The sequence below is a fragment of the Streptomyces cupreus genome (assembly GCF_014257025.1).
In the GTDB taxonomy this organism is placed as follows: Bacteria; Actinomycetota; Actinomycetes; order Streptomycetales; family Streptomycetaceae; genus Streptomyces; species Streptomyces cupreus.
In genome coordinates this window covers 1-57,671 of sequence record NZ_JACMSF010000054.1, presented here as the reverse complement: position 1 = coordinate 57,671, position 57,671 = coordinate 1, and the positions used below count along the sequence as shown (strand labels likewise).

Annotated in this window: 43 protein-coding genes, 9 tRNA genes and 1 riboswitch; of the genes, 27 read left to right on the top strand and 25 right to left on the bottom strand. The window is 70.4% G+C overall.

Annotated elements, in window-relative coordinates; genetic code table 11:
- Positions 1–33: 33 nt before the first annotated feature.
- The 4 genes from purD (at position 34) to H4N64_RS34755 (ending at position 6,402) form a co-directional block, all read left to right on the top strand.
- Positions 34–1,284, top strand: a complete 1,251-nt coding sequence (purD, locus tag H4N64_RS34770; protein ID WP_186286518.1) for a phosphoribosylamine--glycine ligase — start codon at positions 34–36, stop codon at positions 1,282–1,284.
- A 314-nt stretch (positions 1,285–1,598) separates the two neighbouring features.
- Positions 1,599–3,563 (top strand): hypothetical protein, encoded by a 1,965-nt coding sequence (locus H4N64_RS34765; RefSeq protein WP_186286521.1) that lies wholly within the window; start codon positions 1,599–1,601, stop codon positions 3,561–3,563.
- A 242-nt stretch (positions 3,564–3,805) separates the two neighbouring features.
- Positions 3,806–5,329, top strand: a complete 1,524-nt coding sequence (locus H4N64_RS34760; protein ID WP_186286517.1) for a N,N-dimethylformamidase beta subunit family domain-containing protein — start codon at positions 3,806–3,808, stop codon at positions 5,327–5,329.
- Between the two features lie 119 nt (positions 5,330–5,448).
- Positions 5,449–6,402: a phosphoribosylaminoimidazolesuccinocarboxamide synthase gene (locus H4N64_RS34755; RefSeq protein ID WP_186286516.1), complete on the top strand. Its 954-nt coding sequence runs from the start codon at positions 5,449–5,451 to the stop codon at positions 6,400–6,402.
- Between the two features lie 42 nt (positions 6,403–6,444).
- Here the strand turns inward: H4N64_RS34755 and H4N64_RS34750 are convergent.
- The 4 genes from H4N64_RS34750 to H4N64_RS34735 all read right to left on the bottom strand — a co-directional run bounded on the left by H4N64_RS34750 (position 6,445) and on the right by H4N64_RS34735 (position 7,437).
- Positions 6,445–6,517: transfer RNA gene (locus H4N64_RS34750), tRNA-Gly, on the bottom strand.
- A gap of 241 nt (positions 6,518–6,758) precedes the next feature.
- Positions 6,759–6,831 (bottom strand) — tRNA-Gly (locus H4N64_RS34745).
- 80 nt (positions 6,832–6,911) lie between these two features.
- A tRNA-Gly gene (locus H4N64_RS34740) sits at positions 6,912–6,983 on the bottom strand.
- A 136-nt stretch (positions 6,984–7,119) separates the two neighbouring features.
- The gene (locus tag H4N64_RS34735) at positions 7,120–7,437 is read right to left on the bottom strand and encodes an Lsr2 dimerization domain-containing protein (RefSeq protein WP_186286515.1); all 318 of its coding nucleotides are present in this window, start codon (positions 7,435–7,437) and stop codon (positions 7,120–7,122) included.
- Positions 7,438–7,714: 277 nt separating this feature from the next.
- On the opposite strand from H4N64_RS34735, the gene purS reads away from it, so the two are divergent.
- From purS to purL, 3 genes are read left to right on the top strand one after another with little or no spacing between them, the layout of a single operon-like run.
- Complete coding sequence (purS, locus tag H4N64_RS34730) at positions 7,715–7,978, top strand: phosphoribosylformylglycinamidine synthase subunit PurS (RefSeq protein ID WP_015659417.1); 264 nt, start codon at positions 7,715–7,717, stop codon at positions 7,976–7,978.
- Complete coding sequence (purQ, locus tag H4N64_RS34725; protein ID WP_186286514.1) at positions 7,975–8,679, top strand: phosphoribosylformylglycinamidine synthase subunit PurQ; 705 nt, start codon at positions 7,975–7,977, stop codon at positions 8,677–8,679. Before purS ends, purQ begins: the two co-directional genes overlap by 4 nt.
- Positions 8,676–10,934 carry a phosphoribosylformylglycinamidine synthase subunit PurL gene (gene purL, locus H4N64_RS34720; RefSeq protein ID WP_186286513.1) on the top strand — a complete coding sequence of 753 codons (2,259 nt, stop codon included), beginning with the start codon at positions 8,676–8,678 and terminating at the stop codon, positions 10,932–10,934. Before purQ ends, purL begins: the two co-directional genes overlap by 4 nt.
- A 54-nt stretch (positions 10,935–10,988) precedes the next feature.
- Here purL and H4N64_RS34715 read toward each other — a convergent pair whose 3' ends face one another.
- Positions 10,989–11,573 carry a Uma2 family endonuclease gene (locus tag H4N64_RS34715; protein ID WP_186286512.1) on the bottom strand — a complete coding sequence of 195 codons (585 nt, stop codon included), beginning with the start codon at positions 11,571–11,573 and terminating at the stop codon, positions 10,989–10,991.
- Positions 11,574–11,681: 108 nt separating this feature from the next.
- Here H4N64_RS34715 and H4N64_RS34710 point away from each other — a divergent pair, with 108 nt between their 5' ends.
- The 4 genes from H4N64_RS34710 to purM are packed head-to-tail and all read left to right on the top strand — an operon-like array spanning position 11,682 to position 16,116.
- Positions 11,682–12,479, top strand: coding sequence for a maleylpyruvate isomerase family mycothiol-dependent enzyme (locus tag H4N64_RS34710; RefSeq protein ID WP_186286511.1), 798 nt, complete (start codon positions 11,682–11,684; stop codon positions 12,477–12,479).
- Between the two features lie 59 nt (positions 12,480–12,538).
- Positions 12,539–13,432 (top strand): META domain-containing protein, encoded by an 894-nt coding sequence (locus H4N64_RS34705; RefSeq protein WP_186286510.1) that lies wholly within the window; start codon positions 12,539–12,541, stop codon positions 13,430–13,432.
- 57 nt (positions 13,433–13,489) lie between these two features.
- Entirely contained in the window at positions 13,490–15,019 is a 1,530-nt protein-coding gene (gene purF / locus H4N64_RS34700) for an amidophosphoribosyltransferase (protein WP_186286509.1), read from the top strand.
- Positions 15,020–15,051: 32 nt separating this feature from the next.
- Complete coding sequence (gene purM / locus H4N64_RS34695; protein WP_186286508.1) at positions 15,052–16,116, top strand: phosphoribosylformylglycinamidine cyclo-ligase; 1,065 nt, start codon at positions 15,052–15,054, stop codon at positions 16,114–16,116.
- 83 nt (positions 16,117–16,199) lie between these two features.
- Here the strand turns inward: purM and H4N64_RS34690 are convergent, their stop codons facing one another.
- Positions 16,200–16,454 carry a DUF3073 domain-containing protein gene (locus H4N64_RS34690; protein ID WP_186286507.1) on the bottom strand — a complete coding sequence of 85 codons (255 nt, stop codon included), beginning with the start codon at positions 16,452–16,454 and terminating at the stop codon, positions 16,200–16,202.
- A gap of 298 nt (positions 16,455–16,752) precedes the next feature.
- Complete coding sequence (locus H4N64_RS34685) at positions 16,753–17,856, bottom strand: Glu/Leu/Phe/Val dehydrogenase dimerization domain-containing protein (protein WP_186286506.1); 1,104 nt, start codon at positions 17,854–17,856, stop codon at positions 16,753–16,755.
- Between the two features lie 221 nt (positions 17,857–18,077).
- Here H4N64_RS34685 and H4N64_RS34680 point away from each other — a divergent pair, with 221 nt between their 5' ends.
- Positions 18,078–18,920, top strand: coding sequence for a DUF8083 family protein (locus tag H4N64_RS34680; RefSeq protein ID WP_186286505.1), 843 nt, complete (start codon positions 18,078–18,080; stop codon positions 18,918–18,920).
- 545 nt (positions 18,921–19,465) lie between these two features.
- Complete coding sequence (bldC, locus tag H4N64_RS34675; protein WP_003949541.1) at positions 19,466–19,672, top strand: developmental transcriptional regulator BldC; 207 nt, start codon at positions 19,466–19,468, stop codon at positions 19,670–19,672.
- Between the two features lie 450 nt (positions 19,673–20,122).
- Here the strand turns inward: bldC and H4N64_RS34670 are convergent, their stop codons facing one another.
- The 3 genes from H4N64_RS34670 to hrpA all read right to left on the bottom strand — a co-directional run bounded on the left by H4N64_RS34670 (position 20,123) and on the right by hrpA (position 24,723).
- Positions 20,123–20,317 (bottom strand): DUF6274 family protein, encoded by a 195-nt coding sequence (locus tag H4N64_RS34670; RefSeq protein WP_186286504.1) that lies wholly within the window; start codon positions 20,315–20,317, stop codon positions 20,123–20,125.
- Positions 20,318–20,608: 291 nt separating this feature from the next.
- A tRNA-Asp gene (locus tag H4N64_RS34665) sits at positions 20,609–20,683 on the bottom strand.
- A 95-nt stretch (positions 20,684–20,778) separates the two neighbouring features.
- Positions 20,779–24,723 (bottom strand): ATP-dependent RNA helicase HrpA, encoded by a 3,945-nt coding sequence (gene hrpA / locus H4N64_RS34660; RefSeq protein WP_186286503.1) that lies wholly within the window; start codon positions 24,721–24,723, stop codon positions 20,779–20,781.
- A gap of 156 nt (positions 24,724–24,879) precedes the next feature.
- Here hrpA and H4N64_RS34655 point away from each other — a divergent pair, with 156 nt between their 5' ends.
- A complete protein-coding gene (locus H4N64_RS34655; RefSeq protein WP_186286502.1) occupies positions 24,880–25,194 on the top strand; it encodes an amphi-Trp domain-containing protein in 315 nt (104 codons plus the stop codon).
- A 44-nt stretch (positions 25,195–25,238) separates the two neighbouring features.
- Here the strand turns inward: H4N64_RS34655 and H4N64_RS34650 are convergent.
- The 4 genes from H4N64_RS34650 to H4N64_RS34635 form a co-directional block, all read right to left on the bottom strand.
- A tRNA-Phe gene (locus tag H4N64_RS34650) sits at positions 25,239–25,312 on the bottom strand.
- Positions 25,313–25,336: 24 nt separating this feature from the next.
- A tRNA-Asp gene (locus H4N64_RS34645) sits at positions 25,337–25,411 on the bottom strand.
- Positions 25,412–25,449: 38 nt separating this feature from the next.
- A tRNA-Glu gene (locus H4N64_RS34640) sits at positions 25,450–25,522 on the bottom strand.
- An 80-nt stretch (positions 25,523–25,602) separates the two neighbouring features.
- Complete coding sequence (locus tag H4N64_RS34635) at positions 25,603–27,153, bottom strand: metallophosphoesterase family protein (protein WP_186286501.1); 1,551 nt, start codon at positions 27,151–27,153, stop codon at positions 25,603–25,605.
- A gap of 84 nt (positions 27,154–27,237) precedes the next feature.
- Between H4N64_RS34635 and H4N64_RS34630 the strand changes: the two genes are divergently transcribed.
- From H4N64_RS34630 to H4N64_RS34610, 5 genes are all read left to right on the top strand, one after another.
- Positions 27,238–27,588, top strand: a complete 351-nt coding sequence (locus tag H4N64_RS34630; protein WP_009327618.1) for a metallopeptidase family protein — start codon at positions 27,238–27,240, stop codon at positions 27,586–27,588.
- An 89-nt stretch (positions 27,589–27,677) separates the two neighbouring features.
- Complete coding sequence (locus H4N64_RS34625; RefSeq protein ID WP_186286500.1) at positions 27,678–28,184, top strand: hypothetical protein; 507 nt, start codon at positions 27,678–27,680, stop codon at positions 28,182–28,184.
- Positions 28,185–28,394: 210 nt separating this feature from the next.
- Positions 28,395–30,521, top strand: a complete 2,127-nt coding sequence (locus H4N64_RS34620; RefSeq protein WP_186286499.1) for a DEAD/DEAH box helicase — start codon at positions 28,395–28,397, stop codon at positions 30,519–30,521.
- 104 nt (positions 30,522–30,625) lie between these two features.
- On the top strand, positions 30,626–32,173 hold the full coding sequence (locus tag H4N64_RS34615) for an amino acid permease (RefSeq protein ID WP_186286498.1): 1,548 nt from the start codon (positions 30,626–30,628) through the stop codon (positions 32,171–32,173).
- An 89-nt stretch (positions 32,174–32,262) separates the two neighbouring features.
- Positions 32,263–32,335, top strand: a tRNA-Lys gene (locus H4N64_RS34610).
- Between the two features lie 50 nt (positions 32,336–32,385).
- On the opposite strand, the gene H4N64_RS34605 is transcribed toward H4N64_RS34610, so the two are convergent.
- The 4 genes from H4N64_RS34605 to H4N64_RS34590 all read right to left on the bottom strand — a co-directional run bounded on the left by H4N64_RS34605 (position 32,386) and on the right by H4N64_RS34590 (position 36,335).
- A complete protein-coding gene (locus tag H4N64_RS34605) occupies positions 32,386–32,769 on the bottom strand; it encodes a DUF5955 family protein (RefSeq protein WP_186286497.1) in 384 nt (127 codons plus the stop codon).
- A gap of 10 nt (positions 32,770–32,779) precedes the next feature.
- Entirely contained in the window at positions 32,780–34,993 is a 2,214-nt protein-coding gene (locus tag H4N64_RS34600) for a hypothetical protein (protein WP_186286496.1), read from the bottom strand.
- A 99-nt stretch (positions 34,994–35,092) separates the two neighbouring features.
- Positions 35,093–35,728 carry a GTP cyclohydrolase II gene (locus H4N64_RS34595; protein WP_186286495.1) on the bottom strand — a complete coding sequence of 212 codons (636 nt, stop codon included), beginning with the start codon at positions 35,726–35,728 and terminating at the stop codon, positions 35,093–35,095.
- Positions 35,729–35,834: 106 nt separating this feature from the next.
- Complete coding sequence (locus tag H4N64_RS34590; RefSeq protein WP_186286494.1) at positions 35,835–36,335, bottom strand: MarR family winged helix-turn-helix transcriptional regulator; 501 nt, start codon at positions 36,333–36,335, stop codon at positions 35,835–35,837.
- 111 nt (positions 36,336–36,446) lie between these two features.
- Between H4N64_RS34590 and H4N64_RS34585 the strand changes: the two genes are divergently transcribed.
- From H4N64_RS34585 to H4N64_RS34570, 4 genes are all read left to right on the top strand, one after another.
- The gene (locus H4N64_RS34585; protein ID WP_186286493.1) at positions 36,447–37,574 is read left to right on the top strand and encodes a dihydrofolate reductase family protein; all 1,128 of its coding nucleotides are present in this window, start codon (positions 36,447–36,449) and stop codon (positions 37,572–37,574) included.
- A 253-nt stretch (positions 37,575–37,827) separates the two neighbouring features.
- A tRNA-Met gene (locus H4N64_RS34580) sits at positions 37,828–37,901 on the top strand.
- Positions 37,902–38,057: 156 nt separating this feature from the next.
- Complete coding sequence (locus H4N64_RS34575; protein WP_336246883.1) at positions 38,058–39,158, top strand: PP2C family protein-serine/threonine phosphatase; 1,101 nt, start codon at positions 38,058–38,060, stop codon at positions 39,156–39,158.
- 214 nt (positions 39,159–39,372) lie between these two features.
- Positions 39,373–39,530, top strand: a riboswitch (cyclic di-AMP (ydaO/yuaA leader).
- Positions 39,531–39,541: 11 nt separating this feature from the next.
- The gene (locus H4N64_RS34570) at positions 39,542–40,570 is read left to right on the top strand and encodes a peptidoglycan DD-metalloendopeptidase family protein (protein WP_186286491.1); all 1,029 of its coding nucleotides are present in this window, start codon (positions 39,542–39,544) and stop codon (positions 40,568–40,570) included.
- Between the two features lie 70 nt (positions 40,571–40,640).
- Here the strand turns inward: H4N64_RS34570 and H4N64_RS34565 are convergent, their stop codons facing one another.
- From H4N64_RS34565 to H4N64_RS34550, 4 genes are all read right to left on the bottom strand, one after another.
- Entirely contained in the window at positions 40,641–41,987 is a 1,347-nt protein-coding gene (locus tag H4N64_RS34565; protein WP_186286490.1) for a PrsW family glutamic-type intramembrane protease, read from the bottom strand.
- A 52-nt stretch (positions 41,988–42,039) separates the two neighbouring features.
- Entirely contained in the window at positions 42,040–42,906 is an 867-nt protein-coding gene (gene trmB / locus H4N64_RS34560) for a tRNA (guanosine(46)-N7)-methyltransferase TrmB (protein ID WP_186286489.1), read from the bottom strand.
- Positions 42,907–42,984: 78 nt separating this feature from the next.
- Complete coding sequence (gene lhgO, locus H4N64_RS34555; RefSeq protein WP_186286520.1) at positions 42,985–44,196, bottom strand: L-2-hydroxyglutarate oxidase; 1,212 nt, start codon at positions 44,194–44,196, stop codon at positions 42,985–42,987.
- Between the two features lie 75 nt (positions 44,197–44,271).
- Positions 44,272–45,696, bottom strand: coding sequence for an MFS transporter (locus H4N64_RS34550; protein WP_186286488.1), 1,425 nt, complete (start codon positions 45,694–45,696; stop codon positions 44,272–44,274).
- A gap of 692 nt (positions 45,697–46,388) precedes the next feature.
- On the opposite strand from H4N64_RS34550, the gene H4N64_RS34545 reads away from it, so the two are divergent.
- Positions 46,389–48,488 (top strand): asparagine synthase-related protein, encoded by a 2,100-nt coding sequence (locus H4N64_RS34545; protein WP_186286487.1) that lies wholly within the window; start codon positions 46,389–46,391, stop codon positions 48,486–48,488.
- 51 nt (positions 48,489–48,539) lie between these two features.
- Here H4N64_RS34545 and H4N64_RS34540 read toward each other — a convergent pair whose 3' ends face one another.
- Both H4N64_RS34540 and H4N64_RS34535 read right to left on the bottom strand, forming a co-directional pair.
- On the bottom strand, positions 48,540–50,474 hold the full coding sequence (locus tag H4N64_RS34540) for a sigma-70 family RNA polymerase sigma factor (protein ID WP_186286486.1): 1,935 nt from the start codon (positions 50,472–50,474) through the stop codon (positions 48,540–48,542).
- A 292-nt stretch (positions 50,475–50,766) separates the two neighbouring features.
- Positions 50,767–51,564 carry a TetR/AcrR family transcriptional regulator gene (locus H4N64_RS34535; protein ID WP_186286485.1) on the bottom strand — a complete coding sequence of 266 codons (798 nt, stop codon included), beginning with the start codon at positions 51,562–51,564 and terminating at the stop codon, positions 50,767–50,769.
- A 385-nt stretch (positions 51,565–51,949) separates the two neighbouring features.
- Between H4N64_RS34535 and H4N64_RS34530 the strand changes: the two genes are divergently transcribed.
- Complete coding sequence (locus tag H4N64_RS34530; protein WP_186286484.1) at positions 51,950–53,329, top strand: NAD(P)/FAD-dependent oxidoreductase; 1,380 nt, start codon at positions 51,950–51,952, stop codon at positions 53,327–53,329.
- Positions 53,330–53,543: 214 nt separating this feature from the next.
- A complete protein-coding gene (locus H4N64_RS34525) occupies positions 53,544–55,190 on the top strand; it encodes a SpoIIE family protein phosphatase (RefSeq protein ID WP_186286483.1) in 1,647 nt (548 codons plus the stop codon).
- 89 nt (positions 55,191–55,279) lie between these two features.
- On the opposite strand, the gene H4N64_RS34520 is transcribed toward H4N64_RS34525, so the two are convergent.
- Positions 55,280–56,545, bottom strand: a complete 1,266-nt coding sequence (locus H4N64_RS34520; protein ID WP_186286519.1) for an MFS transporter — start codon at positions 56,543–56,545, stop codon at positions 55,280–55,282.
- A 151-nt stretch (positions 56,546–56,696) separates the two neighbouring features.
- Between H4N64_RS34520 and H4N64_RS34515 the strand changes: the two genes are divergently transcribed.
- The gene (locus H4N64_RS34515) at positions 56,697–57,248 is read left to right on the top strand and encodes a MarR family winged helix-turn-helix transcriptional regulator (protein ID WP_186286482.1); all 552 of its coding nucleotides are present in this window, start codon (positions 56,697–56,699) and stop codon (positions 57,246–57,248) included.
- Positions 57,249–57,671 lie beyond the last annotated feature (423 nt).

The following is a 57,671-nucleotide window of genomic DNA, read 5'->3' as shown; positions in this document are numbered from 1 at the left end:
CCCGCCACCCCGGCTCCGGTTAGGCTGACCCCCGTGAAGGTCCTCGTCATCGGCAGCGGCGCCCGCGAACACGCCCTGTGCCGCTCCCTGTCCCTCGACCCCGACGTCACCGCGCTGCACTGCGCCCCCGGCAACGCCGGGATCGCCGAGGTCGCCGAGCTGCACCGGGTCGACGCCCTGGACGGCGCCGCCGTCGCCGCGCTGGCCACCGAGCTCGGCGCCGAGCTGGTCGTGGTCGGCCCGGAGGCGCCCCTGGTCGCCGGTGTCGCCGACGCCGTGCGCGCGGCGGGCATCCCGGTCTTCGGCCCCTCCGGGGAGGCCGCGCAGATCGAGGGCTCCAAGGCCTTCGCCAAGGACGTGATGGCGGCGGCCGGCGTCCCGACGGCTCGGTCCTATGTCTGTACGACGCCCGAGGAGGTCGACGAGGCCCTCGACGCCTTCGGCGCCCCCTACGTGGTCAAGGACGACGGTCTCGCCGCCGGCAAGGGCGTCGTCGTGACCGCCGACCTGGAGGCCGCGCGGGCGCACGCCAACGCCTGTGAGCGCGTCGTCATCGAGGAGTTCCTCGACGGGCCCGAAGTCTCCCTCTTCGCCATCACCGACGGCGAGACGGTCCTCCCCCTCCAGCCCGCCCAGGACTTCAAGCGGGCCCTCGACGGGGACGAGGGACCGAACACCGGCGGCATGGGCGCGTACTCCCCGCTGCCGTGGGCCGACCCGAAGCTGGTGGAGGAGGTCCTGGAGACCGTTCTCCAGCCCACCGTCGACGAGATGCACCGCCGCGGCGCCCCGTTCTCCGGGCTGCTCTACGCCGGTCTCGCCATCACCTCGCGCGGTGTGCGCGTGATCGAGTTCAACGCCCGCTTCGGCGACCCCGAGACCCAGGTCGTCCTGGCCCGCCTCAAGACGCCGCTCGCCGGAGTCCTGCTGGCCGCCGCCAAGGGTGACCTCGCCGACCTGCCGCCGCTGCGCTGGAGCAGCGACGCCGCGGTCACCGTGGTCGTCGCCTCGCACAACTACCCCGGCACCCCGCGCACCGGCGACCCGATCACCGGGCTCGACGAGGTCGCCGCCCAGGACGCCCCGCACGCGTACGTCCTGCACGCCGGTACCAAGACCGACGGCGACGCCGTGGTCAGCGCGGGCGGTCGCGTCCTGTCGGTCACGGCGACCGGCGGGGACCTGGCCGAGGCCCGTGAGCGGGCGTACCGGGCGGTCGCCCGCATCGGCCTCGACGGCTCCCAGCACCGTACGGACATCGCGGCGAAGGCGGCCGCAGAGTAAGGGGCCGTAACCCCACCCGATGAACCCATCAGGCCCCGGATCCGTCTCAGGAACCGGGGCCTGATCCTTGCTGTCCGTCATCCACCTTTCCCCTGAGCCATTCCATCGAGTGACCGATGCCCCATCCGGCTGACGGAGGCCGGGCCCCCAACTAGGGTGCGGCGCAAGCGTTCCGGCACTTGGCCCACCGGCATTGCGATGTCAGTGGCGGGTGCCACAGTGGGGGAGTGACCACTACCAGGACAGGTTGGACAGGCGGCGCAGCCAGGACGGCCCGCGCATCGGGGAGGGGGTGAGGTCCGGTCGTGACCGGTATGGGTGTGGAGGCGGGCGCGCAGTCCGCGCGTTCCCGGGCGCTGGCCGTGCTGCGGATCCGCAGCCGGGCACTGGCGGTCGCCCTGCTGCCCGCGGCGTTCGCCGTGGTGCTGCTGGCCGGCGGCTCCACCGGCCATCTCGTGGGCTCCGGCTGGCATGCCGCCCGCTGGGCCGTGACCTGCGTCGCCGTGCTCGTGCTGCTGGCGGCGGGCGGTATCGCGCTGGTCGTCGCCCGCTCCCGGCCGGCCGTCAGCCCGACGGTCCCGATCCCGGAGGATTCGGCCCCTGACCTGTACCGGATGGTGCGCGACCTGGCCGACCGCCTGGACGTCCCCGCGCCCTCCGCGATAGCGCTGACCCCGGACTGCGACAGCTGGCTGGAGGACCGCACCCACCCGGCCCACGGCCCGCCCCCGCGCGAGGACCGCGACGAGCTCACAAGCGGCCTGCGCGGCCCGCATCGCCGAGCCACGGCGGCCCCGGTGCTGGTCATCGGCTCCCCGTTCCTGTGGTGGATGCGGGTGGGCGAGCTGCGCGCGGTCCTGGCCCCGGTCGTCGCCGGTACGGGCCCTTCGGCCCACCCCGACATAGCCGCGGCCCGCCGCTTCGTACGAGGCCTGGACGCGGCGGTGGCGGTGACGTCGGCCCCGAACCGAGGCCCGCTGCCGCGAGCCGTGCTCTCCGGTGTCGGCAAAGTGGCCCGTCTGCTGTTGCGCAGTTGCCGGGATCACGCGGCGGAGATGGAGCGAGGAGTGGCCGCCGCGGCGGCGGAACGTGCACAGGCTGTGGATTACGGCCTGCGCATCGTCGCCCAGGAACAGGTGGGCCTCGCCTACGCGGGCTGGGACCGCCTGCTGACCCGAGTGGCCCTCCCGGCCTGGCGGATGGGCCGCTGGCCGTCCCGCCTGGACGCGGGAGTGGTGGCGGCTCTGACGGAACTCTCCCGCCGGGACCGCCTGGCCGAGGGCTTCGCCTCCCGCCTGGGCGAACGCCCGGCATGCGACCTCCTGGAGGAACCGGGCGCGGTGGACGAGGCGGCCTCCCTGCTGGCGGCCCGCCTGTTCCACGGCGGCCCGGCGGAAACGGGCCCGGACTGGTCCCCGGTCGACTGGCAGGAGTACCCGGAGGAGGTGGTCGACCGCAAATGGCGCACAGACGCGGCCCGCCTCCACAGAGTCCTGGACAGCCTGGGCATCCGCCGCCGGAGCCCCCATGGCGACGGCCCGACCTTGTCCCGGGTACTGGACCACTTGTCGGCGACGGAAGGGCCTACGGTCGCCCCAGCGACGCCCGAGGCGGACCGCCCCGCGTCCGTCCTGCCCCCAGAGGAACCCGCCGCCGGTCCGGCAACGGACGAGCGCATAGCCACCTCGGCAACGGACGGCCCGGTAGCCGCCCCGGCCGGGCAGGCCCCCGAAGCCCACCCAGCCCCGGGCACCCCCACCACCCCCCAAACCCCTGCACCCGCCAACGGCGAACCCGCCCCTCAGGGGCCGGCCGCACCCGACGACGAAAGCAGCGCGGATGCTGCGGGTGGGAACACAGCAGGCGCCGAAGGCGAAGCCGAGGTCGAAGGCCCCGCCGCCACCCTCGCCGCAGGCCTCACCGCCGCACTCGCCCGCGAGGAAGCCGCCACCCCCGCCACCCCCACGGCCCCCACCCCCGACACCACTCTCTGGGACGACGGCACCCTCCCCCTCTTCCCCCTCCAACCCCCACGCTCCGCCCGAGAGCTCCTCGCGGACCACGTCACCGCCATGGTCTGCTGCGCCGCCATGGACACCGCAGGCGCCACCCCCGGCCTCGACTGGCTCGACGGCCCCACCCTCCTCGTCAACGGAGAACGCGCCGCCGACCTCACCCCCCGAGTCCTCAGCCTCATCGAGGACGGCGACCCGACCCCCCTGAAGGCCTGGCTGATCGAATCCGGCATACGCCCGGAGAAGCCGGTACGCCTCGTCTGAGGGCCCGGAACACGCCACTGAGGCCCAGCACACCCCGCCGAAAGCCGACCCGCATACCGGAGCCCTGAATTCCACTTTCGGCCAATTAGCAACGAATAGTGACAACATGCGTGCGCAATGTGATGTGCTGGGATCGATCGCGCACGGGCAAGGGCTTGCGACATACGACCGTCACGACAACGCGATAAGCCGCAAGCCAGGACGACACACGACCACGGGGGCAAGAGGGAGGGGGGGCGACCATGGGGTCGGAGCGGATCCGCCGCTGGGAGTCGGGAGCACTCGCGCACGCCGTCACGGACCCCTTCGGCCAGGGCCCCGTCCCCTGGCTCCGTGGCGCGGAGACGTACTTCGGCGACACGGGCAAGGTGGTCCCCTGGTACGTCGACACCCCCCAGGACGCAGCGACGCCCCCGGGCGAACACCGCGTACCGGCACCCCGTAGCAGCGGCTCCGCCCGCACCAGCCGTACGACCGAAGGCCCCCGCTCCGCGGACGACGTCCACCGTCAGATCAAGGGCTTCACCTCCACCGGCGCGGTCTCCCCCGGCGAGGCCGTCGACTTCCACATCACCGTCGACCCGCCTCAGGAATTCAGCGTCGACGTCTACCGCATCGGCCACTACGGCGGAGACGGCGCCGCGAAGATCACCACCAGCCCGCGCCTCTCCGGCATCGTCCAGCCCCCGCCGCTGACCGCCGACCGCACGGTCTCCTGCCACCACTGGTGGCTGTCCTGGCGGCTGCAGATCCCGTCGTTCTGGAGCATCGGCGCGTATGTCGCCGTGCTGACCACGGCCGACGGCTACCGCTCCCACATCCCGTTCACGATCCGCGACAACCACCCGGCGGACCTGCTCCTGCTGCTGCCGGACATCACCTGGCAGGCGTACAACCTCTACCCGGAGGACGGCCGCATCGGCGCCAGCCTCTACCACGCCTGGGACGAGAACGGCCGACTGCTCGGCGAGGCCGACGCGGCGACGACCGTCTCCTTCGACCGTCCGTACGCGGGCGCCGGCCTCCCCCTCCACGTGGGCCACGCCTACGACTTCATCCGTTTCGCCGAGCGCTACGGCTACGACCTCGCCTACGCCGATGCCCGCGATCTGCACGCCGGCCATGTCGACCCCACCCGCTACCGCGGCCTGGTCTTCCCCGGCCACGACGAGTACTGGTCCCCGCACATGCGCCGCACGGTGGAGCTGGCCAGGGAACACGGCACCTCGCTGGTCTTCCTCTCCGCCAACACCATGTACTGGCAGGTGGAGTTGGGCCCGTCCCCGTCCGGCGTCCCCGACCGCCTGCTGACCTGCCGTAAGCGCAAGGGCCCGGGCAAGCCGGTCCTGTGGCGCGAGATCGACCGCCCCGAGCAGCAACTGGTCGGCATCCAGTACGCGGGCCGGGTCCCCGAGCCCCACCCCCTGATCGTCCGCAACGCCGGTCACTGGCTGTGGGACGCCACCGGCGCCCACGAGGGCGACGAACTCGCCGGCATGGTCGCGGGCGAGGCCGACCGCTACTTCCCGCGCACCGCGCTGCCCGAGCACGAGGAGCGCATCCTGCTGGCGCACTCCCCGTACACCGACGCCGAGGGCGCCCTCCGCCACCAGGAGACGTCCCTCTACCGCGCCCCCTCCGGCGCCCTGGTCTTCGCCTCCGGCACCTTCGCCTGGTCCCCTGCCCTGGACCGCCCGGGCCATGTGGACCCCCGAATCCAGCGCGCCACAGCCAGCCTCCTGGACCGCATCTGCAAGCACGACTGACCCCAAGTCCAAGGTCAGACCCCTCATACGGGACAATCGAGCCATTGGCCCGCCCGTCTCCCACCCCCACCCCAATCGAGCCCTGCGGGCCCCCTTAATTCAAACCACGGGGAGGAACCGTGTCCGGATTCGTAGAAAAGCCCGAGCCGATTCAGGTTCCGGGCCTGGTACACCTGCACACCGGCAAGGTGCGCGACCTGTACCAGAACGAGGCGGGCGACCTCGTGATGGTCGCCAGCGACCGTATGTCGGCGTACGACTGGGTGCTTCCGACCGAGATCCCCGACAAGGGCCGCGTCCTCACCCAGCTCTCCCTGTGGTGGTTCGACCAGCTCGCCGACCTGGTCCCCAACCATGTGCTGAGCACCGAGCTGCCGCCCGGCGCCCCCGCCGACTGGGCGGGCCGCACCCTGATCTGCAAGTCGCTGAGGATGGTCCCCGTGGAGTGCGTGGCCCGCGGCTATCTCACCGGCTCGGGCCTCGTCGAGTACGACGACTCCCGTACGGTCTGCGGTCTCGCGCTCCCCGAGGGCCTGGTCGACGGCAGTGAACTCCCCGCCCCGATCTTCACCCCGGCCACCAAGGCCGAGGTCGGCGAGCACGACGAGAACGTCTCGTACGAGGAGGTCGTCCGCCAGGTCGGCGCCGACACCGCCGCCCAGCTGCGCCAGGCCACCCTCGCCGTCTACTCCCGTGCCCGGGACATCGCCAGGGAGCGCGGGATCATCCTGGCGGACACCAAGTTCGAGTTCGGCTTGGAATCCAATACTGCGGCCCGAAGGGCCTCGGTTGAGGGTGGTGGTGGGCGACGGGAGGGCGACACCCTCGTCATCGCCGACGAGGTCCTCACCCCGGACTCCTCCCGCTTCTGGCCGGCGGACCGCTGGGAGCCGGGCCGCGCGCAGCCGTCGTACGACAAGCAGTACGTCCGCGACTGGCTGACCTCGGCGGAGTCCGGCTGGGACAGGAAGAGCGAGCAGCCCCCGCCGGCGCTGCCGGAGCAGGTGGTGGACGCCACCCGCGCCAAGTACATCGAGGCGTACGAGCGTCTGACGGGTACCAGCTGGACGTAACGGAAGAAGCCCCCGGGGAAAACCGGGGGCTTCTTTTCACAGAGCGGACGACGAGGCTCGAACTCGCGACCTCAACCTTGGCAAGGTTGCGCTCTACCAACTGAGCTACGTCCGCAGTGCGCCGTGGCGCGAGAGCAACTATAGCAACCTCGCTCGGGGGCGACGACGCGCCGTTGTGTGACGTTCCTCCGGCCGAACTTGACCATGGTCGAGGAGAGGCAGTTCCGCCCGGTTCCCCGAGGCACGCCGCGGGTCGGTGACCTCAATCACGTGTTCGTGTTCGTCCCTGTCCATGACTTCAGCGCTCTGAGGAACACGAAAAGACCCCGATCCAGTGGACCGGGGTCTCATTCCCGAGCGGACGACGAGGCTCGAACTCGCGACCTCAACCTTGGCAAGGTTGCGCTCTACCAACTGAGCTACGTCCGCATTGCCTCCGACCGGCTCTCACCGATCGGCGCGAGCACCAGCCTACCTGATCCAGAAGGATGCCCGGTACGGCGATGCAGAGCGGGTGACAGGAATTGCACACTGCGCCTTCCCCCTGGAAGGGGGATGTTCTGCTACTGAACTACACCCGCATGCCTCCGTGAGCTGGGCTTTTCCGGCCCCGCCCCTCGGCGTGCTCCAGACTCTAGCTGATCGGGAGGGGTGCAGCGCAAGTCGGTTGTCCTCAGGGCCCGCTGACGCACCCTGAGGACGACGGCCGAGGGCGGCTCACTGCGCCGCGGCGAACGCCTCGTAGACCTTCTTGGGGATCCGGCCGCGTGCCGGTACGTCCATCTTGTTGGCCTGGGCCCAGGCCCGGACGGCCGCCGGGTCCGGGGCGACCTCGGTCTGCCGGTACGCCTTGCCGGAGCGCGACCGCTTCCGGCCAGCTTCCACGTACGGCTCAAGCGCCTTACGCAGTTTCTCAGCATTCGCTTGGTTCAGGTCGATCTCGTACGACTTGCCGTCGAGTCCGAAGGCGATCGTTTCCGCCGCTTCCGAGCCGTCGATGTCGTCAAAGAGGGTGACCACGACCTTCTGCGCCACGAAATTGGTCCCTTCGTACGGCACGAGTGACAATTCATTTGTACAGTGCCCGACAATGCATTGTGAAGCCCGACTAAATCCTCCCGCGTGTCCGAGCGCAATAGGTATCGGGTGACGATCTCGGATCTTTCTCGGAACTTTTCCGTCTGGCCGCCCTTGTGTCGGCCCGTGACAGTCATCACGTAGATCCCTACAAGTCGACGCGCGTAGAAATTTTGTGCAGGTAGTCTGAAACCACTGCAGGAACCTGCTCAGCACCACACCACCGGGAGTGCACGTGGCACGCGTCGTAGTCGACGTCATGCTCAAGCCGGAGATCCTCGACCCCCAGGGCCAGGCGGTGCAGCGCGCACTGCCGCGGCTGGGATTCGAAGGCATCTCGGACGTCCGTCAGGGAAAGCGATTCGAACTGGAAGTTGACGGGCCGGTCGACGAGGCCGCGCTCGCCCGCATCCACGATCTTGCGGAATCCTTCCTCGCCAACACCGTGATCGAGGACTTCACCGTCAAGGTGGAGGAAGTCGCGGAGGCCGCGAAGTGACCGCTCGTATTGGCGTCGTCACTTTCCCGGGGAGTCTCGACGACCGTGACACCCAGCGCGCGATCCGCCTCGCGGGCGCCGAACCGGTCGCCCTCTGGCACAAGGACAAGAACCTCCACCAGGTCGACGCGGTCGTCCTCCCCGGCGGTTTCTCCTACGGCGACTATCTGCGCGCCGGGGCCATCTCCCGCTTCTCGCCGGTGATGGAGACCGTCATCGAGCAGGCGAAGGCCGGCCTCCCGGTCCTCGGCATCTGCAACGGCTTCCAGATCCTCACCGAGGCCCACCTGCTGCCCGGCGGGATGCTCGGCAACGACCACCTGCACTTCATCTGCCGCGACCAGAAGCTGCGGGTGGAGAACGCCGCCACCTCCTGGACCAGCGACTACAGCGAGGGCCAGGAGATCTTCATCCCGCTGAAGAACATGGACGGCCGTTACGTCGCCGACCAGTACACGCTGGACAAGCTGGAGGCCGAGGGCCGCGTCGCCTTCCGGTATCTGGCCCGCGACGGAGTCGCTAATGAACGCGGCAACCCGAACGGCTCGCTCAACGACATCGCCGGCATCACCAACGAGGCCGGGAACGTCGTAGGCCTCATGCCGCACCCGGAGCACGCCGTCGAGCCCCTGATCGGGTCGGGCCGCACCGACGGCCTCCCCTTCTTCACCTCGATCCTCAAGAAGCTGGTCAACGCATGAGCCGGACGCCTCTGGACACGGTCGAGCACGCGACCGCGACCCCCGACGTCGAGCTGCCCTGGGCCGAACTCGGCCTGAAGAAGGACGAGTACGAGCGCGTGGTCGAGATCCTCGGCCGTCGGCCCACCGGTGCCGAGCTCGCCATGTACTCCGTCATGTGGTCCGAGCACTGCTCGTACAAGTCGTCGAAGGTGCATCTGCGCCAGTTCGGCGAGAAGGCCCCGCAGTCCGACGCCCTCCTCGTCGGCATCGGCGAGAACGCCGGTGTCGTCGACGTCGGCCAGGGCTACGCGGTCACCTTCAAGGTCGAGTCGCACAACCACCCCTCCTACGTGGAGCCCTACCAGGGCGCGGCCACGGGTGTCGGCGGCATCGTGCGCGACATCATCGCGATGGGCGCGCGGCCGGTGGCGGTCGTGGACCCGCTGCGCTTCGGCGCGGCCGACCACCCCGACACCAAGCGCGTCCTGCCGGGTGTCGTCGCCGGCATCGGCGGCTACGGCAACTGCCTGGGCCTGCCCAACATCGGCGGCGAGGTCGTCTTCGACTCCTGCTACCAGGGCAACCCGCTGGTCAACGCCGGTGCCATCGGCGTCATGAAGCACGAGGACATCCACCTCGCGAAGGCGTCCGGCGCGGGCAACAAGGTCATCCTGTACGGCGCCCGGACGGGCGGCGACGGCATCGGCGGCGCGTCGATCCTCGCCTCGGAGACCTTCGACGACGCCAAGCCGTCGAAGCGTCCGGCCGTCCAGGTCGGCGACCCCTTCCAGGAGAAGCTCCTCATCGAGTGCACGCTGGAAGCCTTCAAGGAGAAGCTGGTCGTCGGCATCCAGGACCTGGGCGCGGCGGGCCTGTCCTGCGCGACCAGCGAGCTGGCGTCGAACGGCTCGGGCGGCATGCGCGTCACCCTGGACGACGTCCCGCTCCGCGACTCGACTCTCTCTCCCGAGGAAATCCTCATGAGCGAGTCGCAGGAACGCATGTGCGCGGTCGTGGAGCCGGAGAAGGTCGACCGGTTCCTGGAGATCTGCGAGAAGTGGGACGTCATCGCCACGGTGATCGGTGAGGTCACCGACGGCGACCGGCTGGAGATCTACTGGCACGGCGGCAAGATCGTCGACGTCGACCCGCGCACAGTCGCCCACGAGGGCCCGACCTACGAGCGCCCGTACGCCCGCCCGTCCTGGCAGGACGAGCTCCAGGCGGACGACGCGAACAAGCTGCCGCGGCCGCAGACGTCGGAGGAGCTGAAGGACCAGGTCCTGAGGCTGGTCGGGTCCCCGAACCAGGCCTCCAAGAAGTGGATCACCTCGCAGTACGACCACTTCGTGCAGGGCAACACGGTCCTCGCCCAGCCCGAGGACTCCGGCATGATCCGCATCGACGAGGAGACCGGCCTCGGCGTCGCCATCGCGACGGACGGCAACGGCCGGTACACCAAGCTGGACCCGTACACGGGCGCCCAGTTGGCCCTCGCCGAGGCCTACCGCAACGTCGCGACGACCGGGGCCAAGCCGCTCGCCGTCTCGGACTGCCTGAACTTCGGCTCGCCCGAGGACCCGGCGGTGATGTGGCAGTTCGCGGAGGCCATCCGCGGTCTGGCGGACGCCTGCCAGCAGCTCGGCACCCCGGTGACCGGCGGCAACGTCTCCCTCTACAACCAGACGGGCGAGGTGGCCATCCACCCGACCCCGGTCGTGGCGGTCCTCGGCGTCATCGACGACGTCGCCCGCCGTACGCCGGTCGCCTTCCAGGAGGAGGGGCAGCTGCTCTACCTCCTCGGCGACACGCGTGAGGAGTTCGGCGGCTCGGCCTGGTCGCAGGTCGTCCACGACCACCTGGGCGGTCTGCCTCCGCAGGTGGACCTGGAGCGCGAGCGGCTGCTCGCCGAGATCCTGATCTCCGCGTCCCGCGACGGCATGATCGACTCCGCGCACGACCTGTCCGACGGCGGTCTGATCCAGGCGGTCGTCGAGTCGGCGCTGCTCGGCGGCAGGGGCGCGCGTCTGGTCGTCCCGGACGGTCTGGACGCCTTCACCTTCCTCTTCTCGGAGTCGGCGGGCCGCGCGGTCGTCGCCGTGCCCCGCTCGGAGGAGGTCCGCTTCAACGACATGTGCGGCGCCCGGGGCCTCCCGGTCACCCGCATCGGCGTGGTCGACGGCGACGCGGTCGACGTCCAGGGCGAGTTCGCGCTCTCCCTGGAGGAGCTTCGCGAGGCGCACGAGGCGACGATTCCGGCGCTGCTGGCGTAAGCGGTCGTACGAGATCGAGGTCCCGTCCGATTCCGGGCGGGACCTCGTCGGCGCTCACCGCACGTAGTTCTTGAGGATCTCCGTGTCGAGCTCGATGCCGATCGGGTCGGGGAGGAGCACCTTCTCACCGAGCTTCGCGGTGTTGGCGGCGCGGTAGCCGCCGACCTTCCGGTCCGGCGAGCTGTGCACCGTAACCGTGCAGGAGCCGCGGTCGATCAAGAGGTACACCGGGATCTCCGCCTGACCGTACGCGGCCGGCTTCTCGTGCCGGTCCCGCCGGTCCGTGTCCGAGTCGTACGAGGTGACCTCGACGACCATGAGCGCCCCGTCCGGGTCGGACCATTCGCCGTGCCCCGCGAAGTGGGCCTCGGGCGCGAGCACGGCGGCCGGTCTCGCCCTGCCCTGCCGATTCGCCGCGACCCGGAGGCCTCGACCGCAGTACAGGTCCAGGTCGGGTCGAGCTCGCATACAGCGCTTGGCCAGCCAGGACACGATGGTGCTGTGGTCCCCGTCCGCCGCCTTCTTGACCCCAATCCGTCCGTTGATGAACTCCAACGTGACGGTCTCGGGAGCGGCGGAGGCGATCTCTTCGAAATCCTCCACCGTCATCTGAGACGTGCGCTCGGCCATAACCGTCATGTTGCACCCCCTTCCAGGCGCAGACCAGTGTTGTCGGGTTCCGGCGCCGCGGGGTGACTTTCACGGCCGGACACACGTACGAGTGACGGTCTGCCTACGCTTGATCGCATGCCCCCGGCCAAGAAGCGCACCCGCAGCTACGACCCCGCCAAGATCCGTACCGCCGTCCTCGCCCAGCTCGGGCACGTCCAGGACGCCGTGCGCGGGCTCACGCCCGAGCAGCTCGCGGGGCCCACGCGGCTCGGGGCGTGGACCGTACGGGAGCTGGTCGCGCACATCGGGATGGCGCTGACGGCCATCGGGCGGTCCCTCGCTCTGCCGGAGCCGCCGAAGCAGGACGCCGTGCTGCTGGACTGGCCGTTCGCGACCTCCGCCAGCTCCTCGGCCATCGACGAGTTCACCAAGCGGCTGGTCCAGGAGCACCCCGACCTCGACGTCTACCTCGCCGACATCGCGCGCACCCTCGAACAGCAGCTGGACACCCACCCGGGCACCCGGCTGCTCGACACCAACGCCGGCGCCCTGCCGCTCGCCGACTACCTCGTCACCCGCACCGTCGAACTCGTCGTCCACACTGACGACCTGAACGCCGCGGTGGCGGGTCTTGAGGTGCCGTACGACCGGCAGGCCCTCGCCGCCTGTACCCGGCTGCTCGCCGACGCGCTCGCCGCCAAGGCGCCCGGCGGCTCGACCGAGGTGCGGATCCCGCCCTACGCGGTCGTGCAGTGCGTCGAGGGGCCCCGGCACACTCGCGGCACCCCGCCCAATGTCGTCGAGACCGACCCGCTGACCTGGATCCGGCTCGCAACCGGGCGGCTGGAGTGGCCGGAGGCCCTCGCTGAGGCGAAGGTCAGTGCCAGTGGTGAGCGGGCCGATCTCGGTGGTCTGCTGCCCTTGATGAGCTGACGACACAACGGACCGGTAACGACACCGAACCCAACACACGCCTCGTACGTCGAAGAGACATGAAGCGGACGACAAGTGTGAAGTACGCCGCCGCGGCGCTCGCCGGCACCGCCGTGCTGGCCGCCTGCGGCTCGGAGTCCGGCAGCGGCAGCAGCACGGTCGGGGACGGCGAGAAGACCACCAAGGCCGCCGACGTCATCGCGGACACCCGCTGGGTGCCGCAGAAGGTGACCGTCGACGGCAAGGAGTACGAGCTGCCGACCGGGGAGAAGAACTTCCGCGTCGACGAGGCGCACATCACCTTCAAGCCCGGCGCAGCCGAGCCGGACGTCGGCGGCGGGGAGTCGGGCGGCACGGTGGGCTGCAACAGTTTCGGCGCCGATGTCGAGATCGACGGCGACACCGTGAAGATCACCGACCTCGCCCAGACGGAGATCGGCTGCCCCGGCCCTGTGCAGGAGTTCGAGGAGAAGTTCACGAGCGTCTTCACAGGCACTCTGAAGGCCAAGATCGAGGAGGAGGGCGGCGCCAAGGTCCTCACCCTCACCCGCGCCGATGGCGACAGCATCACCCTGCGGGAGGGCGCCGAAGAGCCCGAGCCCGCGCTGAAGGGCACCAAGTGGACGATCGACACTCTGGTCTCGGGCAAGGGCGACGACGCCGTCGCCGAATCGCTGCCCAAGGGCGCCAAGGCCCACCTCACCCTGGCCGAGGACGGCACCGCGAGCGGCAACCTCGGCTGCAACAACTTCCGCGGCAAGGCCACCGTCAAGGACGGCACCATCGAGTTCGGGCCGCTGTCCACCACGCGCATGCTGTGCGAGGGCCCGGTCATGAAGGCGGAGCAGGAGATGATCGACATCCTCTCCGGCAAGGTGTCCTACCAGCAGAAAGACCAGGAACTGACCCTCACGGCGGCCTCCGGGGACGGTCTCGTCGCCCATGCGAAGTAAGAAAGCCCACTCCCAGCGAATTCGGACCAGTGGTCGATCTCGCCTACACTCGGAGCCGTGCCACGTGGTGACGGTCGACTCAATCACGATCTGCTCCCCGGCGAGAAAGGCCCCCAGGACGCGTGTGGCGTCTTCGGTGTCTGGGCTCCGGGCGAAGAGGTCGCAAAGCTCACGTACTTCGGGCTCTACGCCCTCCAGCATCGGGGCCAGGAATCCGCGGGAATCGCGGTCAGCAACGGCTCCCAGATCCTCGTCTTCAAGGACATGGGCCTGGTGTCCCAGGTCTTCGACGAGACCTCGCTCGGTTCGCTCCAGGGTCATATCGCGGTCGGTCACGCCCGTTACTCGACCACCGGCGCCTCCGTGTGGGAGAACGCCCAGCCGACGTTCCGCGCCACCGCGCACGGCTCCATCGCGCTCGGTCACAACGGCAACCTCGTCAACACGGCCCAGCTCGCCGAGATGGTCGCCGACCTGCCCAAGCAGGAGGGCGGCCGTACCCCGCGTGTGGCGGCCACCAACGACACCGACCTGCTGACCGCGCTGCTCGCGGCCCAGGTCGACGAGGACGGCAAGCCGCTGACCATCGAGCAGGCGGCCCACCAGATCCTCCCGCAGGTCAAGGGCGCCTTCTCGCTCGTCTTCATGGACGAGCACACCCTCTACGCCGCCCGTGACCCGCAGGGCATCCGCCCGCTGGTCCTCGGTCGCCTGGAGCGCGGCTGGGTCGTCGCCTCCGAGTCCGCCGCCCTCGACATCTGCGGCGCCAGCTTCGTCCGCGAGATCGAGCCGGGCGAGTTCGTCGCCATCGACGAGAACGGTCTGCGTACCTCGCGATTCGCGGAAGCGAAGCCCAAGGGCTGTGTCTTCGAGTATGTGTACCTGGCCCGCCCCGACACCGACATCGCCGGCCGGAACGTCTACCTCTCCCGCGTGGAGATGGGCCGCCGCCTGGCGAAGGAAGCCCCGGTCGAGGCCGACCTGGTCATAGCGACCCCGGAGTCCGGCACCCCGGCCGCCATCGGCTACGCGGAGGCCTCCGGCATCCCCTTCGGCGCGGGCCTGGTGAAGAACGCCTACGTCGGCCGGACCTTCATCCAGCCCTCGCAGACCATCCGGCAGCTCGGCATCCGCCTGAAGCTGAACCCGCTGAAGGAAGTCATCAAGGGCAAGCGCCTGGTCGTCGTCGACGACTCCATCGTGCGCGGCAACACCCAGCGCGCCCTGGTCCGCATGCTCCGCGAGGCCGGCGCCGCCGAGGTCCACATCCGGATCTCCTCGCCGCCCGTGAAGTGGCCCTGCTTCTTCGGCATCGACTTCGCCACCCGCGCCGAGCTCATCGCCAACGGCATGACCATCGACGAGATCGGCACCTCGCTCGGCGCCGACTCCCTGGCGTACATCTCCATCGACGGCATGATCGAGGCGACCACCATCGCCAAGCCGAACCTCTGCCGCGCCTGCTTCGACGGCGAGTACCCGATGGAGCTCCCGGACCCCGAGCTGCTCGGCAAGCAGCTGCTGGAGACCGAGCTGGCCGCAGGGCCCGCCGCCACGGCCGCCGCGGACGCGATCCGCCGCCCCTAAGTTCTGCCGTACGACACGAAGGTTCTCACCCCATGTCTGAGACGACTGGTGCCAGCTACGCAGCCGCGGGCGTGGACATCGAAGCGGGCGACCGCGCAGTGGAGCTCATGAAGGAGTGGGTGAAGAAGACGCAGCGCCCCGAGGTCCTCGGCGGCCTCGGCGGTTTCGCCGGTCTCTTCGACGCCTCCGCCCTCAAGCGCTACGAGCGCCCGCTGCTCGCCTCCGCCACCGACGGCGTCGGCACCAAGGTCGACATCGCGCGACAGCTGGGCGTCTACGACACCATCGGCCACGACCTGGTCGCGATGGTCATGGACGACATCGTGGTGTGCGGCGCCGAGCCGCTGTTCATGACCGACTACATCTGCGTGGGCAAGGTCCACCCCGAGCGGGTCGCCGCGATCGTGAAGGGCATCGCCGAGGGCTGTGTCCTCGCGGGCTGCGCCCTGGTCGGCGGCGAGACGGCCGAGCACCCCGGTCTGCTCGGCCCGGACGACTTCGATGTCGCCGGTGCCGGTACGGGCGTAGTGGAGGCCGACCGGCTGCTCGGCCCGGATCGCATCCGCAAGGGTGACACCGTGATCGCCATGGCGGCCTCCGGTCTTCACTCGAACGGGTACTCGCTGGTCCGCCACGTCCTGCTGAACCAGGCAGGTCTCTCCCTGGACGCGCGGATCGAGGAGTTCGGCCGCACCCTGGGCGAGGAGCTGTTGGAGCCGACCAAGATCTACTCGCTGGACTGTCTGGCGCTCACCCGGACCACCGATGTGCACGCCTTCTCGCACATCACCGGTGGGGGCCTCGCCGCCAATCTGGCCCGAGTGATCCCGGACGAGCTGCACGCCATCGTCGACCGCTCCACCTGGACCCCCGCCCCGGTGTTCGACCTCGTCGGCAGGACCGGCGACGTCGAGCGGCTGGAGCTGGAGAAGACCCTGAACATGGGCGTCGGCATGATCGCGATCGTGCCGGAGGAGTCGACGGACGTGGCTCTGGCGACGCTGGCCGACCGTGGGGTGGAGGCCTGGGTCGCGGGTGAGATCACGGACCGCGGCGAGCACACCACCGGTGCCGCGCTGGTGGGGGACCACGCCTGATCGGCAGCACGAAACCCGGTCCGGTGCCAAGGCCCCGGACCGGGTGAAGTGCAGTTGTGACGGAAACTGCGAAGCGTGCTACGTCAAGCGCCGCGACGCTGCGACGTGGGACCGGACTCGCCGTCCTCGTCCTCGTCGTCGTCGTTGTAGAGATCCGCGTACTGGGCGTACGGGTCGTCTTCGTCCTCGTCGTCCTCGAACGGCTCGCCGTTCGGCGGCTGGCTCGAAGTCGAAGCGCCCAGCTCGCTGGCCAGACGCGACAGGTCAGTCCCGCCGCTGTTGTACTTCAGCTGGCGGGCGACCTTCGTCTGCTTGGCCTTGGCCCGGCCGCGCCCCATGGCTCGACCCCCTCGGTGACGGGGCTCGACGGCCCCAGAGTCTCGACACGCGTTCATGATCCGGAACGGGCTCTCCGTGGAGAGACCGGTCCGTAGGGCTTCCACGGTACCTGAGCCCGCGCCCATACGGTACGTCGCCCGCAGGACGCGCGTGTGCCCAGGACCTTCGAGGTGCCCCGTCCTCCCTGGTCAACGGCGATTTTAACCACTTATCGCCGGTCGACCCGCCGGTAGAAGTGAGAGTTCTCTCTAAGTGCCCACCGGCGGGTACCGGTCAAACCTGCGCGCCCTCGGCGGATCAGCGCGTCCAGCGGGCCGCGGCGGCCTCGTGCATCCGCTGCTCGGCGATCCGGTCGGCCGCGGCGGCCGGCGGGATCCCATCCGCCTTCGCACGTGCGAATATGGCCAGCGTGGTGTCGTAGATCTTGGCCGCCTTGGCCTTGCACCGCTCGAAGTCGAAGCCGTGCAGCTCGTCGGCGACCTGGATGACACCGCCCGCGTTCACCACGTAGTCCGGCGCGTAGAGGATCCCCCGGTCGGCGACGTCCTTCTCCACACCCGGGTGGGCGAGCTGGTTGTTGGCGGCGCCGCAGACGACCTTCGCGGTGAGCACCGGCACGGAGTCGTCGTTCAACGCCCCGCCGAGCGCGCAGGGCGCGTAGACGTCCAGGCCCTCGATGCGGATCAGCGCCTCGGTGTCGGCCACGGCCGTCACGCTCGCGTGCCGCTCGGTGATCCGGCTCACCGCGTCCTCGCGCACATCGGTGACGAAGATCTCGGCGCCCTCCGCGACGAGGTGCTCGACCAGGTGGTGGCCGACCTTCCCGACGCCCGCGATGCCGATGCGCTTGCCGCGCAGCGAGGGGTCGCCCCACAGGTGCTGGGCGGAGGCCCGCATGCCCTGGTAGACGCCGAACGCGGTGAGTACGGAGGAGTCGCCGGCGCCGCCGTTCTCGGGGGAACGCCCGGTGGTCCACCGGCATTCGCGGGCCACGACGTCCATGTCGGCGACGTAGGTGCCGACGTCGCAGGCGGTGACGTAGCGCCCGCCGAGCGAGGCCACGAACCGGCCGTAGGCCAGCAGCAGCTCCTCGGTCTTGTCACGCTCGGGGTCACCGATGATCACGGCCTTGCCGCCGCCGTGGTCGAGACCGGCCATGGCGTTCTTGTACGACATCCCGCGCGCGAGGTTCAGGGCGTCTTCGACGGCCTCCTCCTCGCTCGCGTACGGGTAGAAGCGCGTACCGCCGAGGGCGGGGCCCAGCGCGGTGTTGTGGATGGCGATGACGGCCTTGAGGCCGCTGGCGCGGTCCTGACAGAGCACGACTTGCTCATGACCGCCCTGCTCCGAGTGGAACAGGGTGTGCAGTACATCAGCAGGTGCGCCGGTTACGTCGGTCACTGTGGTGACTCCTGGGTAAGTAGCGGCGGTTCGGAGCAGTTCCCGTAAGGGTGGCGGGAACCGTGAGCATGAGATTAGAGCCTGGGGCGCCCCGCCACCTCGACGTGCTCAGGATCACCTACTCCCGGAGTACCCCCGTGCGACGATTTGCATAGATTTCCCGCGCCTTTGTGAGCGGGTTTCGCAGGTTTTCCTGGCAGACGGCGGGGGAGGGAGCAGGCGTGCCCAAGGTGTCCTCGATGATCGTTCCGTACGCGACCTATCTGCGCGTGTACGAACCGCTGGCCGCCTTCCCCGAGCCCGAGCGCAGCCACTGGGCGCGCTACGCCCGGCGCCGCAACCGTCCCTCGTACCAGGACGAACTGCGCCGCGCCCTCGCCGACTTGCTGCCCACCCCGCCGGTCCCGGTGCCGGTGCACGAGAGCCTGGACGCCTTCGTCCTGGACGTGGACGGGGTGGTGTGCGTCTGCCCGTGGCGCACCCGGCTGCGCGGCTGGCAGGCGCTCGGCGAGCTGGCCGAGGAGTTTCCCGGGCCGGTCCTGGACGCGGTGCTGCCGGAGGTCGTACGGCGCCAGGCGGCCCAGGACTACGAGCGCTGGCTGACGCGCAACCCGGACGCCCGGCCCTGGATCCGCACCTCGACCTGGCAGGTGCCGCTGAACTGGTTCGTGCTGGTCTCGGACGAGGAGCGGCGCTACGACAAGGGCACCGGGGAGATCCCGCCGATGCTGCGCTACCGCACGCCGATGGTGCAGGCGCGGCGCCGGGTGGCGCGGGCCCTCAGGACCCTGAAGGACACCATCGAAGAGGGGCCGCTCGTGGACGGCCTGGTGGACGTGGGGCGCTGGCTGGAGGAGTTCCATCCGCGCTCGCTGGTCGAACTCGACTACGGCGGTCTGGTGCATGTGCTGCCGGCCGGTGAGCTGGAGGGCGACCACTCCGCCGCGGACGTGGCCGAGGGCATCGCGGCGCTGCGGGAGGGCGACGGGGCGGCGGCGGGGGCGGCGTACGGGCGGCTGGTGGAGCGGTGGCGCTCGGTACGGGACCGGCGGTCGGCCAACTGACGCCTGACGTCCGCCGAGTGTGGGCCAGGTCACGAACTGACGTTTGACCAGACGCCCGTTTTGGGGTTTCGTCCTCCTTCTGATGCGCCTGACGTTGCTGAAGTTTCGTCAACATGGGACGTAGGTCCCGATCCGGGCGTTCGCCTCAAGATGTGTCAAGCGTGATGGACCGCACTTACGCGGCCCTTGCGTCTCTTGCCCTCCCTCATGCCAAAATAGGACAAGGAGTCCGGGGAGGACTCCGCTCGCATTGCACGCTTTGGGGGGTCTGATGACTCCTGATCGCCCTGTGACTGATCGTCACAGTGGCGTGACTGTCCGCTATGGCATGGTCCATCGGCTTCCGTCGCTGATGAACACCTGGAGGGGCAATTCCATCGGTTTGGCCGACGCGGCTGGACAGATGGTGTAGTTGTAGTGCCGAGGACAAGCCGTTCGTCCTATAACCGACTCGACTCGCGTCCGCCATTTCGGGCAACGCGGGTCAAGGTGCAGAATTTAGAGGAAAGAACCGAGAAGGTTCGGTTCTCCCGAGGAGGCCGCTCATGACCGCTCGCACCCCTGATGCCGAGCCGCTGCTGACCCCGGCTGAGGTCGCCACCATGTTCCGCGTCGACCCCAAGACGGTCACGCGGTGGGCGAAGGCCGGAAAGCTTACGTCCATCCGTACGCTCGGCGGGCACCGCCGTTACCGCGAGGCTGAGGTCCGCGCTCTGCTCGCGGGCATCCCGCAGCAGCGCAGCGAGGCCTGAACAACTTCATAGCCGGGCAAATCGGCAGGTCCCCCAACGTGCCGAGGCGTCCGGAACCTACAGCTCCAAGCGACGCGGGTTCTGCCCCAACAGAGCCCACGCCCAAGGCTTCAGGCAACTGACAGGGTGCGTCGTGGATCGCGCTGGACTCCGCCGGGTCCAGCGCGATCTTTTTTGCGCGCGGAACCGAGGCTCGCACGGGCCCTGTGTGTGGCCTTGTCTGAGCCTGGGGAGGGGTGTCGGATCTCCTGAGGACGCGCCCTCCCGGCTGGTGCAATTGCACATATTAAATTGACCAGTTGTAGGTGGGGTGTGAGTACCGCGGTTCCGGAAACTCATGCGGTGACACCCGTCACATGCCAGGGAGCTTGTTGCCCTCGACGCATGTGCGCTAGAGGAACCCCGCGCTCCAGAGTCCCATGGCGGCGCGGGTGTTGGGGCCGGCGACGGTCACGCCGGGGCGGGGCTTTCGTCCTCGACGGAGTCGACAGGCGTGCGGTTGGGGGCCGGCGGCGCGGAATCCATCGCGAGCCGCAGGAGCTGATGGCAGATCGGGCAGTGCCGGGTCAGATGCCGGTAGGAGGAAGCGGCCGACAGGTGCGCACGGAGCAACGCCCGCGTCTCGTGCCTAGCCGAAGCCGCCATACGCCACCTCCAGGGCCGTACGGAGAAGGAGCCCTGGTTTCTGGGTACCGAGCGAATGTGACGCCGTCAAGACGGCGTGGAGCGCCTTGAGGCCCGCCGAAGCCTCCTGGGGGCAAACGCAGAAGGGCCCGAGTCGTGCGACTCGGGCCCTTCACTGTGCGGTCCTGACGGGATTTGCTGTACTCGATTGCGGCTGCGCCGCGGGCGCGGCCTCCACCTTGACAGGGTGGCGAGCGGTGGGTGTGAAGAGGGCCCGCGTCCCTTGGTGGGATGCGGGCCCTCTTCTTGCTGCGGTCCTGACGGGATTTGAACCCGCGGCCTCCACCTTGACAGGGTGGCGAGCACTCCAAACTGCTCCACAGGACCAGGTTTCGCGGCGCTTATTGCCGCGTTGCGCTGCGAGAAGAGACTGTACAGGAGGGTGGGTGTCCTGGTCGAACTCACCCTCTGTGCGGGAGCCGTTACGGCGCCAGCGCGTCGATCGCCTTCACGATCCGCTTGTCCGAGACGGGGTACGCCGTACCGAGCGCATGGGCGAAATAACTGACCCGGAGCTCCTCGATCATCCAGCGGATGTCGAGCACCTGCTGCGGGACGGGGCGGCCCTGCGGCATCTGCTCCAGCAGCCAGGCGTACTCGTCCTGCATCTCATGGACCTTCTGCATGCGGGTCGTGTCCCGCTGCACGTTCGTCGGCATCTGCTGAAGGCGCCGGTCCACTGCCACCAGGTACCGCATCAGATCCGGCAGCCGCGAAATCCCCGCGGCCGTGACGAACCCCGGCTTCACCAGGGCGCTGAGCTGCTTACGGACGTCCGTCAGGTTCGCCAGCAGCGCCGGGCTCTGTACGGCCTTCAGACGGCGCTCACAGGCCTGCCAGGCGGCCAGCACCTGCTGCACCTGCCCGACCGCACGCACCGTCGTGTCCACGATCTCCGCGCGCACCTTGTCGTACAGCTTCCGGTGCGACTCCTCGTCCCACGCGGGACCCCCGAAGTCCCCGATCAGCTTGTCCGCCGCCGCCATCGCGCAGTCGTCGAACAGGGCCTGGATCGAACCGTGCGGATTCGCCGACAGCGCCAGTTTCTGCGCGTTCGTCAGCTGCTCCGAGGCGAACTTCGCCGGGTTCACCGGGATGTTGCGCAGGATCAGCCGCCGCGTGCCCTGCCACATCGCCTCCGCCTGCTCCGCCTCCGTGTCGAAGAGGCGTACGGAGACCGTGTCGCCGTCGTCCACCAGGGCCGGGTACGCCTTCACCGGCTGGCCGGCCCGGCGGGTCTCGAAGACACGGGTCAGCGAGCCGATCGTCCAGTCCGTGAGGCCCTTGCGCTCCAGCGACTCGCCGCCCTCCCGGGACGCCGTCGCCGCGGCCGCCTGGGACAGCGCCTTGCGCGCCTTCGGCTTCAGCCGGAGCTTCAGCGCCTCCAGATCCTTGTCCTCCGCCAGCTTGCGACGGCGCTCGTCGACGATCCGGAACGTGATCCGCAGATGATCCGGCACCTTCGCCCAGTCGAAGTCCTCGGCCTCGAACGGCACCCCGACCATCCGCTTCAGCTCGCGGGCCATCGTGGTCGTCAACGGTTCCTGCAAAGGCACCGCCGTGTCCAGGAACCGCTTCGCGAAGTTCGGCGCCGGCACGTAATTACGGCGGATCGGCTTCGGCAGCGAGCGGATCAGCTCGGTCACGACCTCCTCCCGCAGCCCGGGGATCTGCCAGTCGAAACCCTCGTCCGTGACCTGGTTGAGCACCTGGAGCGGGATATGGACCGTCACACCGTCCGCGTCCGCGCCCGGCTCGAACTGGTACGTCACCCGGAACTTCAGCTGCCCCTGCCGCCACGAGTCCGGATAGTCGGCCTTCGTGACCGCCTCCGCCGACTCCCGGATGAGCATCTCCCGCTCGAAGTCCAGGAAGTCCGGCTGCTCATGCCGCTTCCGCTTCCACCACGAGTCGAAGTGCGCGCCGGACACGACGTGTTCGGGCACCCGCTCGGCGTAGAAGTCGAAGAGCGTCTCGTCGTCCACGACGATGTCCCGGCGCCGCGCCCGGTGCTCCAACTCCTCGACCTCGCTGAGGAGTTTGCGGTTGTCGGCGAAGAACTTGTGATGCGTGCGCCAGTCGCCCTCGACCAGCGCGTTACGGATGAACAGCTCGCGCGAGACCTCCGGGTCGATCCGGCCGTAGTTCACCTTGCGCTGGGCGACGATCGGCACGCCGTACAGCGTGACCTTCTCGTACGCCATCACCGCTGCCTGGTCCTTCTCCCAGTGCGGTTCGCTGTACGTCCGCTTCAGCAGATGCCCCGCCAGCGGCTCGACCCACTCCGGCTCGATCTTCGCGTTGATCCGCGCCCACAGGCGGGAGGTCTCCACCAGCTCCGCGGACATCACGAACCGCGGCGTCTTCTTGAACAGCGCCGAGCCCGGGAAGATCGCGAACTTGGCGTTGCGGGCGCCGAGATACTCGTTCTTGTTGCCGTCCTTGACGTCCTTCATCCCGATGTGGGAGAGCAGGCCGGCGAGGAGGGAGACGTGGATGCTCTGGTCGGCCGCGTCCTCTTCGTTGAGGTGGATCCCCATCTGCTTGGCGACGGTACGCAGTTGGGTGTAGATGTCCTGCCACTCACGGATGCGCAGGAAGTTCAGATACTCCTGCTTGCACATCCGCCTGAAGGCGCTCGATCCCCGCTCCTTCTGCTGCTCGCGGATATAGCGCCAGAGGTTGAGATAGGCGAGGAAGTCGCTGGTCTCGTCCTTGAAGCGGGCGTGCTGCTGATCGGCCTGGGCCTGCTTGTCGGCGGGGCGCTCGCGCGGGTCCTGGATGGACAGCGCGGCGGCTATCACCATGACCTCGCGGACACAGCCGTTGCGGTCGGCCTCCAGCACCATCCGGGCCAGACGGGGGTCGACGGGCAGCTGGGCCAGCTTGCGGCCGGTGGCGGTCAGCCGCTTGCGTACGTCCTGCTGCGCCGGGTCCAACGCGCCCAGTTCCTGCAGGAGTTGGACGCCGTCACGGATGTTGCGGTGGTCCGGCGGATCGATGAAGGGGAACTTCTCGATGTCACCGAGGCCGGCGGCGGTCATCTGGAGGATGACGGAGGCGAGGTTCGTACGCAGGATCTCGGCATCCGTGAACTCCGGCCGGGCGACGAAATCGTCCTCGGAGTACAGCCGGATACAGATACCGTCGCTGGTCCGACCGCAGCGGCCCTTGCGCTGGTTGGCGCTGGCCTGCGAGATCGGCTCGATGGGGAGCCGCTGGACCTTGGTGCGATGGCTGTAGCGGCTGATGCGGGCGAAACCCGGGTCGATGACGTACTTGATCCCGGGGACCGTCAGCGAGGTCTCGGCGACGTTGGTCGCCAGAACGATCCTGCGCCCGGTGTGCGGCTGGAAGACACGGTGCTGCTCGGCATGTGAGAGCCGGGCATACAGGGGCAGGACCTCCGTGAACCGATACCGCTTCTTCTCCAGCGCGTCGGCCGTGTCCCGGATCTCCCGCTCACCGGAGAGAAAGACGAGGATGTCGCCCTTGCCCTCGGCCTGGAGCTCCTCCACGGCGTCGCAGATGGCGGTGATCTGGTCCCGGTCGGCGTCGTCGGAGTCGTCTTCGAGGAGCGGCCGATAACGCACCTCTACGGGATACGTCCGCCCGCTGACCTCGATGATCGGCGCGTCCCCGAAGTGCCGGGAGAACCGCTCGGGGTCGATGGTCGCGGAGGTGATGACGACCTTCAGATCGGGCCGCTTCGGCAGCAACTGCGCCAGATACCCGAGCAGAAAGTCGATATTGAGAGACCGCTCATGGGCCTCGTCGATGATGATCGTGTCGTAGGCCCGCAGCTCACGGTCGGTCTGGATCTCCGCGAGCAGGATGCCGTCCGTCATCAGCTTGATGAAGGTCGCGTCCGGGTTCACCTGGTCGGTGAACCGCACCTTCCAGCCGACGGCCTCACCGAGCGGGGTGTCCATCTCCTCGGCCACGCGCTCGGCGACCGTACGGGCGGCGATACGGCGGGGCTGGGTGTGCCCGATCATGCCGCGGACGCCACGCCCGAGCTCCAGACAGATCTTCGGAATCTGGGTGGTTTTGCCGGACCCGGTCTCACCGGCGACGATGACGACCTGGTGATCGCGGATGGCCTCGGCGATCAGATCCTTCTTCTGGCTGACGGGCAGCTGCTCGGGATACGTGACGGCCGGTACCCGGGACCGCCGCTCACCCATCCGGTCTTCGGCCTTCGCGACCTCGCCCTCGATCTCGGCGAGAACGGCGGCACGGGCCTCCGGCTTGCGGATCTTGCGCGCACCTTCAAGCCGCCGACCGATCCGATGCGCATCACGCAGCGACAACTCGGTCAGACGGGGGGCGAGGGCGCCGAGGGCGGGGGCAGGGTGCGTAGACATACGCGACCCAGGATCTCATCCCGGCCAAAGAAGGGGCGAACGCTTTTGGGCGGCGGGCCTCGCGGTGATCACCACACGCCACCAAGAAGATGTCCGACTCGGCACACGGCCCGAGAATGGCGGTGTCAGCACTTCGCGCGCTGGATCGGAGACGCCATGAGTGACCTCAAGATTGAGCAGAAGCGCTCGCTGTCACGCCTTGAGGCGGCAGACCGGCTCGCGGCGCTCGCGTCCGCGCTGAGGCAGGGCGAGGACGCCGAGCTGGAACTGGAACCCTGGACATTGAGTCTGCGGATCCCGTCCGAGCTGCACAGCGAGATCGAGCTTGAGGTCGGCGGCGGGGAGATCGAGCTGGAGATCGAATTCAAGTGGTCGACGGCACCGGCGACGCCGACGAAGAGCGAAGCCGGAGCCGGTGCCGCGAAGCGGACCACGACGAAGCGGACCGCAGCGAAGAAGTCCCGAGCGTGAGAAAGATCAAGGGCCCCGACCGTACGGTCGGGGCCCTTGGGTTGTGGCTGGGGCCGGGGTCGAACCGGCGACCTTCCGCTTTTCAGGCGGACGCTCGTACCAACTGAGCTACCCAGCCACGAGGCTCCCGAAGAAACCTCAGCGGTCCTGACGGGATTTGAACCCGCGGCCTCCACCTTGACAGGGTGGCGAGCACTCCAAACTGCTCCACAGGACCAAGCTGTTGCGTACGACAGTGTCGCACACCGTACTGCGTGCCCCCAACGGGATTCGAACCCGTGCTACCGCCTTGAAAGGGCGGCGTCCTAGGCCGCTAGACGATGAGGGCTATCGGCCCGCCTGGGCGCTTCTCAGCGCGTCGGGGACGTGAGAAGCATATGGGATGGCGGGAGGGATCGCCAAAACGGTTTACGGGGACGCGGGGGAGGTGGGGCCGTTCCCCGGCTGGTTCTCCTCCGGGAGATGTCGGCTGACCTCGGCCGTCGTCAGGCCGAGGCCGCCCAGTTCGATCTCGTCCCAGGCCTGGAGGCGGTGGGTGTCCCGGTCGAAGTAGAGGATCGAGGTCTCGATGGGGTCGGGGTACTTGCCTTCGATCGCTCGTAGGCCGCTGCCGCCTGTGGAGCCCTCGATGCGTAGGCGTGTGCCCTGTTCCAGGATCTCCATCTCGTCGTGGTGGAGGTGGCCCGCCAGGACCAGGGGGACCTCGCCGTCCACCTCGCGGGCCGCCGATGGTTCGTGGGCGATCGCCACGTCCACCGGGGTGCCGGCCGTCCGCTGGTCGCGCAGGGCCGAGGCGAGGCGGGCGCCGGCCAGTTCCTGGGAGGCCTCGGCGCCCGTTTTGTTCGTGCGGTCGGGGGTGAACTGGGGGTCGCCGATCCCGGCGAAGCGCAGGCCGGCGACGGTCTTGGCGCGGCCGTCGTCCAGGACGTGCACGTTCTTCAGGTCCTCCAGGTAGCGCTGGGTGGTCATCGAGTCATGGTTGCCGCGGACCCAGACGTAGGGCGCGCCGAGGTCCTCGATCGGGTCGAGGAAGCCGTTCTCGGCGGCGGAGCCGTGGTCCATGGTGTCGCCGGAGTCGACGATCACGTTGACCTGATACTGCTCCACCAGCGAGGCGATGATCTTCCAGCTCGCGGGGTTGAGGTGGATGTCGGACACGTGCAGTACGCGGATGGTGGTCGGGTCGGGCTGGTAGGCGGGGAGTGTGGAGGTGGCGTCGTAGAGCTTGGTCACGTTGGTCACCAGGCGGGCCAACTCTTTTTGGTAGACGTCGAATTCGGTGACGATGCTGCGGGCGTCGCCGACGAGTGAGGGGGCGGAGGACAGGAGTCCGGAGAATTTGGGTTCCAGGACGGAGTTCGGGTTCCAGGTGGCGGCCGCGGTGCCGCCGGAGGCGGCGAGCAGGGTGAGGGCGAGGCCGCCCGCGGCGAGGGCGCGGCGGGGGCGGCGGTAGACGGCGAGGCCGAGTGCGGTGGCGCCGGCGACTACGGCGACGCAGGAGCGCAGGGCCAGGTCGCGGGTGCCGTGGGCGACGTCCCCCGCGATCTCGTCCTGGAGTCCGGAGAGGCGTTCGGGGTGGTCGACGAGGGCCTGGGCGCGCTCGGGGTCGAGTTGGTCGACGTTGACGTCGAGGCGGACCGGGGCGACGTGGCTGTCGAGCTGGAGGGCGCCGAGCGGGGAGACGTTGATCTTGGTGCCGCCGCTGACCGAGGGGCGCAGGGTCATGGTGGTGTTCATGGGGCCGACGGGCACGCGTACGTTGCCGACGATCAGCAGGCCGAGCCAGGCGCCGAGCAGGACGACCGTGACGAGGCCGAGGGCGCGGCCCCAGGGGTGTGGCTGCGGGACGAGCTGGATCGTGGTGGGTGCTTGGCGGGCGCGGTACTGGCGGGTCAGGGCGCGCGGGGCCCTTCGTAGCCGGTTGGCGGCGGTGAGGACTGCGGCGGGGACGCGGGCCATTGGTCCCGTATGCCCAAGTGCGGGGGTGGATATGCGGGGCGTCGGCGGCTCTCGTACGGCCGTGTCGTACCGGACAATGGCCGTGTGCTGGAGATGACGCGCGAGGAGTTCGAGGAACTGGTCGCCGAGGCGCTGGACCGGATTCCGCCGGAGCTGACGCGGCTGATGGACAACGTCGCGGTGTTCGTCGAGGACGAACCGCCCGCCGACGATCCCGAGCTGCTCGGGCTGTACGAGGGGACGCCGCTGACGGACCGGGGTGAGTGGTACGCGGGTGTGCTGCCGGACCGGATCACGATCTACCGGGGGCCGACGCTGAGGATGTGCGAGTCGCGGGAGGACGTGGTCGCGGAGACCGAGGTGACGGTCGTGCATGAGATCGCGCATCACTTCGGGATCGACGACGCCCGGTTGCACGCGCTCGGGTACGGGTGAGCGTCGGCTGATACGGGTCGCGTGTCCTCTTGTGGGCGGGGGGAGTTGGGGAGGTTGACTCCTTCATCCTCCACCGGAGGTGGCTGCCCGTGCGCCCCTTGTACGTACCTGTCCGTCTGGCTGCCACGGTGATGGCCGTCGCCGCTGCCGCCGGCTGTATGAGCGTGGGCGACGACGGTGCCGGTGGGCGCGCGAAGCCGTCGCATTCCGCCGGGCAGGGCGCTGGTGAGGCGCCGGACGGGGGGTCGGCGCTGTCCGGTGGTGGTGCGGGGAACGGGGCCGCGGCGGCCGAGGGCAAGCGGGGGAAGGGCAGGAAGGGCAAGGCCGAGGAGTCGGCGTCTCCTTCGGCGTCGGCGCCGGCCGAGCCGAGCGAGGGTGCTTCCGCGCCGGGGAGGACCGAGAAGCCGGGAAAGCCGCCCGAGCCGACGAAGGCGCCGCCGACGCCGACGCGCACGGCGGAGCCGACGCCGACGCCCACGCAGCCCGAGCCGACGGTCTCGCCCGAGCCGACGGTCGCCGAGCCGTCGTCCCCGGCGCATGGGGAGCCGCAGATGGTGCAGCGGGAGCCGGCGCCGGAGGCGGGGGCTCCGGTGTGACCTACGTCTAGCGGGCTCGGTTTGCCTTCGGGGGTGCAGGGTGCGTATGGTGGTAGATCGTTTGATCCCATTTGCCCGGCGCCAACGCAGAGCGCGCCGTGTGGCGCGTTCTCTCCCTTGCCGTGGCTGACCGCATAGAGGCGGTCGTATTGCGAAATCACGGAGTTGACGGGCGCGTGCCGACGAGACTCCGGAAGGTTTCGCATACGCATGTCCATTTCCAGTTCTGATCACATCGTCCTGCCCGAGAACGGCGAGAACGAGATCGCCGAGACCGTGACCGTCGAGGAGACCCCCGAGGTCACCTTCGCGGACCTCGGTCTTCCCGAGGGTGTCGTGCGCAAGCTCGCGCAGAACGGCGTGACCACCCCCTTCCCGATCCAGGCCGCGACCATCCCGGACGCCCTGGCCGGCAAGGACATCCTGGGCCGTGGCCGTACCGGCTCCGGCAAGACCCTCTCCTTCGGTCTGCCGACCCTGGCCCGCCTGTCGGGCGGCCGTACCGAGAAGCACCGCCCGCGCGCCGTCATCCTCACCCCGACCCGTGAGCTCGCGATGCAGGTCGCGGACGCGCTCCAGCCCTACGGCGACCAGCTCGGCCTGAAGATGAAGGTCGTGTGCGGCGGTACGTCGATGGGCAACCAGATCTACGCGCTTGAGCGCGGTGTCGACGTGCTGGTGGCCACCCCGGGCCGGCTGCGCGACATCATCAACCGCGGCGCCTGCTCCCTCGAGGACGTCGAGGTCGCGGTGCTCGACGAGGCCGACCAGATGTCGGACCTGGGCTTCCTGCCCGAGGTCACCGAGCTGCTCGACCAGGTTCCGTCGGGCGGTCAGCGGATGCTGTTCTCCGCGACGATGGAGAACGAGATCAAGACCCTCGTCGACCGCTACCTGAGCGAGCCGGTCCTGCACGAGGTCGACGCGGCGCAGGGCGCGGTGACGACCATGTCGCACCACATCCTGATCGTGAAGCCCAAGGACAAGGCGCCGGTCACGGCCGCGATCGCTTCCCGCAAGGGCCGCACGATCATCTTCGTGCGCACCCAGCTGGGCGCCGACCGTGTCGCGGAGCAGCTGCGTGACGCGGGTGTGAAGGCGGACGCGCTGCACGGCGGTATGACGCAGGGTGCGCGGACGCGGACGCTGGCGGACTTCAAGGACGGTTACGTCAACGTCCTCGTCGCCACCGATGTCGCCGCCCGCGGTATCCACGTCGACGGCATCGACCTCGTGCTGAACGTCGACCCGGCCGGTGACCACAAGGACTACCTGCACCGTGCGGGCCGTACGGCTCGGGCCGGCCGTACCGGCACCGTCGTGTCGCTGTCCCTGCCGCACCAGCGCCGTCAGATCTTCCGGCTGATGGAGGACGCGGGCGTCGACGCCGGGCGTCACATCATCCAGGGCGGTGCCGCCTTCGACCCGGAGGTCGCCGAGATCACCGGTGCCCGTTCGATGACCGAGGTGCAGGCCGAGTCCGCGGGCAACGCCGCGCAGCAGGCCGAGCGTGAGGTCGCCCACCTGACCAAGCAGCTGGAGCGTGCGCAGCGTCGCGCGGGCGAGCTGCGCGAGGAGGCCGACCGGTTGGTCGCCCGGGTCGCCCGCGAGCGCGGCGAGGACCCGGAGGCCGCGGTGGCCGAGGCACAGGCGGCGGTGGCCGCGGCACAGGCGGCGGTGGCCGCGGCGGAGATCGCCGTGCCGGAGCAGCCGGTGGCGTCGGACGTGGAGCGGGTCGAGCGCGTGGAGCGTGCGGAGGCTTCGACCTCGTACGAGCGTCGTGAGCGCCGTGACGACCGCGGTGGCCGTTCCTACGAGCGTCGCGACAACGACCGTGGTGGGTTCCGCCGGGACAACGACCGTGGCGGTTTCCGCCGTGACGACCGTGGTGAGCGTTCCTTCGAGCGCCGTGACAACGACCGCGGTGGCTTCCGTCGGGACAACGACCGCGGTGGCCGTTCCTTCGAGCGTCGCGACAACGACCGTGGTGGGTTCCGCCGGGACAACGACCGTGGCGGTTTCCGCCGTGACGACCGTGGTGAGCGTTCCTTCGAGCGCCGTGACAACGACCGCGGTGGCTTCCGCCGGGATGACCGTCGGGACAACGACCGTGGCGGGTTCCGTCGCGACGACCGTGGCGGCCGTTCCTTCGAGCGCCGTGACGAGCGCGGCGGTCACCGTGGCAGCGACCGTCCGTTCAACCGCGACCGCCAGGGCGACCGTCCCGGCTTCCGCTCGGGTGGCCACGAGCGCCCGAACGGCCGCCGTGACGACCACCGCGGCGGCGGCTCCTTCCAGCGCCGCGAGGACAAGCCGCGCTGGAAGCGCAACGGCTGACCCTGAGCCGTAGGACACAGAGGCCCGCACGATTTCGGTCGTGCGGGTCTTTTTTAGCCACCTGTGACGCATGTCACGCCCTCGGTGAGGGAATCGCTGGGGGCATGACAGATGACGCCATAGCGAGCGGGCCGTCGGAGAGTCTCTCCGATGAAGAGCGGCTGGCCCAGCTCGGCTACACGCAGGTTCTCGCCCGCCGTATGTCGGCGTTCTCCAACTACGCGGTCTCCTTCACGATCATCTCGGTGCTGTCGGGGTGTCTGACGCTGTATCTGTTCGGCATGAACACCGGCGGCCCGGCGGTGATCACCTGGGGCTGGGTCGCCGTCGGACTGATGACGCTGTTCGTCGGGCTCGCGATGGCCGAGATCTGCTCGGCGTATCCGACCTCGGCCGGCCTGTACTTCTGGGCCCACCGGCTCGCCCCGCCCCGTACGGCCGCCGCCTGGGCCTGGTTCACGGGGTGGTTCAACGTGCTGGGGCAGGTCGCGGTGACCGCCGGTATCGACTTCGGTGCCGCGTCCTTCCTCGGCGCGTATCTGAACCTCCAGTTCGACTTCGAGGTCACCCCCGGCCGCACGATCCTGCTGTTCGCCGGGATCCTGGTCCTGCACGGTCTGCTGAACACCTTCGGCGTGCGGATCGTCGCGCTGCTGAACAGCGTGAGCGTGTGGTGGCACGTCATCGGCGTCGCGGTGATCGTCGGCGCCCTGACCTTCGTACCGGACGAGCACCAGTCCGCGTCCTTCGTCTTCGGCGAGTTCGTCAACAACACGGGTTGGGGCAGCGGGTTGTACGTCGTCCTGATCGGCCTGCTGATGGCTCAGTACACCTTCACCGGCTACGACGCCTCCGCCCATATGACCGAGGAGACGCACGACGCGTCCACGGCGGGTCCGAAGGGGATCGTGCAGTCCATCTGGACGTCGTGGATCGCGGGCTTCGTCTTGTTGCTGGGCTTCACCTTCGCGATCCAGTCGTACGAGGGAGCCCTCACCTCCCCGACCGGCGCGCCGCCCGCCCAGATCCTGCTCGACGCGCTCGGCGCGACCGCGGGCAAGCTGCTGCTCCTGGTCGTGATCGGGGCGCAGCTGTTCTGCGGGATGGCCTCGGTGACGGCCAACAGCCGCATGATCTACGCCTTCTCGCGCGACGGAGCGCTGCCGTTCTCGCGGGTGTGGCACACGGTCAGCCCACGCACCCGCACTCCGGTCGCGGCGGTCTGGCTGGCGGCAGGCGGGGCCCTGCTCCTGGGCCTGCCATATCTGATCAATGTCACGGCGTACGCGGCGGTGACCTCGATCGCGGTGATCGGCCTCTACATCGCCTACGTCATCCCGACGCTGCTGCGGCTGCGCAAGGGCGAGGCCTTCGAGCGGGGGCCGTGGCATCTGGGGCGCTGGTCGACGGCGATCGGAGTGGTGGCGGTGGCGTGGGTCGGCGTGATCACGGTCCTGTTCATGCTGCCGCAGGTCTCCCCGGTCACCGCGGAGACCTTCAACTACGCCCCGGTCGCCGTCCTGGTCGTCCTCGGCTTCGCCGCCACCTGGTGGCTGGCCTCGGCCCGGCACTGGTTCCTCAACCCCGAGCACGAGCGCACGATCGCCCGCGAGGCGGCCCGCGCCGGCGCGCCCGAACCGGTCGATCCGTAACCCCTTCACCCATCGGACGCGGCCGTGTCCCCAATACCCGATCGGAGACACGGCCACGTCCGGCTATGCTCGTGGGGGCAACATCGCCTGGGCCCTTAGCTCAATTGGCAGAGCAGTGGACTTTTAATCCATTGGTTGTGGGTTCGAGTCCCACAGGGCCTACCGACAGCGGCGCCCGGATCGGCTTCGGCCGGACGGGCGCCGTGTCGTTCCTAGAGTGCGGGGATCGCCTGGGCCAGGGCGGCTACCGCAGCCGCCAGCGGGGCCACTGGTTCCGCGAAGGCCGTCAGGCGGTCCAGGGCCCGGCGTACTACTCCCGGCTCGGGGGTGCTCTCGTCCAGTTCCTCGCGCAGCCTGCGCAGCTCCGCTCGGGGGGAGTCCTGGTCGGGGAGGCCGGCTCGGTGTTCGTCCAGGAGGCGTTCGACCAGTGCCAGGCGGTCGTGGATCTGGGTGCGCTGGTCGGCCGTGAGGGACTGGAAGGAGACCTGGCCGGCGACGGCGCGGGCGCCGGGGCCCACGGCCTGGTTGGCGACCTGGCTCTGGCCGCCGTACTGCTGGACGCCGAAGTTCGTGTTCTCGGGGGGCTGGTGGGGCATCGGGTTCTCCTTACTGCGGGGCCGTGGCCGTGGCCGTCTCGGCGGTCGCCCTGGCGCCCTGGCCGATGGCCTGGTTGCCCACGACGCTGACCCCGCCGGTCTGCAGGACGCCGTGGTTGAGGATGGTCTGCGTCTGGGTGCGGAAGTCGGTGGTGTCCACCCCGTGCTCGTCCAGGAAGTCCCGCACGGCGGCCAGGGCGTGCCGGTCGAGGGCGGCGAACGCCCGCTCGGCGTCGACGCGTTGGAAGTGGTCGAGGTACTCGGCGCTCATGGCGTGCTCGCGGATGCTCAGCCGCGCTCCGCGGTCGAAGGCGGGGTCCGTCTTGGCGGCGGCCCGCTCCCGGCGCTGCCGGCGCGGTCCGCCCCACTCGCGGAAGGTCTCGCCGAGCACGGCCCGGGGCGCGCCGAACAGGGCGCCGCCGCTGCGCCGCAGGGCGGAGAGCAGCAGGCCCGCCCGGTGTGCGGGCGTGAGGGACTCCGGCAGCAGGTCGACTCCGCGCAGGTCCGGCCGTAGCGGAGTGAGGACGTGGCGGTCGCAGTGCAGGTGCAGGGTTCTGCCGACCACCGCGATGTGCAGCAGCTGACTGGGTACCACCGCGCCGCCCCACAGGGGCAGATGGGCGGCCAGACAGTGCCGCGGGGTGCCCTGCGGGTCCATCGCGATGTCGCGTACGGCCGCCTCCGGGAGCCGGGCTGCGGGCGCCTTGATCAGGGCGGGCAGGAAGCGATGGTCGCCGGTGATCTGGGTGCCGCTGACGAACACGCGGTCCTCGACCTCCAGTGCCGCGAGGCTCGGGCCGCCGTCGACGGGCGGCTCGGCGGTGGCATGGCGTACGGCGGTCTCGCGCAGCCGGGCGCGCAGCCGCTCGACCACGTCCCAGGTGCCGAAGTCGGTGAGGGGGGTGCCGGGCCGCTCGGGCAGCAGGGGCAGCGACACGGACCACTGCGACTGCCGTACGCCCTGTCCGACGAAGGGGGAGAAGCCGCTGTAGACGGTGACGTTGCCCGCCTGCGCCCTGGCCACGGCCTGTACTCCGGCGACCGCCCACGCCTCCGCGGGCTCGGGACCGGCCTCGGGGGCGAAGTTCTCGCGCCGCAGCGAATCGCGCAGCCGCTTGTCGACGTCCAGCTCCTCCTGGGCCATGACCCAGTACGCCCACACCCCGCCGCCGATCACCGCCAGCAGCGGCGGAATACCCAGCGCGTAGGACCCGGCCAGCCAGCTCCAAGGTCCCGACAGCGGCAGTGCCGAGAGGAACATCCCGAACAGGATCCCGGCCGGCAGCAGCCCGGCGATCGTGCCGACGAGCCAGCGCAGGGCCGCCCCCGTGTCCACCGGTTCCCGGCCGCGTACGCCGCGCCGCGGGGCCCGGGAGGCCTTGGCCAGCGCCTTGAAGGCGAGGTTGCCGAAGACCAGCCACAGCGGGCCGAAGGCGGCGATCAGCAGGTAGATCGCGACGAGCCGCTGGTCGCGCGCCCGGTGCAGCCGACGGGCCGCCAGACTGTGACGGACGACGGGCACCAGGTCGACCCCGGGGGAGGACGCCACCGCGCCTAGCTCGTCGCGCAGGACGTCGTCGACGACGCGGCGGGTGAACTCGGGGTCGGTGTAGGCGGCCGCGCACAGGTGGCGGGTGGTGTCGTCGGGCGTGGTGGAACCCACGGCACCGCCGGGGACGTCGGGCGAGGAGGGTGCCATGGTGCTGCTCCGTTCACGGATACGGGACAGGGCTGCGCGGGCACCGGTCCCGCCGAACACGGCTGCCAGGGCCACGCCCAGCAGCAGGCCGAAGACGAGGCCGTCCACCAGGAAGTTGACGAGCACCGCGTCCGAGGGGGAGCCGAAGAACAACAGGGACTCTTCGCCGTCGGCCTTGACGACGGCCCAGGACGCCAGTGCCGCGACGAGCGAGAGGAGCATGCCCGCGCCGAACGCGGCCAGCCACCGCACACCCCGGGAGGCCGGGCTCCGGCCCAGCAGCCATGGCGCCAGTACGGCACCGGCGAGCAGGACGATCAGGGCGGTGTTGCCCGCCAGATAGAGGGGCTCGGCCATCCCCTCCGAGCTCGGGGACAGATCCCAGGTCGGGACGTACAGCGAGCGGTGCACCATACGCACCACGGGCGTGTCCGGCTGCCACTCGTTGAGCGGATCCCTCATCCAGGGGCTGCCCAGCAGCACAAGTCCCCCGCACAGCAGGGCGGTTCTTCGCCCTGAACGCATTAATCGCCCCACGGCACCCCCCAGTCACACCCCGGTCGCAGCACTGTACGTAGTCGAACGGCTGCGCACCAGCGGTCAGGGAGACATTCCCGGGGAGCGTCAGCCCGCCGTACGGTCGGCCAACTCGCCGAGCGGCAGGGTGTGTTGGGTCTGGAGGACCTTGGCGCGCAGGTAGCGGACATTGTGGGCGGTGGTGAAGACGCCGGTGGGGATCCGGTCGCGGACGCCGATGCCGAGGTCGCGCAACTGGGCCGCCTTGTCGGGGTTGTTGGAGAGCAGGTCCAGTTCGCCGATGCCGAGCGCCGTCAGCATCTGGGCGGCCGCCGTGTAGTCGCGGGCGTCCTCGGGCAGGCCGAGGGCGGCGTTGGCGGCGTAGGTGTCGAGGCCCTGGTCCTGGAGGGCGTACGCGTCGAGCTTGTTGTAGAGGCCGATGCCGCGGCCCTCCTGGCGGAGGTAGAGCAGCACGCCGCCGCGCTCCGCGATGCGCTCGACCGCCTCGCGCAACTGGGGACCGCAGTCGCAGCGGGCCGAGCCGAAGACATCGCCGGTCAGGCACTCCGAGTGCAGCCGGACGAGCGGGACGGGGCCGGGGTCGCCGAGGACGACGGCCACGTGTTCCTGGCCGTCGGCGAGGCCGTGGAAGGTGACGAGGTCGGCGTCGACGCTATAGCCGTCCTGGAAGCGCAGCGGCACGCGGACGCGGGAGCGCGGGGTGGCGGCGGGGTGCTCGGACATGCGGGTCTCCGGTCCTCGGGGCTATCTGCTTCATATTTGAAGCAGATCCTCGGTTCGGGACCCTACCTCATGCTTGAAATTTGAAGCAACTAAAATGTGACGCGGCTCATTCACCACTGCACGAGCGGCGCAGCCACGGCACATCGGCGGGCTCCCCGCCCTGCAGTGCCTGCGTCACGCCGCTGAAGATCTCCTCCAGCTGCCCCACCTGCTCCGGCGTGAGGTGATCGAAGAGGGCGGCCCGTACGGTCGCCACATGGCCGGGTGCCGTCCGTTCCAGGACGGTCATCCCCTCGTCCGTCAGCGCGGCGACACTGCCCCGCTTGTCCCAGCGGCACTCCTCGCGCCGTACGAGCCCGTCCTTCTCCAGCCTGGCCACGGCGTACGTCAGCCGGCTGCGCGTGATCTTCAGGCGCTCCGCGAGGTCGGTCATCCGCAGCCGGCGCTCCGGGGACTCGGAGAGATTGCTGAGGATGGAGTAGTACATGTGCGGCATGCCGGCGTCATGCTGGAGCTGCCGGTCCAGGGCGTCCTCCAGGAGGAGGGCGGCACCGATGTACGCGCGCCAGGCGCGCTGCTCCTCGGGGGTGAGCCAGCGGGTCGTCATGGGTCCAGTGTAGATTTGCTTAAAACTTGAACCAAGCCCGCCTTGAATCAAGCGCCGCCTTGGAACCAGGCGCCGCCCTGAACCAAGCCCGCCGGTCCCGCTGGAGCGTCGATGCCTCTCCCTTACGTCCTGCTGTCGGCCGCCGTCTCCCTCGACGGCTACTTGGACGACACCGGCCCCGAGCGGCTGCTGCTCTCCAGCCCGGCCGACTTCGACCGGGTCGACGAGGTACGGGCGTCGGTCGACGCGATCCTCGTCGGCGCCGGGACGATCCGCGCCGACAACCCCCGGCTCCTGGTCAACTCCCCGTCGCGGCGCGCGGTACGGGTTTGCGCGGGGCGGCCGGAGTACCCCCTGAAGGTCACGGTCAGCGGGAGCGGGGAGCTGGATCCGGAGGCGAAGTTCTGGCACACGGGCGGCGAGAAGATCGTCTATACGACGGAGAAGGGCGCCGAGCGGGCCCGCGCGGCAGGCCTCGCGGCGGACGTGGTGTCCCTGGGCCCCGACCTGGACTGGCGGCGACTGCTGGAGGATCTGCACGCCCGGGGGGTGCGGCGCCTGATGGTGGAGGGCGGCGGCCGTGTCCACACCCAGCTCCTCCAGGAGGGTCTGGCGGACGAGCTGCACCTGGTGCTGGCCCCCCTGTTCGTCGGCGACCCGTCCGCGCCGCGCCTCTTCGGCCCCGGGGGGTACCAGCAGGGCCGGCTGCGGCTGCTGGAGTCCCGCCGTATCGAGGACGTGGTCCTGATGCGCTACGCACCCACGGCACCCGGCGAAGGCACGCGGGCCACGGCCGCGGACCGCCACTGGCTCCGGCTGGCCTGCGAACTGGCGGAGCTGTGCCCGCCGTCGCGGACGGCGTTCAGCGTCGGCGCGGTGGTGGTGGCGTCCGACGGTACGGAACTCGCCCGCGGCCACTCCCGGGAGGGCGACGACCCGGTGGTCCACGCGGAGGAAGCGGCACTGGCGAAGATCGACCCGACGGACCCCCGGCTGGCCTCGGCGACGGTGTACAGCAGCCTGGAACCCTGCGCCCACCGGGCCTCCCGCCCGGCGCCCTGCGCTCGGCTGATCCTTCAGGCGGGCGTACGCAGGGTCGTCACGGCGTGGCGCGAGCCGGACACCTTCGTGGTGGACGCCGACGGGAGCGGGCTGCTGGCGTCGGCGGGCGTTGACGTGGTGGTGCTCCCGGAGTTCGAGGACCGCGCGAAGGCACCGAACACCCACCTGCTGCCGTAAGAGCCCCACCCCCGCTGCCCACCGTGGCGCGCGCCCTCCCGCCCGACGCCGAGTTCGCCCGCCCCGGCGTCCTCGTCAGCGCGCGCAACTGGACGTCGTACGGCGCGTACAAGCACCGGGCGCAGCCGGTCCTGGAGGTCGCGCTGAGCCATGGCCTCGGCGGCCCTCGCCGCCCGCAGGCTCGCCGGGGAGGCCCGCGTGAACAAACGCGTGTGCTTCGTGTCCCGCGGATGACGTACACTGGTTTCACCGACGCGGGGTGGAGCAGCTCGGTAGCTCGCTGGGCTCATAACCCAGAGGTCGCAGGTTCAAATCCTGTCCCCGCTACTGAAGGCCGAGGGCCGGAATCCGAAAGGGTTCCGGCCCTCGGTGCGTTCCCCGTGCCTCATCCACTCGGCCCACACCGTTCGCCCCCCGCCCCCGCTCCGGGAAACCTGGAGGGACGGCGGATGTGGCGGGAGGCGGGCAGTGCGGGCTTCAGGCGTGGACGAGACCTGGCACGTCCCAACCGCACGCACCGTCGTCCTGCTGCTCCCGGCGCTGCTGATCGCGGGCGGCGTCCTCTACGACTTCGTCACCCCACGGGACTTCACCGCGATCCCCTTCTTCACCGCCGCCCCGCTGGTGGCCGCGCCGTTCTACCCGCTGATCGGCACCGTCGTCACCGGGATCGTGGCCCTGATCGCCGCGTACGGCGTCCATGTCCGCTACGGCTTCGGCATGGACGCGGACACGGTCACCGAGGTGGTGACCGTGGTCACCGTCGCCGTCCTGGCCGTCGTGCTCAACCGCGTCGTGCGCCGCGGCGATCTGCGGCTCGCCTCGCAGCGCGAGATCGCCGTGGCCACCCAGCGCGCCGTCCTGCCCGAACCCGTGGAGCGGATCGGCGGCTACGAGATCGCCGCCCGCTACGAGGCGGCGCAGGCCGATGCCTACATCGGCGGCGATCTGTACGCGGTGCAGGACAGCGCGTACGGCGTACGGCTCGTCGTCGGCGATGTGCGCGGAAAGGGGATGGGGGCCGTCGCGGCCGTCGCCGTGGTCATCGGGGCCTTCCGGGAGGCCGCCGAGCAGGAGGCGAGCCTGGAGGCGGTGGTGCAGCGGCTGGAGCGGGCGCTGTCCCGTGAGGCCTCGCGGCAGGGCGGGATCGAGGCCGTCGAGGGGTTCACGACCGTCGTGCTCGCCGAACTCCCGCACGGCGACGGGCTCGTCCGCGTCGTCAACCGCGGCCATCCGCCCCCGCTGCTGCTGTACCCCGATGGCACCGTGCGCCCGCTGGCCGCCCGCGAGCCCGCCCTCCCGCTGGGCATGAGCGACCTCGACAACTGGCCCGACCGCGCCGACGAGGTCCCCTTCCCGCCCGGCACCACCCTGCTCCTGCACACCGACGGCCTGACCGAGGCCCGGGACGCGCACGGCGCCTTCTACGACCCCGAGCGACGGCTGGCCGGCCGCGTCTTCCGCGATCCCGGCACCCTGATCCGCACCCTCGCCGAGGAGGTACGCCGGCACTGCGGGGGCGGCATGGCGGACGACATGGCGCTGCTCGCCGTAAGAAGACCCCCTGATGGTCACCGGGGGTGATCGGATGGGAGCCCTCCGCATAACAACTGACATACCGTCAATACCTGTGTGACGGCTGCGGCTTGGTCAACTCGCCCGATTTGGCCCGCTGGTGACCTGAAAGTCCAGGCCAAAAACGTTAATGATCAAGTCGAACGGCTTGGAATCCATGCCCCACGTCTATTAACGTTCGATAACGCAGCGCGGTCGTCCCAGCCGTCACAAGAGGCGGCTCCGTGCGCACGCGCCGAATCCCGCAAGGGAACCGGGGAACCACCAACTTGGGGTGAATCGGGCGTAATCCGCCGTACGGAAACGGCGGATATACGCGCGTAGGAGACCTTCCTGCTCCGAACCCGTCAGCTAACCCGGTAGGCGAGAAGGAAGGAAAGGAGCACGCCCACGTGGCGTCAAACCGGCCTGCCCCCGAGGCCCCGTTCGTGCCGAGCCAGCGCAGTGACGAGTCCTTCGGCTACGGCAGCTACCGCACCGACGAGGGCCCCTGGGAGGAATGGAACCCCACCACGGAATCCATTCGCCCGGTCCGCGGCCGGCACCGCGTCTCCAAGCAGCGCGGCGGCGGACTCGCCCGTAGCTCCACGGTTCTCGGCGTCGGTGTCATAGCCGCCGTCGGCGCGGGCGGCATGGCCAGCGCGCAGTCCGGCAAGCCGCCGGTCGCGATCACCATGCCCGACCTGCCGCTGATCTCCGACGACTCCGTGGACGAGGCGCCGGAGACCTCGGCCACCCCGCTCAGCAGCGTCGGCATGATCACCACGGACACCGAGCAGGGTGCCGCGGACGCCGGTGAGGCGCTGCGCGCCCGGATCATGGCCCAGGCCGAGCAGCAGCAGGACCAGGTCGACACCAAGGCCGCCGAGGCCGCCGCCGCTGCCGCCGAGAAGGCCGCCGCGGAAGCCGCCGCCGAGGCCGAGAAGGAGGCGGAGGCCAAGGCCGCCGCCGCCAAGGAGAAGGCCGAGCAGGAGGCCCGCGAGAAGGCGGAGGCCGAGCGCCTGGCCGCGCTGGCCAAGCAGTACGCGCTGCCGACCTCCTCGTACACCATCACCTCGACCTTCGGTCAGGCCGGCTCGCTGTGGTCCTCCGGCTATCACACCGGCCTCGACTTCGCCGCTCCCACGGGCACGCTGATCAAGGCGGTCCACAGCGGCACGATCACCTCCGCCGGCTGGGACGGCTCCTACGGCTACAAGACCGTGCTCACTCTGGAGGACGGCACCGAGATCTGGTACGCCCACCAGTCCTCGATCAGCGTCAGCGTCGGGCAGAAGGTCACCACGGGCGACGTCATCGGCCGCGTGGGCGCGACCGGCAACGTCACCGGGGCCCACCTCCACATGGAGGTCCACCCCGAGGGCTCCTCCTCCGGCATCGACCCGCTCGCCTGGCTGCGCAGCAAGGGCCTCAACCCCTGATCAAGACCCGCCAGAACCCCGGCGGTCCTGACGACGACCCCCCGACGTCAGGGCTGCCGGTTTCTGGTGTCTACGAACGGTAGGGGTTGTACGCCGGGTACGGCCCCGCCGGATACGCCGGGTAGGGCTGGTACGTCGGCTGCGGCGGGTGGCCGTACGCCCCGTACACCGGCCACGGCGCCGCCACCACCGGCACCGGCGGGGCCGTGGCGCGGGCCGCGTGGTCGAGGGCGGGCCGTGCGACCTCCCGGCGCCGCCACAGTTCCCGCAGCAACTCCGCCTCTCGTACGACGAAGTCGGCGCCCGCGCGGCCGCGGCGCCCTCGGTGCCGCAGGAACGCGAGCGAGGTCGCATACGCCTCGTACTGCGCCACCTCCCGCGCCGCCTGCTTCCCGGCATGGCGGCGGGCGTACTGCCGGGCCAGGCGCCGGGCCCGCATCGAGCCGAGCGCGAAGGGCTCGCCCGGGGTGAGCCAGCCGGCGACGGCGTAGGCGGGCAGCTCCTCCCGCACGGTGCGCAGTTCGCGCTGCCGCGTCCAGATCAGCAGCCAGGTCAGCAGCCCGAACGCGGGCACCATGATCGCCGCGTAGACGGCGAAGAAGCCGTACGGGCCGAAGGTCGAGGAGCCGTTCCACATCGCGTGCATGCCCATCGCGAGCAGCAGCCCGGACAGCGGCAGCAGGACGCGCCGCCAGCGCTGGCGCTCGCCCGAGAGTGCGGCGACGCCGAAGCCGATGCCGGTGAGGACGGTGAACAGGGGGTGCGCGAAGGGCGACATGATGACGCGCACGAAGAAGGTCGCGGCCGTCACGGAGGCGATGCCGCGGTCGCCGGTGAGCTGGTCGGTGCCGAAGGCGGTACCGAGGTAGAGGATGTTCTCGGTGAACGCGAAGCCGGTGGCGGTGACCCCGGCTATCACCACCCCGTCGACGAGCCCGGTGAAGTCCCGGCGCCGGAAGAGGAAGACGAGCAGTACGGCGGCCGCTTTCGCCGACTCCTCCACGATCGGCGCTATGACGGTCGCCCCGAGGGTGTCCGCGCTGGACGGGTCCGCGGTGGCCGTCGCTATCCATCTGGTCGCGAAGCTGTTGGCGACGATGGCTATCAGCGCCGCCGCGCAGGCGCCCCAGGCGAAGGCGAACAGCAGATTCCGCCAGGGGCCCGGCTCGACCCGGTCCAGCCAGCGGAAGGCGGCTATGAGCAGCGGCACGGGCAGGACGGCGAGGCCGAGCCCGACCAGGAAGCCCTGGGTGCCGGTCTGTTCGCGGACCAGGGCGAGGATGACGAGGCCGGAGAGCGCGAGAAGGGTGATCAGCGCGCCGTAACGCACCCACTTCCGCTGCCACCAGTGCGCGTGCCGCAGTGCGCCGCCGGTGGGACCGATGGGGTGCGTCGGGTACGGGGGACAGGTGGCCACGGCATTGACCCTAACGAGGGAGGGGCGCAGCCCGCAGAACAGCGCGGTGGGCTCAGGCGCCGGTGGGGGGTATGTCTCGGTGCGGTGCGTGCTGCCGCACAGGCTGCTGTACGCGACGGAAGAGCAGGTCGTTCACGACATGTCCCTTGTCCAGTCCCTGGCCCTCGAAACGGGTCAGCGGCCGGAACTCGGGACGCGGCGCAAAACCGCCGTCGGCCTGTGTGTTCTCGAAGTCCGGGTGCGCCGTCAGCACGTCGAGCATCTGTTCGGCGTACGGCTCCCAATCGGTCGCGCAGTGCAGGATCGCACCGGGCCTCAGCCGGGTCGCGGCGAGGCTGAGGAACTCCGGCTGGATCAGCCGCCGCTTGTGGTGCCGCTTCTTCGGCCAGGGGTCCGGGAAGAAGACACGGAGCCCGTCGAGGGAGTCCGGGGCGAGCATCTCGCGGAGCAGGATGATGGCGTCGCCGTTGCCGACCCGGATGTTGGTCAGGCCGTGGTGTTCGGCGAGGTTGAGCAGATTGCCCTGGCCGGGCGTGTGCACATCGACGGCGAGCACATTGGTCGCCGGGTCGGCGGCGGCCATCTGCGCGGTGGCCTCCCCCATCCCGAACCCGATCTCCAGGACGACGCGATGGTCGTTCCCGAACAGCTCCCCGAGATCAATGACCCGCTGGCCATCGATGTCCAGCCCCCACGTGGGCCACAACCGCTGCAACGCATCGGCCTGCCCGGCGGTCACCCGACTCCGCCGAGGCTGAAAACTCCGAATCCGCCGCTCGAAGTGAGACCCGGCGGGATCGGCCTTGGGCCCATCCGGGAACCGCGGCTCCCCCTTATCCCGGGTATGCCGAACAGACACACCGGGCTCGTGGCCGGGGGCGGGGTGGGGGGCTTCGGGGGTGTGGAGGGAGTCAGACACAGTGGGTTCGATTTTACGGGAGGTGGAACGGCTCTCAGCCCGTCCGGCGTGCGCGGACGAGGCGCAGCCGTCACCCCGTCACACAGACCCGAGCACAGCCAACGCCCGCCGAGCCACCTCCCGACCGATCGGCAACGACGCCGTGGCCGCCGGGGAAGGCGCGTTCAGCACATGCACCGCCCGCGCCCCCTCCTTGATCAGGAAGTCGTCCACCAACGTCCCGTCCCGAAGAACCGCCTGCGCCCGCACCCCCGCCGCCGCAGGCACCAGATCCTCATCGGCAACCGCAGGCAACAACCGCCGCACAGCCGCCGCGAACGCCCCCTTGGACACGGACCGCCGCAGCTCCCCCGCTCCGTACCGCCAATGCCGCCGAGCTATCGCCCACGCCCCCGGCCACCCCAGCGTCGAGGCGATCTCAAGAGGCCGTACGACCCCCCACCCATACCCCTCCCGGGCCAGCGCCGGCACCGCATTGGGCCCGACATGCACACCGCCGTCGACCCCACGCGTCAGATGCACCCCGAGAAACGGAAACGCCGGATCCGGCACCGGATACACCAGCCCCCGCACCAGCTCGGGCCGCGCCAGCGAGTAGTACTCCCCCCGGAACGGCACAATCCGCATCCCCGGCTCGTCCCCGGTGAGCCGAGCGACCTTGTCGCAGTACAGCCCGGCACAGTTCACCAGCACCCGAGCCCGCACCACATCCCCGCCGCCCGTCTGCACGGCAACCCCGAGTGACGGCCGCCGATCCACCCGGACGACCTGAGCGCCGTACCGGATCTCCGCCCCCGAGGCCTCGGCCAGCCGTCGAGCGACACCGACGAAGTCACAGATCCCCGTGGTCCCCACATGTATCGCCGCGAGCCCCCGCACCTCCGGCTCGTACTCGGCGATCTGCGCGGCCCCCAGCTCCCGCACCGGAATGCCGTTCTCCCGCCCCCGCTGCACCAGCGCGTGCAGCCGGGGCAGCTCCGACCGCTCGGTGGCGACGATCAGCTTCCCGGTGACGGCATGATCGATGTCGTACTCGGCGCAAAACTTGACCATCTCGGCGGCGCCACGCACCGCATACCGCGCCTTCAGCGATCCGGGCCGGTAGTAGATCCCGCTGTGGATCACCCCGCTGTTCCGCCCGGTCTGATGACGGGCGGGCCCGGCCTCCTTCTCCAGCACGGTGATGCGTGTGCCCGGCGCGGCCCGAGTGATCGCATACGCCGTGGACAGCCCGACGATCCCTCCGCCGACCACGAGCACATCACAGTCGTAAGCGACCGACCGCACCAGCACCACCTCCCGCCTCCGATAGTGCACTGCGCCACTGACAATGCCTTCAAACCACGGAGGGGGAGGCGAAGGAACCTACGCCGGAGTCATCAGCAAAGGACGCGCCCTCTCCCGCAGCTCGACCACGCGCGGCTCGTCCCCGTACGGCTCAAGACGATGCAGAAGATCCTTCACATACTCGGTGGTACGCGCCGAGGAGATCCGTCCCGCGACCTCCACCGCCCGCACGCCCTGCTCGCATGCCGCATCGAGATTGCCCGACTCCAGCTCGGCGACCGCGGAGACCACCAGCCGCAGCCCGTGCGAGCGCACGAACTCCTCCGTCGGCTTCGACAGCGCCTGCTCCGTGAACCGTCGCACCTGACGCGGTGCCTTCAGATCGCGGTAGCACTCGGCGGCGTCCGCGCAGAACCGGTCGTAGGAGTAGAAGCCGAGCCAGGACGGATCGTGGTCACCCTCCCGGGAGCGCTCCAGCCAGCCCTCCGCCGCCTTGAGCGCGGCGCCCGCCGCCTGCGCGTCACCCGCGCGCGCATGCGCGCGCGCCTCGACGAGCCGGAAGAAGCTCATGGTGCGGGCCGTGGCGAGGCCACGGTTGCGTTCCAGCGCGGCCTGCGCGAGGTCGACGCCCTCGTCGCCGAAGCCGCGATACGTCGCCTGAAGGGACATCGACGCCAGCACATACCCGCCGAGGGGGACGTCAGCAGCCGCGCGCGCCAGCCTGAGCGCCTGGATGTAGTACCGCTGCGCGGCCTCCTGCTGGCCCGTGTCGAAGGCCATCCACCCCGCAAGGCGGGTCAGTTCGGCGCTCGCCCCGAACAGCGCCCGGCCCACCTCGTCGGAGTACGAGCCGAGCAGCAGCGGTGCCGCCTCCACCCGTAAGCACTCGGGCACCATGGACGAACGCCAGTCGCCGCCTCCGTACTTGGAGTCCCAGCGCCTGGCGTCCTCGGCGGCCTCCCGCAGTTTCTGCACATCGCTGTGGCCGACTTTGACCGGTGCGCCGGAGCCCTCGGCGGGGTTCACCTCGCGCGCGACCGAGCTGTCGGCCGGGGTTATCAGCCATCGTGAGGCGGGCGTTGCGTATGCGCTCACGGCGAACGATCCGGCCAGCGACTGCCAGATGCCGCCGGAGCCGGCGCGCCGCCCGGCGAGGTCGAGACGGTAGAGCTCCGTCGCCGACCTGACCGCCTGTCCGACGTCCCGGGGGAAGGCGAGGCCCACTTCGGGCGCGGGATCCGCGTCCGCCAGGCCGATCTCGTGGAGCGGCACCGGGCGGCCGAGCTTCTGGCCGATGGCGGCGGCTATGAGGTGCGGCGCCGCACCCTGCGGCACCATCCCCTTCGACACCCAGCGCGCCACCGACGTCTTGTCGTAGCGAAGTGTCAACCCGCGTTGAGCGCCAAGGTCGTTGACGCGGCGCGCGAGTCCTGCGTTGCTGATTCCCGCGAGGGCGAGAACGGCGCCGAGCTTTTCGTTCGGCCCGCGTTGCTCCCTGGACATGCGCCACCCCTCGACACAGACGGCTGCCGCGCTGGCATAACCACGCGGCATTCGTAAACCCAGCGTAGTTCGCCGCATCCCAAGCGTTAAGGGGCATTCTTCCGGATGGCGGGATTGTGGTCCGTACTGAAGTGCGGTTCAGGTACGGACGGTTGCGGTGTGCTCCCGACGTGTGGCCGTGCGCCCGTCCGTGCGCTCTTCTCCGGCCATCGGGGGAGCGATTCCATGGATCGTGCGTGGGTCGGCCCGCTGTACTGGATCCAGTGGGCTGGGGGACACCGCCGCCTCCATCCCCGCGGGCGGCGGAACGGTCCGGGGGGCGAGTCCCGCCTCCCGGACTGCGCACACGCAAAGTAGTGCGCAGGGCCTGTACGGAGCGTGGTCGAACCTGCCGTCGACACGCCGATTTGGCTGAAAATCGACCCTGCCTCTCGCGGGTGATTACCGCTCCCACCATGGAAGTTGAGGGCGCGAAAGGCGTTCTTGGGGAGTGAACCGGGGGCGCATTCGCGTCGCCGTGGCGGAGTGGTCTCCTTGGCCTGCACGGGTATTGATGCCCTATGGGGGCGCCCGCGGGGGCGCATTTCGCGGATCTCAAGCGGTGTCACGGCGTCTCCGGCGCGCGTCCTTCATGGCAGCATGGTGAACCGGTTCGTACGGTGCACTGTTGTCCACAGCCTGTGGAGGCGTCGATGCGGTGGTTGGTGGGATGGAGCAGCACCGCCGCGGGAGCCGCCGTGATCGGTTCCGCGGGGGCCACCGGGCCCGACGGCGAGACCTTGCACCCGGTCGGGTCCCAACTCCTGTGGGGCGACCCCGATCCGCTGTGGGCGGTCGGCGACTGGCGCCCCGACGAGGTGCGCGTGGTGCAGGCCGACGCCCAGAACCGGATCGCCGTCCTCGGCATCTGCGGGGCGAGCGACGAGCAGCTGCGGGTCGGTCTGTTCGCCGCGCGGGGCGGGGCACTTCGGCATCTGACGGCCTGGCCCGGCAGCTACACGGCCGTCGTCCAGGTCGGCCGCCGCGTCATGGTGTGCGGCGATCTGGCGGGCGCCCGGCCGGTGTTCTACACCCCCTGGGCCGGCGGTACGGCGTACGCGACCGCCGCGCTGCCCCTCGCCGACCTCATCGAGGCCAACCTCGACTTCGGGCATCTGGCCGCCCTGCTCGCCGCCCCGGACGTCCCCGCGGCCCTGGACGACTCCACCCCTTATGACGGCGTACGGCGCATCCCGCCGGGGCACGCGCTGATCCTTCGCGCAGGGGCACGGGAGATCGCCGGCTACGAGCCGGTCGCCTCCCTGGCGGTGGCGGCACCCCCGGCCGACCCGGACAGCGCGGTGGACGCCGTGCGCGACGCGCTGGTGGACGCGGTACGGGCCCGGCTGTCCGCACCCCGGCATGTGCCCGGCGCCGACATCGACCCCGGCCCCGTCCCGGGCATGGGGCCCGCCGAACGCCGCGCCGCGCGCGGGATGCCCGTTCCCGGCATCGGCGCGGACCTCTCCGGCGGCCCGGCCTCCGGCACCCTCGCCCTGCTCGCCGCGGGCCTGCCCGGCATGCCGGGCACGGTGCTGGGCCACGGCACGGGCGCGGGGGAGCGGCTGCTGGCCGTCACCTTCAACGACCTCGCCGTCGGCGGCCGGGAGTCCGAGCTGGAACGGGCGGGCACCCTCGCGGCCAACCCGCGCCTGCACCACGTGGTGGTGGCGGGCGGCGAGGAGACACTGCCGTACGCCGATCTCGACGGCCCGCTCACCGACGAACCCGGGCCCTCCCTGGTGACGGCGGCCCGGCACCGGGCGCGGCTCGCGGCGGGCAGCGCGGACCACTTCACGGGCTACGGCGCCCGCCAGGTGCTGGACGCCCACCCGGCCCGGCTGACCGACCTGTTGATGGACCGCAAGCGCCGGCATCTCGTCCGCCCCGTCGCCGCGCTCGCCAAGGCGGACGGCTCGGTGATGGTCCCCGCGCGCGTGTACGGCGCGGCGCGCAAGCTGGCGCGCACGCCGTATGCCACGGGCCTGGAGGCGCTGGCCGAGCGCCTGCTCCACCGGCGGTTCGACGAACCCGGAGGTGCCGTAGGGGCGTCACTGGCGGCGCTCACCTGGGCCAGACCGGGCCCGGCGGCGCGCTGGCTGACGGGTGAGGCACTGGCTGAAGTATCGGTTCGTCTGCAAGGGGCGACGCACCGCTCCGGAGTCGGCCCCGGACAGCGCCCCGGCGACTACCGCGCGCGTGCCGCGCTCGCCCGTCATGCGGCGGACCTCCGCGTCCTGGAGCAGGCCGCCGAGATCCGCTTCCAGCGCCTGCACGCGCCGTTCCTCGACAACCAGGTCGTCCGCGCCTGCCGCGTACTCCCCGAGGCCCTGCGCGTCCAGCCCGGCGCGCGCGCCGCGATCCTGCGTACGGTCCTGGAAGGCGCGGGCGTCGCCGACCTCCCGGCGGGCTGGGGCGCCCCGTCCCACGCCCCGGCGGCGGTGGCGGCCCGCACGGGGCTCAGGGTGGCGGCGAACGACCTGATGGCCCTGTTCGGCACACCCCTGCTGGCCCAGGCCGGCCTGGTGGAGGCACGTGTGGTCCGCAAGGCCCTGCGAGCGGCGGCCGAGGGCGAGCCCCTCCCGCTGGACGGCCTGGCAGACCTCGTCTCCCTGGAACTCTGGCTCACCCGACTGCTGGCCCGCAGGGGCACCTGCTGGACCGGAACCCCGGCACGCGCGCGTGCGGTACCTGCGGGGATCACGCCCCAGCGGGGGGCGTTGGGGGCGGGGGCAGGGGCGCGGCGTGCGTAAGCGCCCCGGAGATCCTGAGCGACGAGACGCCCACCCCGCCGAGCCCGCGCCCTAGGAGCAGGTGAACTTCGCCTCGGCCCAGTCCGCGAGGAGCACGCTGTCGAAGTGGCTGTGCGGCTCCACCACCAGCCGTACGGTCTCGCGCCCGGCGATGTTGACCGAGACGGGGACCGCCGGGTCACCGCCCTTGATCATCCCGGACCGCCACAGCCGTACCCCGTCGGCGTGGACGGAGAAGTAGAACTTGCCGAGCTTCAGGTTCATGTCGTCGACGCCGACCAGGGCCTGGTAGGTGGTGCACTCCCGGTTGAGGTCGATGGTGACGGAGGACTCGCCGTGCACCGTCACCCCGTGGGCGTACCGCGTGCCGTCGATCGACACGCCGTAGCGCTGCCACACCCAGCTGCTCTCGCCGAGCCGCATTTCGGGTTCGGTGCCGTCGCCGTTGACGTCGTACGACAGCTCGCTCCACTGGTACTCGGCAGGCGCGGTCGGAGGAGTCGGAGTCGGAGTCGGGGTGGGCGTCGGCGTGGGGGGCGGGGTCGGCGTCGGAGTGGGCTTCGGCGTCGGCTTCGGCTTCGGGGTGGGGGTCGGGCTGGGTGTGGGGGCGGGCGTGGGCGTCGGTGCCGGCTCGGCGGCGAAGACGGGTGGGGCCGGCTCCGGCTTCTTCGGGAGCTTGGGCTTCGGGGACTCCTCCACGACGGGCGCGGGGGAGGACACCGGCGGCTTGGCGTCCGGCTTCGGCGCCGGATCGTCATTGCCGGCCAGCGCGAGGGCCACCGCGGCGGCGGCCACGGCGACCACACCGGCGGCGATACCGGCCTTCACCGGCGCGCCGAGCCCCCCGGAGGCCGCGGCGCCGCCACCGGCGCCCGCCCCACCCGAGGAGGAGCCGATCGCCGAGGCGGCCGCGCCCGCGGCGCCCGCTCCGGTGCCGCCCGCAATGAGGGCGGCCACCTTGGCGTACCCGGCGGCGCCGAACCAACCGATGACGGCGACCGGCACGACAGCCGGGATACCGCTGGCGACTTCCTTGATCTGGCCCGCGGCCAGCCGGCACTTGGCGCACTCCTCCAGATGCTTGCGCAGGCCCAGTTCGGCACGGGTGCGCAGACCACCGCGGGCGTAGGCGCCGAGCCGGTCTGCGTAGCGGGCGCACTCCTCGTCGCTGACGAGGGTGGCGCTGACATGGGCCTGGAGGTAGGCCTGCTTGAGGCCCTCGCGGGCGCGGCTCGCGAGCACGCGCGTGCCGTTGGCGTCGAGCCCGAACAGCGTGGCGACCTTGCTCGGCGACTCGTCCTCGACCTCGGTGTGCCACAGCACGGCCTGCCAGCGCTCCGGCAGCGACCGGAAGGCCCGCATGGCCATCGACTGCTCGGCCTCGTGCATCGCGCGCACATCCGCGCCCAGGTCGAGAGAGTCGCCGTCGGACACCTCGGACACCCGCTCGGCCTGGGAGGCGAACACCGCGAAGTCGTCGACCAGTTGCTCCCGCTTCGCGGACTTCGTCCAGGTGGCCGCGACGCGCCGGACCGAGGTGAGCAGATACGCGCGTACGGCGTGCTCGGGGCCCGAACCGCCGCGGACCGCCTGGAGCATGCGGGCGAAGACCTCGGCGGTCAGGTCGTCCGCGGTGTGGCCGTCGCGGCAGCAGGTGCGGGCGTACCGGCGCACCGCGTCGGCGTGGCGGCGGTAGAGCTCCTCGTAGGCCGAGTCGTCGCCCGAGCGCATCCGCCCGATCAGATCGGCGTCCGACGGCGGCAGATCCCTGGGCGGCGGCAGGACGCTGCCCTTACGCCAGTCCCGCTGCGCGGGGACGCTGCCCTCCACGGGCTCGCCCCCCTGCGCCGGGATCGGGGCCACCGCGGGTTCGCCGCTCAGCGGCAGGTCCGCCCGCCCGCCCTGACTCGGTACGTGAGGCGAGGCCGGGCCGCGGCCCTCCGCGTCACCGTCACCGTGTGACTCGTCCCGCCCGTCAACGCTCATCGCGGAAAGCCCCCGCCGCCAGCCCAACCAGTCCCGAACACCGGGTCAGAGTGCCATATCGAATTTTGGTCAGCAGCCGACGGCAGGGGTCATCCGCTCATCCGTGGGCACTTCATGCGTCGCAGTACCGGCTTTCACCCATACGGGAAAGGTTCAAATGACGCTCCCGGGTACGGCAGTTGAGCCTTACGACCGGAATTCCCGAAATGTTCCCCGAGTGTTCCCGAGGCGGGAGCGCGCGCGGCGCCCACGCCCCCTCGTCACCTTTTCGAGTCAACGTCACCCCGCCCCGTCAGGACGGCCGCGAACGAAGCCCCTCCAGCAGGATGTCCAGCAGCCGTGCCGAGGCCGCCGCCTGCTGCGCCGCGTCCGGCAGCGAGGGCGCCGCCGTCGCGATCACCAGCAGGACGTCCGCCACCGACACATCGGCCCGCAGCTCACCCGCCGCACGCGCCCGCTCGACGAGCTGCCCCACGACCTCCAGCAGCGCCGAAGCCCCGGCATCGTCCTCCGCGGGCACGGCCGGACCCGCCGGAGTCTCTCCCGGCACCAGCCGCAGCTCGCCCGAGCCCGGCTGGATCCGCTGCTGCGGCACCCGCGCCTCGTCGAACCCCACGCCGTCCGCGTGCTCCTCCGCGACCCCGACGCGCAGCACCTGCGGCGGCAGCAGCCGCCCGGCACCCGACGCCACCGACGTCCGCAGGAAGCGCGAGAGCGCCGACCACGGCTCGTCCTCCTGCCCGAGCGCCGACCGGGCCTGCTCGGTCAGCCGGGAGGTCTCCTCCTCGGCTATCCGGCGCACCAGGACGTCCTTGCTCGGGAAGCGCCGGTACACCGTCCCGACACCGACCCGCGCACGCCGCGCCACATCCTCCATCGGCGCGCCGTAACCCAGCTCGCCGAAGACCTCGCGCGCCGCGCGCAGCACGTGCTCCAGATTGCGCTGTGCGTCCACCCGCAGCGGTGTCGTCCGCGCACTCTCGCGTCCGTTCCCCGCCGCGCTCATGGCTCCACCCATCGCCCCGCCCATCGCTCCGCCACCGGGTGCGATGGCGGACGTGGACGACCAATGAGAGTCCTGAACATGCATAAGCGTTCCCCCGGTAATGACGTCTCCCCCCGGAGACTCTCCCCGCCATTCGACAGCCGGAGCGTCGAGGAACATGCCCGGACCCGAGCCCGCCCGTCGCGAACCCTTGAGCCCGACGAGCGCATCCCCCTACACACCGTCGACACACGAACATAGTTGAGAGGGAGTCAATTCAGAAGGGGCACGTTCCGCACGGAGCGCCCCCCGATCGGCGTACGGGTCGTATACGTCCCGATTGCACCCCCTGCGACCCCCCGGCGCACACCCGTTGACCTGCGGACTTTCCCCGCACTCCGGCAATTCGGCCAACCCGGCGGCGCGATGGCTCACGGGCACACAAATTGCCGAGCCTGTGGACAAACTCAAGCGCTGGGTGCGTCATGGGATGGTGAAGGAACGTGCGCGCATTCTTGTTGTCGGCGGCGGCTACGTCGGGATGTACACGGCCCTGCGACTCCAGCGAAAGTTGAAACCAGAAATCAAGCGCGGAGAAGTCGAGGTCACGGTCGTCTCCCCCGACCCCTACATGACCTATCAACCGTTCCTTCCCGAGGCGGCGGCCGGTTCGATCTCCCCCCGCCATGTCGTCGTACCGCTGCGCCGCGTCCTCGACCGCTGCCGGGTCGTCATCGGCGAGGTCCGTTCCATCGACCACGCGAAGCGCACCGCGACCCTCACCACCCTCGCCACCGAGGAGGAGGGCACCGGCACCGAACAGATCTCCTACGACGAACTCGTCCTCGCCCCCGGCTCGGTCTCCCGCACCCTCCCCGTGCCCGGACTCGCCGACCACGGCATCGGATTCAAGACGGTCGAAGAGGCCATCGGACTGCGCAACCACGTCATCGAGCAGATGGACATCGCCTCCTCCACCCGCGACCCCGCGATCCGCGACGCGGCCCTGACCTTCGTCTTCGTCGGCGGCGGCTACGCGGGCGTCGAAGCGCTCGCCGAGCTGGAGGACATGGCCCGCTACGCCGCGCGCTACTACCACAACATCCGCCCCGAGGACATGAAGTGGATCCTCGTCGAGGCCTCGGACCGCATCCTCCCCGAGGTCGGCGAGGAGATGGGCCGCTACACCGTCACCGAACTGCGCCGCCGCAACATCGACGTACGTCTGAAGACCCGGCTCGAATCCTGCGCCGACCGGATAGCGGTGCTCAGCGACGGCGCCCGCTTCCCGACCCGAACGGTCGTGTGGACGGCCGGCGTCAAACCCCACCCTGTAGTCGCCGCCACCGACCTCCCGCTCACCGAGCGCGGACGGCTGAAATGCACCGCCGAGCTGACGATCGACGGCGCCACGCACGCGTGGGCCGCGGGAGACGCCGCCGCCGTCCCCGACGTGACCGCCGCGGAACCCGGCACACAGACCGCCCCCAACGCCCAGCACGCGCTGCGCCAGGCCAAGGTCCTCGGCGACAACATCGCGCACTCCCTGCGCGGCGAGCCGCTTGAGACGTACTCGCACAAGTACGTCGGCTCGGTGGCCTCCCTGGGGCTGCACAAAGGCGTCGCACACGTCTACGGGCGCAAGCTGAAGGGCTACCCTGCCTGGTTCATGCACCGCGTCTACCACCTCAGCAGGGTGCCCACCTTCAATCGAAAGGCCCGCGTCCTGGCCGAATGGACCCTGTCGGGGCTCTTCAAGAGGGAGATCGTCTCCCTCGGTTCACTCGAACATCCCCGAGCGGAGTTCGAACTCGCGGCCGGTGGAAAGCCTCCTGTCGACAGCGACAACGACCCGAAGGGGTCGTCCTGACCGGACCGAGGAACTCCACCGACCCGGCGGGCGTCTGACGGATGTCGGCCCGGTCCGCCACACTGCCAGACTGACCCCCGACCCTGGACGGGCAGCCGCCCGCCCTACGACTCCCACGAGACCGTCCCCACAGTGCTGCATCCCCGGGGAGCCACCCCCCAGACCCCCGGCCGGGTCCGGGCTGGCCGAAGACGACGACACGAGGCAAGGATTCGTGAACTTCACGCGCTGGAGCGCCCGGCTCCCCGGAACGCAGCGCCGCGCCGCAGCGCGGACCGAACACGCGGTCCCCGCGGAGCGGCGCGGCGAGAGCGCGGGCTCCGTCCCCGCGGCCAGAGCCGAACAGCTCACCGGCGAGGCCCCGCCCGTCCCGGCCCTCGACGAACTACCGGTCCGCGAGGTGCTGGACCGCGTGCCCGCCCTCGTCGCCCTGGTCCACGGCACCGACCACCGCCTCGCCTACGTCAACGACACCTACGCCACCGCCTTCGGCGTCCGCCCGCTGGGCGAACCGGCCCGCGAGGCCCTGCCGGAGCTGGACGAACTGGGCCTGCTTCCGCTCCTCGACCAGGTCCTGCGCAGCGGCAAGCCCCGCACGGTCAAGTCCCGCAAGGCCCCCGACGGCCGCTCCTACACCTTCACCTGCACCCCGGTCGCCGAGGGCGACGGAGGAGTGCTGATCTTCGCCACGGACGTCACCGACCACGCCGAGGCCGCCGAGCGCCTGCGCGCCAGCGAACGCCGCCAGCGCGAGACCGCGGTCACGCTCCAGCGATCACTGCTCCCCCAGGAACTCGAACAGCCGGACGACCTGCGCATCGCGGCGACCTACCAGCCCGGCGGCACGGAGGCCGCGGTCGGCGGCGACTGGTACGACGTCATCACCCTGGGCGGCGGCCGTACGGCACTGGTGATCGGCGACGTGATGGGCAGAGGCGTGCGAGCGGCGGCCGTCATGGGCCAACTCCGTACGGCGGTCCGCGCCTACGCCCGCCTGGACCTGCCCCCGCACGAGGTACTGCAACTGCTGGACGGCCTCGCCACCGAGATCGACGCCAACCAGATCGCCACCTGCGTCTACGCCGTCCACGACCCGAACGAAGGCCGGCTGGTGTACGCCTCCGCCGGCCATCTGCCGATCCTGGTCCGCGACGAGAACGGCACGGTGCTGCGCGCCGACGAGCCGACGGGCCCGCCGCTCGGCACCGGAGGCTGGATGCACGCGTCCGGCTCGATCCCGCTGAGCCCCGGCTCGACGGCCGTCCTCTACACGGACGGCCTGGTCGAACGCCGGGACGAGGACCTGGACGAGGGCATCGCGTCCCTGGAGCGCGCCCTGGCCGGCGCCAAGGGCACACCCCAGGTCGTCTGCGACCGTCTGGTCCGCTCGGCGGGGGTCACGGCGGACCACGACGACGACGTCGCGGTCCTGGTCCTGCAGCACCCGGCCCGCACGGGCCCGGACGGCGACCTCTTCCGCAACGCGGCCCTGGAACTGCTCGGGGGCGTGGAAGCGGCGCCACGCGCGCGTGCGTTCGCCTCCGGCGTGCTGACGAGTTGGCGGTTCCCGACGGACCTGCACGACCTGGGCGTCCTGGCGGCGAGCGAGCTGGTGGCCAACAGCCTCCAGCACGGCACCCCACCCATGCGCCTGCGCCTGCGCCGAACCGACCGCCGCCTCATCGTCGAGGTCACGGACGGAGACGACCACCTCCCGCGCCGCCGCCGAGCGGAACCGGGCGACGAATCGGGCCGAGGCATCGCCATCGTCGCCACAATCGCCTCAGCGTGGGGCTCCCGCCGGACGCCGGGGGGCGGCAAGGCGGTGTGGTGCGAGTTCGCATTGCCGCGCACAGGCTAGAAGCAGCCTCTCCGGCGTTTGAGGAGCGGGGGTCCAGGGGGCAGAGCCCCCTGGGATGGGACCGGTAAGGGCGGCGGGGGCGAAGAAGCTCAGGCGTGTGCCCGGGCAGGGTCTGTCGGGGTCGCGGCGCCCGTCGCCACCACCCGGCTCTTCGCCAGGGACGGCTGGTCCTGCGCAGGCGTCAGCCGGCGGCCCAGGCGCAGCGCCAGGTACGTGATGCCCAGCGAGAACAGCAGGAACGTCACGATGTACGGCGCGTGCAGCGCGGCTCCCATCGGGCCACCCACCGCCGGGCCGACCGCCAGCGCCAACTGCTTCACCAGGGCGAACGCCGAGTTGTACTGGCCGGCCATCCCCGTGGGCGCCAGATCCGCCACCAGCGGCGCGACCGTCGGCGACAACATCGCCTCACCCAGCCCGAACAGCGCGTACGTCGACACGAACGCCGCCGTCGCCATCTCCTGGCTGCCATGCCCAAGCCCGGCATACCCAGCCGCGACCCACGCCACGGCCCAGATCAGCCCCACCGCCGCGATCACCCGAGACCGACGCCGCCGCTCCACGAACTTCAGCACCGCGAACTGCGCCACGACGATCATCGCCGTGTTGGCGGCCAGAGCCGTCCCGAGCGCCGACGTAGAGATCCCGGCAGCTTCCACGCCGTACGCGCTCAGCCCCGACTCGAACTGGCCGTAGCAGGCGAAGAACAGCACGAAGCCCAGCACACACAGCTGCACCATCGCCCGGTTCCCCAGCAACTGCTTCCAGCTGCCCTTCGCCGACCGCGCCGGCGCGTCCCCGATCCGCGGCGAATGCGGCATCCGCACCGTCGCCATCACCACGACCAGCAGCAGGAACATCGCCGCCTCGATCGAGAACAGAAGGGTGAAAGAGGAGACGCGGGTCGTGTCGACCAGGTGACCGCCGATGAGACCGCCGACGCCGAGACCGAGGTTCTGCAGGAAGAACTGCATCGCGAAGGCCCGCGACCGGGTCCCCGCCGTAGACACGTCCACGATCATCGTCGCCAGCGCCGGCTGCATCACGGCCTGACCGGCACCCAACGCCGCCGCCGACAGCAGTACGGCCGTGGCGTTTCCCGCGAGGCCGAGGCTCAGCGCACCGAACGCGGCGGTGACCAGGGCGGCGAGCAGCACCGGAAGCGGGCCCCGCCGGACGATCGCCCGCCCGGCGAACGGCAGCACGATCAGCGCGGCCACGGCGAACACGGCGAGTACGAGCCCCGCCGTCACGGCACCAAGACCACGCACCTGCGCCACATAGACGTACAGGTACGGGACCGTGAAGCCGAGCCCGAACGCGCTGAGTGCGTTGCCCACATGGATCCGGCGCATCGCTGCGCCCATCACCCTGGTCACGTTCACCTCTCTCAAGTAGTTAGGCCTGAAGTGGTTAGATCTGAAGACTTCAAAGCTAAAGTTAGATCCTAAAGAGTACACATGGAAGGACTTCAACGCCAACTACCGCCGTGCGATACTGCGGCCCATGGGCGACAACTCCGGCATCAGCAGCGAGCCGACACTCGAAGAGCAGATCGCCGCCTACCAGCGCGAGTTCCGGGACCTCGACCCCCGGGTCGAGAAGATCGTCTCCGCGCTGTCCCGGCTGAACCGCCGCATGAACGTCGCCTACGGCCGCCAGACCGCCACGCTCGGCATCAGCAACACCGAGTGGGAGGTCCTCAAGGCCCTCGTCCTCTCCGGCGCCCCGTACCGGATGGGCCCGAGCGAGCTCGCCAAGCGCCTCGGCCTGACACCGGCCGCGATGACCCACCGGATCGACCGCATGGTCACCGAGGGGCTGGTCACCCGGGAGCGCGACGAGTCCAACCGGGTCCGCGTCATCGTGGAACTCACGACGGAGGGCCGGGAGAAGTGGATGGAGGCCATGCGGCTCGCCTCGGGCTTCGAGGAGGACCTGCTCCAGGACCTCTCCCCGGAGGAGCGCACGGCCCTCGGCGAGGTCCTCACCCGACTGCTGCGCAGGGTGGAGCATGCCCAGCCGGACGCCGGCGGCCGGCTGACCGACCTCGATTAAAGATCTTGACAGGGGCCGCTTGACACCCCCCTGTCAGATCCGTAGAGTTCTTCGGGTTGCCGCCGAGCCGTAACGGTTCTTCGACAACACCTCCGCCGCATGAGCGGCACCTCAAACCACCAGCACGATCTCCCAGCCGGGATGAATTCGGCGTGCCCGAATTCAATTCGAATGGGGCTCGGCAGCCCGATTAGGAACTGCCGGGGGAATCCGCTAAGGTTTGAGACGTCGGAACGGCCCAACGGCCGTGAGGACAAGCCCGGTTGACTGGGCGTCAGACGCCGAGAGGATCTGATAAAGTCAACACCGCCGGAAGGTCGAGAGGCCGGAAAGCGAATCCCGCCGACAGGGAATCGGATCGGAAAAAGGTCTGATAGAGTCGGAAACGCAAGAACGAAGGGAAGCGCCCGGAGGAAAGCCCGT

Excerpts from the sequence above, each read along its gene's own strand:
- H4N64_RS34765 (WP_186286521.1), top strand. The coding sequence starts at position 1,599 with ATGGGTGTGGAGGCGGGCGCGCAGTCCGCGCGTTCCCGGGCGCTGGCC.
- H4N64_RS34760 (WP_186286517.1), top strand. The coding sequence starts at position 3,806 with ATGGGGTCGGAGCGGATCCGCCGCTGGGAGTCGGGAGCACTCGCGCAC.
- purL (WP_186286513.1), top strand. The coding sequence starts at position 8,676 with ATGAGCCGGACGCCTCTGGACACGGTCGAGCACGCGACCGCGACCCCC.
- H4N64_RS34715 (WP_186286512.1), bottom strand. The coding sequence starts at position 11,573 with ATGACGGTTATGGCCGAGCGCACGTCTCAGATGACGGTGGAGGATTTC.
- H4N64_RS34710 (WP_186286511.1), top strand. The coding sequence starts at position 11,682 with ATGCCCCCGGCCAAGAAGCGCACCCGCAGCTACGACCCCGCCAAGATC.
- H4N64_RS34705 (WP_186286510.1), top strand. The coding sequence starts at position 12,539 with ATGAAGCGGACGACAAGTGTGAAGTACGCCGCCGCGGCGCTCGCCGGC.
- purM (WP_186286508.1), top strand. The coding sequence starts at position 15,052 with ATGTCTGAGACGACTGGTGCCAGCTACGCAGCCGCGGGCGTGGACATC.
- H4N64_RS34690 (WP_186286507.1), bottom strand. The coding sequence starts at position 16,454 with ATGGGGCGCGGCCGGGCCAAGGCCAAGCAGACGAAGGTCGCCCGCCAG.
- bldC (WP_003949541.1), top strand. The coding sequence starts at position 19,466 with ATGACCGCTCGCACCCCTGATGCCGAGCCGCTGCTGACCCCGGCTGAG.
- H4N64_RS34670 (WP_186286504.1), bottom strand. The coding sequence starts at position 20,317 with ATGGCGGCTTCGGCTAGGCACGAGACGCGGGCGTTGCTCCGTGCGCAC.
- hrpA (WP_186286503.1), bottom strand. The coding sequence starts at position 24,723 with ATGTCTACGCACCCTGCCCCCGCCCTCGGCGCCCTCGCCCCCCGTCTG.
- H4N64_RS34655 (WP_186286502.1), top strand. The coding sequence starts at position 24,880 with ATGAGTGACCTCAAGATTGAGCAGAAGCGCTCGCTGTCACGCCTTGAG.
- H4N64_RS34635 (WP_186286501.1), bottom strand. The coding sequence starts at position 27,153 with ATGGCCCGCGTCCCCGCCGCAGTCCTCACCGCCGCCAACCGGCTACGA.
- H4N64_RS34620 (WP_186286499.1), top strand. The coding sequence starts at position 28,395 with ATGTCCATTTCCAGTTCTGATCACATCGTCCTGCCCGAGAACGGCGAG.
- H4N64_RS34615 (WP_186286498.1), top strand. The coding sequence starts at position 30,626 with ATGACAGATGACGCCATAGCGAGCGGGCCGTCGGAGAGTCTCTCCGAT.
- H4N64_RS34605 (WP_186286497.1), bottom strand. The coding sequence starts at position 32,769 with ATGCCCCACCAGCCCCCCGAGAACACGAACTTCGGCGTCCAGCAGTAC.
- H4N64_RS34600 (WP_186286496.1), bottom strand. The coding sequence starts at position 34,993 with ATGCGTTCAGGGCGAAGAACCGCCCTGCTGTGCGGGGGACTTGTGCTG.
- H4N64_RS34595 (WP_186286495.1), bottom strand. The coding sequence starts at position 35,728 with ATGTCCGAGCACCCCGCCGCCACCCCGCGCTCCCGCGTCCGCGTGCCG.
- H4N64_RS34590 (WP_186286494.1), bottom strand. The coding sequence starts at position 36,335 with ATGACGACCCGCTGGCTCACCCCCGAGGAGCAGCGCGCCTGGCGCGCG.
- H4N64_RS34585 (WP_186286493.1), top strand. The coding sequence starts at position 36,447 with ATGCCTCTCCCTTACGTCCTGCTGTCGGCCGCCGTCTCCCTCGACGGC.
- H4N64_RS34550 (WP_186286488.1), bottom strand. The coding sequence starts at position 45,696 with ATGTCCAGGGAGCAACGCGGGCCGAACGAAAAGCTCGGCGCCGTTCTC.
- H4N64_RS34545 (WP_186286487.1), top strand. The coding sequence starts at position 46,389 with ATGCGGTGGTTGGTGGGATGGAGCAGCACCGCCGCGGGAGCCGCCGTG.
- H4N64_RS34540 (WP_186286486.1), bottom strand. The coding sequence starts at position 50,474 with ATGAGCGTTGACGGGCGGGACGAGTCACACGGTGACGGTGACGCGGAG.
- H4N64_RS34535 (WP_186286485.1), bottom strand. The coding sequence starts at position 51,564 with ATGCATGTTCAGGACTCTCATTGGTCGTCCACGTCCGCCATCGCACCC.
- H4N64_RS34530 (WP_186286484.1), top strand. The coding sequence starts at position 51,950 with ATGGTGAAGGAACGTGCGCGCATTCTTGTTGTCGGCGGCGGCTACGTC.
- H4N64_RS34520 (WP_186286519.1), bottom strand. The coding sequence starts at position 56,545 with ATGCGCCGGATCCATGTGGGCAACGCACTCAGCGCGTTCGGGCTCGGC.
- H4N64_RS34515 (WP_186286482.1), top strand. The coding sequence starts at position 56,697 with ATGGGCGACAACTCCGGCATCAGCAGCGAGCCGACACTCGAAGAGCAG.